Consider the following 57,671-nt stretch of genomic DNA (forward strand, 5'->3'; position numbering starts at 1 on the left):
AGCGTTATTACGCCATCCCTCTTTGGTCATGGTAGGCTCACTGATAAGCCCGCCTAGATCACCACTACCAAATTCCTGTACAAACCACGCAGGCGCTTCTATGCGTCCTGTTGCTGCTGCCAGCTCCGTTGCTTGGGCTTCAATCCTTGCGCTCTGCTCGCGTACCTGCTTCTTCAAATCGTCCATTTCTTTGCGCTCTTCCGCTGTCATCGGTGTTTCCACTCCTTCACTTAAATCTTTTCTAAATTTGTCCATACTAATTACCGGACAAGCTTTCCAGCTATAATCCGGGTATTCCGAATGACCTTTTACTACGGTCGCATTAGGCAGCTGTCCTTGCAGCCATCTTGTAAGCTCCAAGGTCGCTGCATACTGCTCAGGCGTTGGCTGTTGCGTCCTAAAGTCACCTACCATACATATGCCCAGTGCATGTTTGTTACTGTTGCCTACATGATAACCAATAGTGGTATGGTCCCAACACTGATACACTGTACCGTCACGCTGGACAACGTATGTGTAGGCAATGCCCGGCCAGCCGTTTGTAGTTACGTGGTAGTTTGCGAATGCTTCTGCGGATCCGCTAACGGTCAAAGAGTGATGGATTGCAATAGAACGAATGTCAGTCAGCTTGCGCGTGCTATATTTCTTTGTTTTGTGGACTGGCAGCTTGCCGCGAAGGTCAATTATTTTCATCAGGCTTCCTTCTTTCCGGTCACTATTCTTTCCGAAGCTCGTTGGATCTTCTTATCAATTTCGGATTTCACCATTTTCGTAAGCCATTCAAGAACCGACACAGGAAGCCACGTTGCCCACCCTGCCCTTATGATGTTTGCAGTGAATGATTGAGAGATGTGATAGAACAAGCCACCTGTAAACAATCCAAACCCAACTCCAGGCAAACCGAAAATAACATCTATGAAATGCCCGCCTACAGGGAAAAACAACATGATTAATGTCCGTTTCAATCCGTCAATGCCATATGAACTGCCGTAGCTTTCATCTTTCTTTGCTGCCGATGTACCACTAATCCAATCAAATGCAATAAATAGCAATAACAACAAGATCGCATACAACACTGTATCTCCACTTCCGTACATAAATTCAAATATAGGAAGCAGAAATGCCCCTGTAACAGCCCAAATACTTTGATTACTATTCATCGTTACACCCCTTAAGGAAAGTTTGCCTTACCAATAAAACAGGCCTCCTCATTTAGAGGAAGCCCTTAATGTATCTCTTACAGCTTCATATGCCTGCCTTGCTAAATCATTACGCTGCTCAGTGAGCTGGCGCTTGTAATCCTTCTTCGTCGCTCGATCCATATCTGATTTATCGATTTCTCGAATAGCCTTCGTGTAATCAGACATTTGCGAAGCTACCTGTGACATTATTTTTCTTGCATCGTCGTTGTATCCTTTCGGCGTTTCTCCTGTTAGCTTGGCATCGTTATACTGCATATCCAGTTTATCTTTAAGCTCGTAGAACCGCTTACTGGCATCCGTACTGAATACTGAGTCGGCTGTCATTTGCTTTTCTAATGTCTCTCCCAAAGTAGCCCCCTGCGTTGTAGCTGGCAGAGCAACTTGACCTATAACACCCGTATATCCTCGTATTAAATGATCAATTTGTTTCGGAGAAATATTCATAATGTCACCGATGTACTTAGATAACTCAGAAGTGTTTGCATCGTACTGGTGCCGCGGTGAAACTCCTTCAAGATATTTAGGAACAATAGGAGAATCAGCAAAGTTTTTATTCATGGCCAACTCAACTAACGGTCCGGCAATCGTATCTTTCACCGGCTTAAGTGCTGCTTCCGCATACTTTCCTTCTGCGAGTTCTTGAATCGGTATGCCAGGCGGGGTAAACATCGTCGCAGCGGTATTAGCGAAATCCTTGAATGCATCAGGGTCTTCTTCAAACCATGCGCGCATAGTCCGCTCCAGTAGTCCACTGAATGGTACACTCAGTTCTCTCGGCTTAGCAATCTTGATGAATTTACCATCCGTTGTAGGAATTAGATAGAAGTTATCCTTTGTGTGATTGCTAAGTTTTTGATATGCAGGATTATTGTAATTATAAGCATATAACGCGATTGTCGGTAAAGAAATCATTGCTAACGCCTTGCCTAGTACGGCTGCAGGGCGGTCTTTGAAAGAGCGAGTAAACTTATCCAGGCCCTGCACTGCAGCATTCATGTAAGGGAATATCGCGTCCAAATCCTTTACTACTTTACCGCTACGTTTAAAGTTCGTCGTTAGGTCTTGAGCTTCAAACAATCCGCGTACTCGGCTGCTATAAGTGTCGCCCTCTGCCTTGCGGATCCGCTTAAATTCCCCCATCCTTGGGCCAGACTCTAAAGCGTTATTAAGATTTTCAAGAGCATTCCAAGCTTTTGCTCCTAATTTAACGCCTTTGTTTTGCTGAGGTAATAATGCGCGCTTACTTTGCGCCAATAGATTACGGTCAGCTGCAGCAGGAGAAGAGTGGCCGCCGCCAAGTGCTTTATAATCCTTATACAATCTCGCGCGATCAGCCAGGAAGCTCTTGAAATAATCCGGTGTAAGCCGTTGAAGTGTGCGACTGTTATTGATACCGCCAAGCGCTCCGTCAGCAAAAACACTAGCGAAGCTCTCCAGTGTATCCCAGGCATATCGAAATGGATTGTCCGTAGTCTTGCTGAAAATATAACCTTCCGGAATATCCCTAAAGATGTTACGAGTTAAGCCGAATATAGGATTAATTCCAGTCGTGAGCAACTTCATTGCGTTAGTCCATTTCCTTGCTACCTCGATCACCGCATTTGAAGCTTGTGGATTTAGATTTATGATAGCATCTAAGAAGTCCGGGTCCTCAACCTTCAAGTAAACACGTTCGCCATCAATAAGCGTACTGACGATATTGTCTTTATCCAATTTGGTTTTTTCCATCTTACTGCCCATAATCGACTGAAACTCTCCGTCCAATTGGTCAATAAGATTCCCCATTCCATCCCCATTCAAAGCAGTTGTTCTAATAGGTTCTCGCTTAACTACGGTTGCAAACCCTTCAAAATCCTCCGGAGATTTCGAAATATTCTTGTATACCGCCTGCATGACTTCATTGCGCCTGGCCGTCTTAACATATCGATCGGTGTATTCAATCAAAGACTCAATAGGGTCAATGATAGGACGTTCGGAACCTGCTTTGTTGTATTTCTTGACAGGATTATTTTGATTGGCGAATCCTTTTTTAGCCCCCTTTGTTTGGACTCGCTTTTCAAGTTCTGTAAAATGTCTTTGGTTAGGTATCCAAAATGGGTTTTCGGCTCTCCATGAATCGAATACTTGCTGCGGAACAATCCCCGTATCCACTAACCACGCCTGACCTATTTTAGCGTTCCAATCGTCTAGCTGTTCGGCAATTTGCTTGAACTCTGGATAAGTCGCTTCGTACTCTGCCACCTTCTGCATTACCGACTCAGGATTCATATTTGTCTTTGAACTGTATACCTTCTCCCCTCTCGCCATCCTAGTAGGAGCATGACGCGCAATAAGGTAATCAGTGAAGTGCTTATAACTGATAGGATTTGATGGTATTTGACTGGTTATGTCTTTCAGAGATTGCCCTATGACACGGCCCTGTGAATCGACTAGGCGATCCGTTAAAATATGATTAGAAGTCATATCGGCGCCTTTGGCATTTAACGCAAGATAGTGCGATCGTTCTTCAGCTGTTAATTTCTTACCTGTTTTTGCTTCTACGTATTTATCAAACTTATTCAGACTGTGCTGGCTGTCTATGTTTTTCGTGTAAAAGTCCTCTGCCAGCTTGCTAAAGTCAAACGGCTCTTTGTCTGTTTTAGATACGATGTATGTCCTAGTGTCAGTTGGATCGGTAAACTTCTTCTGTTTACCGCTGGCGCTAATTCCTAGCACGTTATCAGCGGCGGCCATAGTAGGAGACAATGGTACGTTAACATCAGGCTTTACAGATTGTGTAGATTTAGGTAATGACGGCATTTTTTTGCCTGTGGCAGCCTGCTCAATTGCTTGAGACATTTCCAACTGACGACCTAGAATACTTTGTGCTGCATTCTTAGCTGTCTGACTTAAAGCAGTGGCTCCACCATCCAGTAAACCGCCTGTAGCTGCTCCAATTGCCCCGCCAAGTGCAACGTCCTGTAAATCTGTATCTCCACGAATGGCTGAGTCTACAGCACCTGCTACGCCGCCTGCTGTCGCCCCTGTTAATGCAGCCTGCCCAATCGGAGAAGATGCTAACTTAGGCAACACTGGCGCAGCAGCTTGTGTAGTCGCCCTTCCTATTGCAAGCGGATCAGCAACTGGTCTTATTCCGGCTCCCTGCATGCCTGCTGCAGCGCCAGCAACATTCCCAAGCAATTCAGCAGGCTTGTTTATCCATGGCGATCCAGTGACCGGAGGAGCATAGTTTGGAACGCTCAACGCATTTGCAGCCCCTTTTTGAAAAGAAGCTACCCCAGGGATACTGGCAGTAGCTTCGTATACTTTCTTCGATACAGGCTCAAGGAATTTATTGATCGTTCGAAGGACTGGATTTTTTTCAGTGTTCTTGCGATCTAAGGCTAATCTCTCTTCAACCCAATCGCTTTTAGATTGTACAGCCCCCTGCGCCTCTATTGGTTTATAACGTTCATTCATACTACTCACCATTGTAAACGGGTTAGATATTTCAGGAGTAGCCGCTCTAAACGCTTTGCTTTGTTGTCGATGAATTTCTTGTTCTTCTCTTTGTCTAACCCACGGAAGTCCGTTGCTGGAATTCTCGACGTTGCCTTTTTTCCAAGGAAGTTCTGCCATACCTCTCCCTCCTATGGTTGCCCCGACATTCTTCTAAGTCTTTCTTCTAACGTTTCTTCCGCTTGTCCTGTAGCTCGATTTGCAGATTCAGCAGCTCTAAGCATTTCTTGATAGCCATTGTAGCCAAATTGACCAATAATAGCATTAGCACTTGAACGGATATCTTTCAAAGCTGTTGCAGGGTCAGCATTAATCCAACTTATACCGTTAACAAATTCAGGATCAGTTCTAAAATCGTAGTTGGCAGGTGCTGATTGTTGCGCATCAAATTTAGCAGTTTCTAATTCAAACTGTTTATTTCTAAATGCTTGATCAGCTACAAATTCTTTCTGCCTTTGATTCAAGTTAGCCCATTGCAATCCGCGAGATGCTGCAGCTTCCTTCATTTGCTGTTCGAAGTTCTTCTCCTGGAACGCATTCTCCCATGCTTGCTGAGCCTTTTGCCAATCAAATTGACCTTCTTTGAAATTGTTTTCCCACTCCTGCTGAGCCTTTTGGAAGTCAAAACTTCGATCTGATTCTAAAACTCCTCTATCGAATTGTTGTTGTGCCATATTCTGATTAAAAGACTGATTGCGAGAATCAAGCGTCTGTAGGCCAGCCCGGTTCATATTCCCCATGGCCGTTTCTCTGTTAACATCAGCACCGAACAATGAGGCATCTACGCCTAGTCCCTGTAATGCTGCTCGGTAGGCATCTGCTTGGCTTCTGTAACCACTCATTTGATCTCTAGTAACGCCTTGCATTTCCGCTTGTTGTTTCAGCGCATTGATTGCATCGATATATTGCCTCGCTTCGCCAGATAAATACTGTCCAGTAATTTGAGCTTCAGCCATCGGATTTTGGAAATCTTGTTGGTTTTGCAGCCCGTATAAACGTGCCAAATTAGATATCTGATCCTGCTGCGCTCCATAATTAGCCTGCTGCACTTGCATATCTCTATTAGCCTGATCAGCATAGCGTTGATATGCTTGGCTAATCAATTGCGGCAGCACATCTGTACTAATACGAGCCATTTCTTTAGTACCTATTTGGTTGGCTACAGACTCGCTATACGATGATTTACCTTGCCCACCTGCACGTAACATGGCGTTCGTGTCTGCTTGCTGTTGCGCAATGTTTTGTCTTGCAGAAGCCATCGCAGCCTGGTATGCAGGATCATTATTTTGATCGTAAGCGAACGTATCAGGCCCTTTGAACTGAAACGGATTAGCAGTGGATAACTGACTCATGTTATTCAGAGTCTGATTGGTTCTGCTTATCGGCTGGGCAGTAGGGGCAGAAGGAGCTGGCGCCACATTGTTTCTTACATTATTAAGGGCCGCTGCATAATTTGACGGCTGTGAACTTCCTATTGAAGCTGGCTTTTTGATTAAATCCTCTCTGACTGCCATGTGATCACTCCTTTGTCATATCGATCTGATAGACTTAAACCTTGCTATATTCCAACAAGTCTATAGCAGAACTAACGACCTCAGGCAACGCCGCTATTTCGTCCGGGGTCATTCCCTTAGATACTTTCTCTTTCACCCAATTCAAGAGTTTTTCTGCCGTCTCGCAAGCTAATTTTCTTGCGTCTGTTCTATCCATGGTATTTGTCTCCTTTCAATAAAAAAGAGTCTGCTATTCAGCAGACTCTAATTCTTTGATTGCTTTTTCAATTTCTTCGATTTCCTTTTTTAATTCTTTGATTTTTAAATCATTTGCTTCAATGGATGATTTTTTTCCATCAATTTTGTGATTATAAAAATCATCTAACCAAGGAGCAGCGCTCGAATGTTCGTCCTCGGCCTGTTGAAGTTCTTCTTTGTGAAGGATATTTGCACTTTCGAGTTGCGCTAATTCCGCTACCAATGGTTCCATTTTTTGTTTCAATATCACTATTTGATGAGTTGCAGGGATGGTACTGCCATCTGTAGAAGGTACAGCAGAGGTCAATTCAATCACCGCTTTCTCTGTTTTACTGGCTGGTATATATTCAACATCCGCGCCAAAAGCCTCAGCAATGTCTCTCACTGGCAAATATGATTTTCCTTCAATGATAATAGCATCACTAAGTTTCGTCTTGTCCAACAGAACAGTTGCTTCTGATCCTACCTTTTTACCTATTCTAGAAATAGAATCGGCAAAAACTTGACCTGAAAACATTAAAATAACCCCACATAGAAAAGCTGCTACTATTTTTTTCATGTCATCACCACATTTCCAATGTTTGGGTATATCATAACATCAAACCAATCGAATGTGAACATTAAGTAGTCCTGATACCGTTTGAAAATGATATAGGCATATCAGCAGGACCGCCGGGAGCAGATGAAACATATACTGTTCCATAACTTCCGTAAAAGGCGCTAGCTTTACTGTTTAACTCTTGTTGTAATGTCACTTTGGAGTCGTTATTCCTTAACTTAGACCAGTTTGGAACGTAAGCATAACCACTGGTACCAGGTTCCAAGTAAACGGAAGATCCGCTGTTAGTTGAAGCTATCTCAATATCTCCTGTAGCCGACAATATTAACTTACCTATATTAATCAATGAACCGACACTACTATTACGTGCTAATCTAGTAACGCCTGCTTCGTCTGCTAAATAAATAAGAGGTGCACCATTATTTACTGCATATATCTCCAGATAACGGTTAGCATTAGTATAAGCCCCAAACAGATTTCCCGTACTAGACATTTCACATCTCGGATACGATTGGGAAGTAGCGATATATGATCCAAATATCTGAACAGCTTCAATTAAACCTGCTGTAATATGCCCCAAGTTTGCTGATATAGCAGATAACTCATTTACGTCCATTCGATCTGCAGTAATCCCTTTAGCTCGGATGTTCTTAACATCCAGGTTGCCGTTCAACATAAATTCCAAGTCATTCTTAAGCGCGGAAACAACATTAGCCAACTGCTTTAAATAAGCAGTCAATCCCTCTGTCTGTTGTTCGGCTGTCGCCCCAAATGGCGGCTCTTTATACGGCGGTATCTGCGGCGGTGAATTCCATGTACTCATGATCAGTCTCCTTTCTAGTTAAGTGGGAGTTGACGCCTTTGCATGGTTAATTCATGCACCCTTGCCCAACCTGTTCCTTCAAATTTCAATCGAAGCATGTTGGAAAGTGTAAACTTATCGACGGGTATTAAGACGCGCTGAAACCTCATTCCTGAGCCTGTAACGGACTGAACTATTTCCCAATCGTTCCCCTCTTTTGATTCGGATAGATAAATGTTCAATACACTTTCCGGGGCCAAGTCAACAACCGCATACATACGGAGCCAACGAGACTTTTGAGCAGCAGACTGGTTAGTAAATATTTTAGTTACTGCGTACCATTCAATAGGCTGACCTGCGTTAGTGGATCCACCAAGCTTCAACACACGTCCTGAATCGTCACCGACATACATTTCGCCTTTCATAACTGCAAAGCATGTGGCGTTAATCCCGGTTCGTATGGTCCATGTTTGAAAGACTGTATCGTAAATAAGAATCTTATCTTGTACAAAGAAATAAAGCTTACGTCCATCTGTACCGGCTGCTGATTCGGCCACGCCGTTAATATACTTGCGCACTATATCTGAAAATATTCGATCAGGACTCACGCCACCGCTGATGTATTCGAATATAGAATCTCTGTGAATACCCCGCATAACCGAGTCATGGATCAGAACACTGTTATTGTTTTCTACCCCTATTTCGTCGCTTACGGTACGTGTAGAGAAATCAGAGGGTATTGAGCCGTATAGTTCCTGCAATGCGTTAGGCATGCCGATAACCAGCTTAGACAATCCACCACTGAGCATGTTCACATTTTCCCCTCGAATGCTTTCAATCGTTTTACCATATGAGTCCGATTCCGTGCCAGGAAAAGAACTCCATTGTGTCGCATCGTCCAGTTTGCAAGCTCTGATCTCTGTACCGAATGCTCCCCATAATCTATTTTGGTATGTTGTGATGTAATTAATGTTAGAAGGAGCATTCCCAAATGTCTGAACCGTGCTGCCGTTGTAACGCCGCAAACCGTTGACTCCGTTGCAGCCTACAAGATTCATTTCCGGCCAGTTGCCCTCAAAGTTCGTAAAGCTCCATTTAGCGGTTGTGTCCAAGCCACTAGCCAGCGCTGCACTCCAAGCTGTTCCTGTCCACTTTCGCCAAGTACCATCGTTGAATACCGCATGCAGCTCTGTGTCCTTCCATACGCCTACCCCTAGCACTTTTGTACCTATCGGGCCGCCAAGAACTGAATATCCCGGGCATGTGGAAAAGGCGGGGAAATCATCTGTCATTATGTTTGCGGCATCTGTGAAGAAGCTATCAGCAATACTAAAGGGATCAAACCCATTAACCCCGCGCCACTCACGAATGGTTTGCGGCTGCTGAATGCCAGTAATACGTTGTTGGGTTATCGGATATTGTATTGGTCGCAATCAGATCACCCTTTCTGATAGTTCTGCGCAGCTACGTTCCAAGCTGTCTTATACTGTGCCTCGTACAAACTCGCCTTGTCGCTGTCGTCTTGTGTGAGGGCGATCCAAGCGGCCAGCGCCGGCACATATGTCCAGTGATATTCGGCTGGAGCATCAGGTGCATCATTCAGGTTGTTACTTGTAAATGACGTTGTGGCTATCCTGTGATAACGAACAATCCCCTGCAAACCGTTTTGATACGGCGCAGGGGAAAGCGTGAGAGAGTTATTTAAATCATCATAATCAAATGTGTTCTGTGTTGGTGTAACAGCGTCACTTTGAAGATCGAGGTATTGAAGCAATCCGACTTTAACTAGGTCGATGTTCTTTGCCCTAACATCCGCTGGAAGCGTGTAACCGGGTTCGCCGGAAGTTGCACTAAACCTTGCAAGCTTTGGTATTTTTATCAGTGTGAAAAAGTCCTGATTGATTGCATTAAGCTGAGTCACTTTGTCCGCATCTGATAAAAGATTCGGAACGAGGATATCTGCTTCATCAATTATATTTTTAATGGTTACCATGAACTGCCCTCCTTTTAATCAACTAACTTACGGGATTTAACTTTTGCATAATGTTATACTGCTCAATATCAGTTTCCGCGAATTAAATCAACAATGTACCAAATATCAACTTCACGGTACTCGTTTTGGGGTTTGTTTGGCGCAAAAGACGGATTTTCTGACATGAGTAATTCATACATAGTTCCTGAAATGGCGACTTGCTCAGAACGAATAACTTCATCTTGTTCGTCTTTCAAATGGATCAAAACTTCGATCGTTTTGGTCGGTTTCATCTCTGATATTGAGATTAATTCTTCAGCGATTGCAATCTTATTAGATTGAATTGTCTCAACTACCGTTACTACGCGATTTATCGTTCTAATGTTAATCTCCCCCTATTCGTCTTATTATGAAGTGCGCACTATATTTATTCCGTCATCAGTGCCAGTTGCTGTGATGTTATTTAATGCGTAGCCATTATTAACAGGAATCGACCCAGAAAGCGCCATAGCGCCAATATCTCGCACTATATTATTAATAAATAAAATAAATGAATCTTTTGCAGAAGTTGTTGTATACCAAATAATTCGATCACCAAGGCCAGTTCCAAGCGAAAATTCGTTATTCGTTATCGTCGCTTTGATAATAGAATCTTGTTCTACATTTAAAACTTTGCTACTTGAATACGCCCCAAGATTATAAAAATTATTTCCCTCAATTCTTATCTTTGCATTATTTGTCTGTTGATATATAGAATCACGCTGGAAATCATGTATGAGATTGTTGCAGATCATTACATCCGTAGTTGACAATAAATATATATTGTAAAATCCAAATCCTAAATCATTAGAATTAACAATACATTTACTACTCAACTCTATTAATATATTAGTTTTATTTTTCGCATTTCCGATTGTGCCGCTGTTTTTTATACGATTACTAACAATTTGTATTTCGCTTGATGACAATACTTCAATACTTTGTAAGGCTGTATTTGAGATATAGTTATTATTACAGTTGACCTTTGATGACGTTTTAATACTTATCCCGCCATACGTGGAACTGTTTATAATATTATTTGAAATTGTTACATTTTCGCAGGATATGACACCGATTGAATCTATCCAGGAACTACCAGAGTACATCCCAGTGTCAATATTTCCATCAATAATAACGTTTTTGCATTTGTTAACCAGAATATCACCATTATTATTATTAAATACACAACCTGCTATCATAACAGTATCCGTGATGGTGGTTAATTGAGCTGTACTAAAGACTATTGCTGGACTGTTATAAGTCGTCATCGTTGAATTGAATGTACAATTCCTAAAGTACAGGTTTTTAAGTTGCGTATTTATATCATCTGGCTCAACATCAATATGCGCTTTAGGGTTTGTATTAGATGTATCATCGCCATTTTTTATAAATAGACAATTTTCTATATAAATTTCAGATCCAGATCCGATAGTTAAGTTTTGCCTGCGTCCACCCTCCATCACAACATTGTGAATACGTACATTTGTCGCGGGCTGCGATCCGCCAATCACAACACAATCTCCAAATGCATCTTTAAGGTAAATTCCATCACCTACATAAACGTCACTACTGCCTCGTATTACTATAAGGTGCCCCCACTCGCCAGGACCAACATGACTAAATCTATCTCCGATAAACAGTGCCTTTCCAGAAATGTTTACGTTTTTAGCATTGTAAATAGTTAAAAAATAGTAACCGGAATTGTATGTTTGAGCATCACAAACAAAGGTAGCATCATCAAAAAACAAATTGATTGAATCTTCGATTAACAGTCCTGTTCTGTTCATTAGAGCTGTTTCAACTGAAAGTTCTAAGGGGTTAATTTTATAGTTTCCTTTTGGTATCTTAAGTGATCCGCCATAAGCTTTGTTGATTGCTTGTTGTATTATATCTGTGTCATCATCTGATAACGTTGTAAATGATTCATCTACGTACCATTTGCCATCGTTGTTATTAAAATAATTTGCATTTTTATAGGCATTGTTAAGTACATGAGTAATATCCTCTAACTGCTCATCAACAATTTCTTTTTTCGCATATTCTTCTAAACCAAAATCATCCTTAAGGCGCATGCCACCCACATGTCCGCGCTTATCAACAATAAGACTTACCATTCCTAATTCATCTGTGGCAACTTCAACGATAGTAAGGAAATCCTCCTCTGTCTCTCCTGGAGCATTCATTGTACCCCAGTGCCAGTCACCATCCTTGTTAAAATCCAAATAATAGGTTGTATTTGGTATCCCCGTTTCAAAACTCATACCATCCCTAGAAAGGATATTGTCATCTAAGGAAGCAACAATGTCCGTCACATCGATCATGTCATTGCGTTTAAAGTTCTTCGTTACTTCCCCGCCGCTTACGACATAATAAGTTAAGAGATACCCAACATCCTGGAAACTCTTTATCTTCTTGTACTTTTCATACGTTACCTGAGCCTGCTCTCCGGCTTGCTCGCTAGTCCACTGTTTCCAATTGATATCATTTACAATGCTCACCATTCCACCCCCGGTACAATTGTGTGGGCTTCTGGTGATGTAGAAGCCCTTAAGTAATCGGTTAGCATATCGTTATATTTAGCGGCGTATTCTGCTGCTTCTGATCCTGTCGTCATGTCCTTTAAAGCGCCGTATACTACTAGCGCGTCATAATCCACATCAAACCCAACTTCACTATTCAAATCATTAACCGTTAGTGGAACAAGCGCTTTGTTGTAAAGGATTGTCAACCCTTGCGTGACGCTTTCCTCTGGCGCCTGGCTAAGCCCTATGCTACCATCCAATAGATAATAGTATCTTGCTTTAGCCAACGAGTTAAGTTGTGCATACGGCCATTTAACCCCGTTTACCAGCACACTTACGATGCTGCCTGCTGGATAGATCCATGGATAGTTTGGAACTCCCTGTAACAAATCCATCTGCATAGGTACAACCGCTTGACCATAAGTACGTATTAGCCGGTTGCGAACTTGGCTTATTTTTCTGATGATCGATTCCATTGATAAATAGTTAGGTGCTTTTTCTTGTATTTCCTCTACTGCCTCGCTGAGCAACATACCGTCGCCCTCCTTTCGAAAATAAAAAGAAGGGCGATCGTACGCCCCTCAACGTTAGATGATGTTTGCGTTGCTCAAAACTTCATATACAGCTTCTGGAACCTCAACATCTTTACCGCGCTGAATCTGGAACGTATACCCATTAATGCTTACTGTTTCAAAAGGCCATTTAACCTTTTTGCCTGCCTTTTCAGCAGCCTCTAGTTTCTGGCGATCTTCGACAGAGAGATAAAGCTTTACTTTTACCTTCTTCTGCTTCTTCAATTGCTGCCCGATCGTTAGTGCTGCTTTATCCAATGCTGCATCTGTTACCTGTGTCGTTTGCTGTGGTTGTTTTTCATCTGACATTTTTATTCCCCTCTCAAATTAAAAGAGCAGCCCTTAAGGACTGCTCCTTGTATTATTTAATTATTCGCTGATACCATGCTCAATACGAACCATTGCGAGCTGCTCAAGGATTTTTACAACGAAAGTAGCTTTCCAACCACTTGTTGCCCGTTGATTTAGCGGGTCACTTGTACCTCCGCTACCATGAGGCTTGATGATGTTCTTTACAGCTCCGCTTGATTCAACATCAGACATACCGTAGGCATCTTTACCGAATATAAGTGTTGCAGCTACATCTGCGCCAGCATCCCCAGCCCCTGCAAAGATTTTAGCAAGTGAAGTTTCAACAAAGCGAACTCCGAAGATGCGGCCGATCTCACCGTCAAATAACTGCTCCGGTTTACCGTACTTCGCAGCTTCTTCCCATTTCGGATCGCTTTGAAGATCAAACGTAGAACCTGGCTCAACAATAGCAACGTAGTTACGGCCATCAATAGGCTTCACGTTATTACGTTTAAGTGTACGTACTGCTTTACGAATCTCCAGTACCGTTAAAACGTCAGTAGCAGCAATCGTTGCTCGGCTCAGCTTCCCATTGGCATATTGTACTGTTGTACCCGCAGCTAATACGTCACGCGCAATAACATCAAGTGTCTGCGCTGCCTGCTCGCCTAGTAGATCGGCTGTCTCGTCTAGCACCGGATCAATGGCAACCATATCGAGTATGTCCGAAATCTCAATGAAGTCACCATACTGCGCTAGTGTCGCATCGATTTCTGTGATCGTCAGGCTGTTGCCTGCAGGCGTTACGCCCTCAGTCAAAGGCGTTGTTGCATGGGAAAGCGGCGTGAACTGACGGAAGTTGATTGATTTACCGCCGTTTTTAGGAATGGGTCTTTTTTGCGCCCATTTCATATGGAATAGCATCGGCAGCAAACGCGCCAAAAGCTTTTTATCATAATACGTTTGAATTGTAGGCGATAGACTCGCCTGAGTTGTTACTTGTGTTGTCATATATCGTCACTCCTTATAATGTTATACGCTCACCGCGCTGCACACGAGCTGATATTGCTGCGATTTCCGACAGGCTCATGTTACTTGGGTCGAGCGTTGTATTGGCTCCCTGGTCCTTACCTGAGAGTACTTGCTTCTGATCTCTGCCAGTTACGTTTGCCAGCACTTGTTGTTCTGCTTCTTGTTTGGCTGCTGCTATGCGCGAATCATAGGATACGAGCTTATATGCATCCTCTAGCGGTAAACGGCGTTCTGTAGCTAGTGCCCATATAGTATCCTCATGATCTTTGAAATCAGGATACTGCGTCGACAAGCGCTCATAGTCAGCTCTTATCTGCCGCTCAAGATCCGCTTGCTGTAGTCGTTGAAGTTCCTTTTCGGCATTAGTCAATTTTTCGTGAACTGGCGCGAAAAATTTGTTGTACGTTTCCTGATCAACTTGCATACGTTCGGCCGCTTCTGCTGCCTCTCGCTCTTTCAACTGTGCGTCCACAGCATCAAGGTATTCTTCAACAGAAGGGAAACCAGCTGCTTTTGCTATCTGTTCTACCCTGCTTGCGTGTTGTTTTGCAGGCTGATACTGTTGCTCAAGCTTCTCACGTTCCTGCTTAAGTCTTGTTGCAAACGACTCCTGTTGGGTTACATCAACCGAACTACCACTCGAAGCTGCTGCTGGGGCGCTCCCATCAGCCGGGGACTCTGCACCTGTCTCAACGCTTGACTGCTCCGTTACTATATCTGCACCTTCTGATGCAGCACCAATATCCCCATCTGCATTAAACAGGGGGGTCATCCAATTCCATCTCATATTCATTTCCTCCCGGTAGGCGGCGCAACTCTACCCTCAACGCCGATATTTTTATTGCATGAAAATAGGCTGCTGGATTCTCACCAACAGCCCGTTATTCGTTTCTTGCTATTCCCGCATTTGCCCAAAACACTGCTTGTTCCAAGTTAGTCATTGCAAGCGATTGTTCGCGTGACTTAGGAACTGCGTTGTCAATTAAATAAGCAAGTTCTTTCGCTTTAGCCCTGATTGCTTCGTACTTGGCAGGCTGACCCTCTTTAGGAGCATGGTAGCTAAAATTGTTTTCTATTGCAAGATTCATATACTTTATCCTCCTTTCTATAGTTTACGCTCGATATGCGCGGTTACCACCTTACACTTATAACACCATACATGTTTTATATGTCCTGCCTTCTTCTGTCTCCCAACTCTCCGAAACATAGGGAAGATATTTCCGCACTCGCTACAAGTAAGATATGTTTGGACAGCAATCCGTTTAGCCATGTCATTGGTTAAGAAGCTGCATGAGCGTCTGCAGTATTTGATCGTCTTGTATTCCCTGCTCTCGCATTAAATCAATCTCTTGCTGCAACTGCGGCGGCGCCTGTGCGTATATGTCATCAACGGTCGGCATCTGTTGTGGAGCAGCTCCTGGCAAGGCATTCTGTTGCGGCTGTTCAGGTGGCGGCGGTTGGCTCTCCATCTCCCGTAAACGAGCGACAATCCTGTCCTTGTTCGGCAGACCTTCTTGCATATCAACATATTCGCTACCCAGAAGCAACTGCTTGTTGAATAGATCGTCCGCTAACTGCGTGATGTATGCCCGGCTCATTGGCGTAGATGGTCCAGCCGATACCTTCACGTCGAAATCAACGTCGGCATATTGCGCTGCCTGGAACTGCACAAACTCAGTACCACCTTCTTCACCGGTTATACGAATGTACCTTGTTTCGGTATAAAACTCTTTCACCAGCTCGATAATCTGCTTGTACACCTCTTTAAGCGACGAATACAGATTACGTGCAATCCCTTTGATCGGAATACTGCCTTGTTCCTGCAGCAACTGTATTGCAGAAGCTGCCGTTACGCCCTTCGGCGTTTCTCCTGTGAGAGCATCGTATATGCCACCAATCTTCTCAATGTAAGACGTCAGCATATCAGTCAGCTTATAAACATCACCTTGGAATTGCGGAGGTTGTAACCAATACACAGCCTTGCCAGGATCGTCTGCCACTTCCCATACCATGCCAGGCTTACTCACCCAATGGTTTTTATTAATACCTGATTTACGATTAATTAGTGCAATCGGGTTTGCCGTAAGCAATGCTGATGTTGTTGGCATCTCAATTAGCTTGTTAAGTAGCTTCTGGTTATTGATGATGTTTCGCGGCTCGCCTATTCCGATAATAGATTTCCTACGCTTTTTAGATACAAACGGTATAAATGGATAACGCCCATGCTTGTATACTCCCTCAACCTTCTTGAGTATCTTTTCCCCTGCTGCATAAGTGACATTAAGTTTTCCGTTTTTACGCGTCCAGTAAGCATAGAACATAACTCTATCCTTCGCTTGCTCCGTACCCGGTCGGTCATATATCTCTGTTTCAAAGCTTTGTTGGCCGTCAGGCTTAACATCCTTGCCGAACTTCTCCTTTACCCATTGTGTTGTCTTAGGCACTGCATATATGACGTACCTGGCATCTTCGATGTCTACTGCCTGCGGATCATAGTATATGTTTGCTGGATCCACTGATTCAACAACAACGTCGCCTTTCCAAATGTTCTTACGTTCCAGCGATCCACCGGAAAGACTGTTATCCCAATACACATAGAACCATGCTACATCAAGCAGTAAGCCAGTCTGTACAACCTCGTCTACCACGCTATCCAAATCAACCCTATCAGCAACAACGTCAGTCACCTGAGTAAACAGATGCGCCGCTTCCTCATCGCCTGCAGCTACTGGCAATATGATGCCTGTAGGCCTGTTGTTCGTGAGTTGTGGCTTCTTTTGATCGACTACGTACGAGATATAGTTAACTACTGGATCAGGTCGCCAGCTCGCTCGCTGCGCTGACCATTGTTCAGCCAAATAGTAAGCGTCAAACTCTCGCCAATCCGCATGATATTGAGCCATTGCCGACTGTGATGTACGGTAGTCAGAAACAATCTTGCGGTATTCTTCTTGCTCTGTCAGCTTTCTCACCCCCTATTAGTAATCATGCCAACCTGCACTACTTGAATAATCATCTCTTAGCGCTTCTGGTAGATGATCTTGATTAAGTTGTTTTTCATGGCTCATTGCGTTTTGTTCAGACGGGCCGCCCAAAACTAAATCAGGTCTGCTCATGACGTAATACTTAAGATCGTCCATCGCGTGGTCATTCTTCTTGATTGGCTTGTCTCCCTCAGGTTTCCATCGATAAGACTTGATCTCGCGAATCATATTTACACAGTTTCGGAAAATAAAAAGCTTCGGTTTCCCGCGCGGCCATACATCGACCTGTGGGTGTTCCCGAAGCTTCAAGTATTGTTTAACGCGCTGTATGCCTGTCCAGACGTCCTTTTCTACCCCTGTATCAGCTAACACATCATGTTCATAAAACAACTCTGTTACAGTACGTTCTGCAGCTAGTGTGCGTTGATTAGCTGCACTGTCTATCAAGGCTTCAAGTTTACCATTCCGTATAGGCCAATTTAAACGAGTGGCAATTGCATGCAACTGCCCAGCGTGCCATTCAACGGACTGACCAGCCTGGTAATGTTCCTCGATAGCATAAATGTTTTGATATGGGTCGACCGCATAGAAGTGCGCAGAAAGTGGCGCATCTAGTCCAGGGTCAATACTGATGTTGTCATACCAACTATGCGGAATGTCGAAAGGATCAATAACGTGTATGTCCTCATTAAATTCTTTATAAACAAGTCCAGACATAGCGACAAACTTACCGTATTGCCTAGCTTCACGCTCATCTTCCGTCATAGTAGCTTCAAGTGCCGCTATTTCTTCTGGATGTAAGTGAGGGTTATCAGCCCATTGCATGAGCCAATATTGTATGGCCGGATCTTGTATTTCGTTTATATAAATATCGTCGTATACCCAAGTCAAACCTTGTAACGGTGTCATTGTTCCCCACATATCACCGCGAGTATCGACAACACGCATTTTACACTCTTTATATATATCTTCAGGCGGTTCCTCGTCAAACCATATCCAGTGCTGCGACGTTCCTTGAAACTTAGCCCGACCTTGATCGCATGACTTGAAACCAATTATTGATCCATTTGTCAGTTCGATAAAATCAATAATCCCAGTATCAAGAGAATCCTTCTTGCCTTGGCGCATCTGAACGTCTTTAATTTGATCTTTCGGAAGCCACTTAAGAACTTCTCGTTGAGCCACATCACGCTGCACTTCGTTTGTAAGTGACACAACCCATCCTCTATTGGGTATAGGTATTTGCTTGTAAGGATGCGTGCCAGTAGCATACCAGACCGCTTCTGCGCCACCTGATACTGTCTTACCTGTCCTATTTCCGCCGAACATCCAACGATTACGTTTAGTAGAACGATGAAACTCTCGTTGTTTTGTATGTGGGTGATAGTACGCTATGCCATTATCCTTTATTCGGCGCTGCAACTCTTGCCTGTAAATCATTAATTGCCGCAACCTCTGTTGCAATACGTTCTCGGAGTTCATCGTCACTCAACCCCTCTAAAGCAACCTCATGTTGCATCTTTCCGCTATGTTCAATTTCCTGTTTATCACGCCATTCAACAGGTTTACGATTTTTAAGCCAAAATATTTGAGCCGTCACATCCGGCTGCACTTCTTTAGTCACCCGTCTAGTTTCTTCTCCATCCTCATAAGTAACTTCGTCATAGCGGTATCCTAACGCTCGTCTAAACAAAGCATTCTCAACTTCAATGTCGGCAACCTCTTTTCCTTTTTTTAAGGCGTCCGAAAGAGCCGAATACTGATCCTTATAAAGTTTGAATGTTGAATAAGCAACTCCAAGTTTCTTGGCTATATCCTCGTCTATTGTTCCATCCCTAGCCCATGCTTCAATCAGCAGGAGCTTGGGCTCGACGTGTGTATGATATTTAGTCTTGCGCTCTCCTTTCATCACATTCACCCCGTTCTCAATTCCGCGCTGAATTCATCATTTCTATTTCTTTAATCCATTCTTCTTCTTCGGTCAACGACACTGGTGCTCCAGACGCCGGGACTGGCTCTGTAAGCTCCTTGTACTCTACCAGGTCACTGCTCATCAACCTATCTAACATATCCTTACGCTCGGCCGCTTGGTTGCGCATAGTAACAAACAAGACTGCACTGTTTATCAACATCGAAAATATTAACGCCCATTCTATCAAAATTCATACCTCCTTTGGAATTGGAAAAAGGCCGCCCATATATTGGACGACCCTTAAACGATCGAGATATCCCCGATCCCTATTAGTGCACAATATCATAGTAACATGATTTGTAAGACTTAAAGTGCCATCGAAGTGCCAATTACCTCCAACCTATTTTTTCACCAATCATCATTACGATCTGCTCTCGCCATCTGAATGCTTGTCTACGGCTAATAAATATACTATCTGCTATACCATCCCATGATAACTTTTGCGGCTTTGTCCAATACTTTAGCTTAATTAACATCTGCTTATCCTCTGGCAGCCGATTATATACAGACTCTATAGCATCGGTTATGTTTTGCAACTGTTCAAGATGTTTGTGACTCGTTAACATGATTGCTGTCTTTGCTGTCGGATCGCTTGGCAGGCTGCTCCGCCCGCCGCCGGTGTTTTCGTCCTCGTTACCCTTGCCGTATAGTATTTCGTTCTTAAGCCGCACTATTTCTTTACGTGTATCGTGATAAGCGTACAGTTCGCTCTCTATGTGCTGGAATGTTCCTCGTTTAAGTTTAGTTTGATTACTCATGTCGCCCCTCCTATCTTCTCCATGGCGCTGTTAAATTCAAGTTTGGACATGCCTAATTCTTTGGCTAGTTGCGTTCTAGGCTTGTCCTTATTCGATTTAACATATCGTCTCTGCGCTGCTGTAAACACTGCATTCCGATGCATGATTGCTATTGGGTCTGCACAGTCGTTTCCCCTGTTTCTTCTGTCCTGGATCTTGTACTCAATGTCTACTGTGTAGTATCGATATTTCGAGCGTGTTCCCTTTCTCCGGATCGCGCCTTTTTGCACAAGGATTTTTATCATTTCCGAAGTGCTTTTGCGGTTATACGCTGCCGCCATCTCGGACCACATTATGCCCGGCTTATTTTTGATAATGTTGTACAGGTCCTCTTGAGCTTGTGTTAGATATATCATTGTTCTCACCCCTTATAAGAGCGTACGTTCGATTCATTGGCAATGAGAAGCGCACATACAAAGGCTACAGCCAATTGTATTTTTAATTTTCTGTCATTTTTCAATCAAGATACCTTGCCTTTCTTCTTTTTCGGCTCTGGATTCTTTATTGCCTGGATAACCTCAGACTGAGCTTTTGTAAGCTGCACTGCTATATGCCCCTGCATCGTAAATGCGATTTGAGCCAATACAAATGCATCCCTTACGTTATCGCTTGGATGTTCAAAGCCCCAGCGTTTAAATATGTGTACGGCCAGCTCGTCCTTCTTGGTGTTCCCCTTGCCGCTAGCAAACTTTTTAAGCTGCGTTGGCGCTATCTCAATATAGTTGTGGCTGCGCTGGAACATACCCATGCGCATTGCCCAACCTAGCCCGTACTGCAGGCTTATAGCGCTGCCACTTGCTCTATATGCAAATCCTTCAATAGCAATAATGTCATTAGGCTCCAACTGGAATAAAACATCTTCCGTTATTTCTACCATCCTTTGAGGGTCCTTGCGCTCTGATGTAATTTCCATGGTGTCTACAATCTCGCCGTGCTTGTCCAATATGACAAGTCCTGTTTTGGTCGATGGATCTATACCAACAAATCTCATACCTTATCACGCTCCATAATATCTATTGCTCTTGCACTTACACGCTTTATATATCCCTTATCTTCCAACGACTTAAGCAATCTATGCACATTAGATGGCGCTTTGTAACCTAGTAAACTTGCCAATTCCCTTATTGATGGTACATAACCTTTTGTTTTGATGTACTCTACTAATGCGTTATACACTCTTGCCTGTTTATTTGTCATAGATCAAGCACCGCCAATAGAGCTGCTTTGCAGATTGTGTCAGCTATTCCACTACCTATGATTTCATAGTGCACTAATGAGCCATCATCTGCCGGACTGCCTACATATGGGTCAAACACAGACACCCTTGCTCCTTCTATTCTCCACACAAGCCCCTTCTCGTTAATTTCTTTTAACAAATCCCACGCTGCAGCTATGTCGGTTGAGTAATTCGGTAAGTATCCGAATGTTCCGTCGGCATTCAAATGTGTAGTAAGAGATTGATATTTTGTTACATGTTCAGACACTATCTTGTCCAATTCCCTTCCCGGCTCCATAGCCAGTATCTGCTCTCTTGTGTATGTCATTGGGTAGCCTCCTTGGATATGTCAGCAAGTATATGGCTAATCTGTTCACGTATTAGCGCGTACGGCGTGACCCTTTGAAGTTCCAAAAGATAATTCTTCATAACTGCATTCTCTTTCTGCAGCATGATATGCCCATGCTTAAAGTCGTCACGATCGGCTTTTAAAGCGACATTTTCTTCTTCCAGCCCTTTTATGATTTCATAGCTGCGCTGTATTTCTCGTTGTTGTTCCTCAACTCTACCTTGTGACTCTAAAGCAATCCCCTTCCACTTGTTCATGCCTTCCTCTCCCTCTGCATTTCCATCAGTGCCGGAAATATTTGCCGTTTTATATCTTCCAGTACTTCAAACGCTTGATGCATTGTCAGTCCGTCATCTTCAACCATTCCGCACAATCCAGCAATGACCATTTGGTGACTTAATTTGTTTTGATCCATAAGTTGCTTGCTCATGCTTTCCCCTCCCCTGTATCAAAGCGACCTGAGTTAATTTCATCAATAAGAGACTGATTCATCTCCACGATGACTTTACTTCTTTCGTCTGTAGCACCTTCATAACAGTTAACTTCATCTTGTAGGCACTCTAATAGTTTCTCCTTATCTAGCATTCTCTTTCCCCTCCCCTGTACTAGCTGTTTGGATTAACCATTCAGCACTTAATGCAACAGCTGCTGGATCATCGTCTTGCACTCGGATAATGCGGCCGTGTTCATCCCTAGCTACCCAAACCGTTTCTTGTTTCCAAGATGATTCATTCATTAGCCTTTTCCCCCTTTTTATTGCTCCCAGCAAGCTTACGTGCAATATCTGCTATCATCATTGCAAAATTGGCAACATCAGCGGCTTCTAAGGCGACCATATTGTATGTGCTTGGATGATCGATGCTGCGCCATAATTCTTTTGTTTCTTGACATAAGCGAGAATACAACCAGTCTAACGAACATTCTTCCCAACCGCCTTTATGGTCGTTTTCCCGCAACTTCATTTCCATCTGCTCAGCAAACCATTGTACTGTCTCTCGTATCTGCGCCCCTACTGGTTCTGTATCCCCTGAGAGGGCTTCGGTTGTGATCTGCTTAACCAACTTTTCAAAAACATCTAAGTCAGTCAGTACGAGGTAATGAATTCGTTCCAATGCCGACCGCAGCCTTGCAGCTTCTCCCCTTAGCAAAACGTTCTCCGCAGCTGTTTTAGCATGTTGTTGTATTTCATCAATCAGTTGATCGCTCAAAACCTCTGTTCCTAGTGGAGCAGACTGCTTGCTGATGTAGTCACTCATAGTCATCCTCCATCTCTTCAAGAATGGCTCCGTCAATCATTTGATTGCAGTCTTCACATTCATATATGCCTTGATTCCAGTGTTTCATTGGATCGCCACATAATTGGCATCGGTAGTCACTCATATAGCACCATCCTCCTTTTATCTATCGCTGTGCTGTTTATTATTACTTTTCTTCTACAAGGTCACTTGGTCTAAAATATTTAATTAATCCGAAATCTTCAGATTTATCTACCGACCACTGACACTTTACAACCGCATAGTTATTAATGTTTTCTCGCTCTTTTGGCTTTAACTTGTCGATAGCCCTTGCATATGCATAATTTGGTGTAGACTTGTGTTGATAAAATTTACCTATAATAACATCTTGTAATCTCATATAGGTGATTCCTCCCTCATAGTTTCGTCGAATTGTGCAACAACCTACTCGATTACCATTTCACCGATCACATTATTAATTTTATCGTTCAACACATTCCAATCCTCGTAAATACTATCAACTACATTTTGAATGGCGGTAGTTAATTTATGATCTTTAGGCATCATGCTGTCTTTATTAAACCTTTGCTCTAAAAACCATTTTTCCATTGATTGCGCCCTAGCTAATACTTGTTCTCTTTTTTCAATTGCTTCTGACAGTTTCACTTTAAGCACTACTCCTTCCTTCGCAATATGTGTCTACTCTGCTTCCAGCAGCTCAGGATTGTCATGGATGGAACCGATGACTTCTGAATTAGCGCATATCGTTGAATCAAATGCATGACCAGTGTAACTACCGTTTCCAGCATTTAAGCGGTACATATCGTAAGGAACAATCTTGTAAGTACATTTGTTTCTATCGAAGCAAACAATGCCTTCACGGCGTTCATGGCACATCACGTAAGCGAAGTAATCCATTATATCCCCCTCATAAATCTCCTTGCCGTTCTTATCCTTTAGACCTGTATACTGCCCTACTGTTGAGGGATCGACCTTGCACCAAAACTCTGTACAAAAGTACTCGTTGTCCCACTCTACAATGTCACCAACAATAACATCACTACCAATCCGATAGCCGTAAATCCACTCGTCTGTTTCAATATGCTTACCTCTGTATTCACGCATGGTTATTCCTCCCCCGCTTTATTTTCATGCTTGGAAACTGGCGGCTCAGGGAGCGGCATCCAGTGGGTTGCTTCTTTATACTTGCAGACAATGCCACCTTTGATTGTTTCAGACAACACGCCATCATAGATTTTTAAGTAACCATTCGCAATTTCGCCATCATCAAAATAGAGCAAAACGGCTTCATTATGCTGCGGCATTTTTTCAGTTATTTTTATCCATTCATTCATTCCGTTCCCTCCCATGTATCACACTACTCTCACATTTCCTTTGCGTACTCTACACCACTAACCATCCATCTTGAACCACGTCGCTTTTTCACTTCTTCATCAATCCAATCAATATACACGAATGGATTATCTACTTGAGTAATAACCCCTTTAGGCCCACTTCCTTTATCCTTCACAATATCTCCCACCATAAAATCAAAGGTTATTAGCTCGTCGTTTATCATTGCTCTTTGCACTAATCGTTGCATTAGAATACCCTCCTTTTCTTACATTGATAATTGAAGCTGCCCATAGGCTTCTGAATACCGTTCAAATGTCAATGCATTGCCTGATCCAGTACATAATTCAGGCAGATTAGCCCTTACTAAAGCTTCCGCGAACTGCGGCGGCACACTATTTCCACAACGAGCAACCTGGCTGGATTTACTTATTTTATTTTTATTAATCCAATCCCAAGCGAACTGATATGATAGCGGAAAACCTTGTGCTTGAAATAATTCGTGTGGTTCCAGCATACGAAATCCTATATCGACTATTTGGTATGGCGTTCCTTTAATAAGGACTAATCCGAATCTATCCTTTGTCGGAATAGTATGAAGTGGCTCGTTAAGGCTTTGACCAATACCTTCGCCATAATACTTTATGAGCAGCGCCCTCACTTCTCCAGCGTGTATCCCGCCGGCTGAAATGGTTGGCAGTGGTTCATTTGTTGCTGTGCCATAATTATTACCGCGAAACTTAACCAAATGGCTTGTAATCAGGGCAAATCTATTAGCAGTGCTGATAGTGTGTAGCGGCTCGTCTAACCTTTGCCCGCGCGCTTCATTCGGTGAAACCTCTCCATAATATTTTGATAAGAAACCGACAACCAATTCCGATTTATCTGTAAGATTCTCTGTCGTAGCTCCATCAGGCACAATAAACGGTTCATCACATTCAATAACAAACTTTTGTAATCCCCTAGCGATTCGTCTAAGTGTCTTATCCACTAACGGTTTCTTGCGAGTAAATATAGACGGACATTCTATTGACCAATCAATACATTCCGCTGCTGTTCTCCACGGTTTGAGCAATCCGTTCTTTACAGCCAAACTGTTCGGATCGCCATGAGATGGTTTTGGCCATACAATAGGTCGTCCATCACTACGCATGACCATAAACAATCGTTCTCGGCTCGTTGGGGCCCCATAATCACATGCTCGCAGCATTCTTGTTTCAACCTCATAACCTTGGCGCTGCATGGCATTAACAAAAGTGTTGTATGTCAATCCTTTTCGCTTTGGATCAGGTTGGCCGTTTTTTAGTAACGGGCCCCACGTTATGAACTCTTTTACATTCTCAAGAATCTGAACTCTCGGCCGAACTGTTGCAGCCCATTTTACCGCTAACCACGCTTGCCCTCGAAGCTGTTTATTTTTTGGTTTACCAGCTGCCGCAATACTGTGATGGGTGCATGAAGGGCTTAGCCAATTCAGCGCTACTGGTCTGCCTGCACAAATTTCCTTTGGATCAACTTCCCAAACATCTTCTTGATAATGAACTGTTTCCGGGTGATTAACTTCATGCATAGCGATAGCATCAGGATCATGGTTAATGGCTATGTCTACGCTGCGGCCGGTTGCTAATTCTATGCCTGTACTTGCTCCACCGCCGCCAGCAAAGTTATCGACAATGATTTCATTCAATTTCTTCATCCCCTTTAAAACAATGTTAGCTGCCTACTATACTCTGCTGCTACTGGATTAATCCAAAGGACTTCCTGCCTTATTTCGCCTGCTTCCGCTTGTACTCGCTTTGTATCTCGCTTCCAATGCTGCAGCATTTCGTCATACAGTGGATGTGCGTAGCCTGATAAGATAACCGGTCCTGGATGTCGCTCTAATGTTTCAATAAGCAAAATATGATCGGTTTCATCCATTTCATTTGCATACATCTTTCCTCGCCTTGTATCTAGCAAATAAGGAGGATCGGCGTAGATTAGCACATTTTCTTTTTGATAGCGTTCAATCACTTTTAATGACGACTCGCATTCAATCTGAACACCTTGCAGCCTTTCGCAAACTTGGATTATTTTATCCGGCAACTCCGTCCATTCCTTAGCTGGCGATAAAGGACGCGAATCCCAATTAACAACATGGCGCCATCCTGTTTTTTTATTTGTCTTAACCCATCTTGCCATCCAGCAGCGAACTAGAAAGCGCCTTGCCTTCTCTAATTCATCAGTGGCCACTTCGTAGGAGGCATCGTATTCTTCCCTTGAATACGGTGTCCAGCGGATTAGATTAATAAGCTCGTCCCTACGGTCTCTGATGATTCGAAATAAATTCGTTATGTTGCCGTCAATATCGTTAACAGTTTCAAGCTTGGCACGATCTTTGTTAAAGAACACCGCGCCGGATCCAAAGAACGGTTCTAAGTATGTCGTATGCGGCGGCATGTGGCTAATTATCCAATCTGCCATGCTCCACTTACTGCCTGGATAGTGAAGGATTCTTTGTACACTCATTTTCGCACCTCCTAATTGCAGCGACCCAGCACTAAAGCCCAAGTCTATAACCATACACGTATATGGGTATTGGATGTTATGATTTCTTCTTACGCTTCCTGCGTTCATACAAAGCTTCTTCCATCCTCTGACGCACTCCAGGTTGCCGCTCTATGCCATTTTGATCTGTGTAAGGTTTAATACTACCGAAAATCCTTTCGCGTTCTTCCTCGGTCATTTGGCGCTTTGTTACATGACTATTTACTGTATTGGCCCGCTCGCGCTCGTAATCCAACCTAGGTATGATTGTTCTATTCATATCGATCACCAGTTAAAAATTTCTTGTGATTTACGAGCGCTTGGCGGGCTTCTGCGAGTTCAAAACATTTACATCCAACTTCTCGTTGTATCTTTTCCCCTTTTCTCGGCCCTGCAAAAATATTAGCTTCCATGACAATTACCTTTTCTCCACACCCCTCACAGGAGCGAGATTCTACTTCTACCACAGGATTGGTACCTAACAACTCTTTAAGTTCATCCTTGAATGACTTCACCCTTTGAACCTCCTTCTAGCATTCGAGATTGATCATTTTGGATTCTATCGATTGCCTTTCTAAGTCCAGGCATCAAAGCAGCATCTTCTCTTTCTCGTTTAACTTTAATTTCATATACTTTTAAAAAGTGGGCACGATCAGCCATTTCATTTTCAGACATACATAATGTTGTGTACCCGATGGCTCTGACAATATCACGCGTCGTTTCTGACATCGATTCTAGCGCCTTACGCTCGTTGTAAACACCATACATACGTATTGCTAACTTAACCTCTCCCCATGCGTCTACAGGCGATTTAACAGCCTTTACGGTTATGTCTGTTATCCTCGACCGTATATCAGCGACCGTAGGGGGGAAAACAGATTCATTTATAAATTTTGTAACCGCCCATGCTCCTACTTCGTAACTTACATCCCCAAACATGGATAACCATAGATTTATTACTGCTTCTTCTTTCCCATCTTCCGGCCACTTACTATATGCCGCTGAACACATCGTGATTAGCTTCACGATTTCCCCTCGGTTCATTGTTCACGACTCCCTCCTGTTCAGCTATTTTCATTATTTTTTCAAACTGGCTTAATGGCTTGCTTCTATTACCGCCATTTCTCTGCATTTGAATAATCAAAGTACCCATCTTTTCCCGCAGCTTTGGAGCTGATAGAATATTAGCTTTCCAAAACGAATCATTTTGGCACCAATCAATTACGGAACGGATTTGTAAATATTCATATTTGTCTATCCTTTGAATCTTATCCATAGCATCATGCCAGCTATTTAGATTGGATGGAATTTTAACTTTAGGATTATTCAACTGCATTAAATCGATAAGGTGATTCGTCAATTCGAGCGTTTCGCGAGAATACTCTTTTACTTCTTTCATTCTTTCATTCTTTACATTCTTTACATTCTTGTTTGTGTTCACTTGTTGTTCAGTTGTTGTTCGCTTGTTGTTCACTGGTTGTTCATTTTGCTGTTCAACATCTTGGTATTCAGTCCATGAAAGTATTGATATTATGCGGTTTTTGTTACTTGTTTGTTGTTCAATTTGCTGGTCATTTTCGAAGGTTTTTAAGATTCGTTGAACCTTACTCTCGGAAATGTTAAATTGCTCCGAAATCGACTTTCTACCAGTGATTAATTGACCAGGAAGCAAGGTTATTTTCTGTCCAGAGAACACCGCTGAATACTCTTTGTGCGTTGCATTAAGCAGTAGATAAGTCCATACAGCGAGATAATCACTGTCCTTACAAACAATAGGGTTATCGAGTATTTTTCTGTGCAATTTTATCCATCCGCTCACTGTCCTCCCCCTCTATCTGTCATCACGTAGAAAAACAATTTTATTCGTAAAATCATATTTGACTGGTGTGAATTTAGGGTAGGCCAGCGCAAAATAGCGCTGTACCTCCCTTTCGAAATCATCTAAGCAATCATCAGCCAGTTTCCATATCCGATCGCTCACTCCTGACCGCGTTAACGGCTTGTCGTTTATCATCCATGTACCTCCTTGTCAGAGATGCAGGCAATGTATAAACTTCTCCGATCAGCTTGCCTGTATCGTCATATATAAGGTCATATGGTACGTCTTGCATGTAGTAGTCCGGTATGATTAACTTCCTGCGCCGTCTCATGGCTAGACTATTTCCTTATAGAAATTTGAATATTCCTTGATTAAATCCCATCTGTCCTTATACTTGTTGTATTTACTTTCCTTGCCAATACATAACGTTCGAATGCGTAACATGTGGCTAGGAATAACTAAAACTCTTTCTACACTTCCGGATTCGTCTAGTGCTCGAGCAATATAAATATCACAAGTTGGGTTTTGTTTATTTAGAGCAAATGTGTGAACTCTTGAACCTCTCACGAAAAAGGGTTTTGCGGTTTTAACATCAACTTTAACGACATCATTTACTAGCAGGTCGTAAGGGTGTTTAGTTGGCATTCGCCTAACATTGAAACCAGATTTCTCCAAGTGTTCCGCTGCCAATTCCTCTCCAGTTTGACCAAACAATGTATCTGACATTTTTCTTTTCAGGTTCAATCGTTCTGCCCATCCGCTATATTTTTTTGATTTTTGAATAGCCATGTGAAGGTCATTTCTGCCTATTGATTTCAATTCAGTGGATGTAGGCATTCTATTAATCTGCAAAATATCAATGCATTTTAATAATTCAGATTCAATAACGTCATCGAACCATTTCTTCCTTTTCCAAGCCATTGCATTCACCACGCTTTCTAAAACGGTAACGAATCATCTGATATGTCGATTGGTTGCCCTTCGTCCTTAAATGGGTCATTCTGAGCGTTTGGCGATGGGCTTTGCTCAGACTGTTGTCTGCTAGATTCTAAAAACCGGACATTATCTGCAATGACCTCAGTAACGTACCTACGCTGCCCGTCATTACCTTCGTAATTCCTTACTTGAATTCTTCCCTCTACGGCGGTCAAACGACCTTTACGCAAATAGTTTGCACAAGTCTCTGCAAGCTTCCGCCATGTTACAACTGGTATAAAATCGGCTTCACGCTCGCCTTGTCCGGATGTAAAAGGACGATCTACTGCTAACGTGAATTGGGTTACTGCAACCCCTGCAGGTGTATATTTTAATTCCGGATCGCGAGTCAAGCGTCCTATCAATATCACTCTATTCAACAAGCTTATCCCTCCTACGTAAGTATTCTGATGTGCCTATTTCGCGCACTTTTCGATTAAACCTTATACCTGCTGGAGTCTGGTCCAGCCAATTATGACAATCAAGGCAAGCGTGAAATAAATCGTCTACCGTAGTCTTGTGCGGAATTGTACGCCTGCCCTTTGTGTGTGCTCTTTGCACCGCCTTAACACCCCTGCAGCGCTCCTTGACCTCACAGAAGCCCTTTGACCTTGCCTTGAGTTCTTTGTCCACCTTAGTGCTTATATCGCCCATTTGACGCTGTGTAGGCTTTATACGTACCTTGTGAGTCTGCTGCTCTTTGGTATATGGTGAAAAATCTCTTGATAAGTCCGTAACGATGCGTGCCATATCAATACACCGCCAATTCAGCAAAGCGTTTTGGTTTAATAATTCTTTTAGTAGACCGGCAGTAATCGCATTCCTCACAACGTACCGCCAATGCCTTACCGCTTTTCACTTCTTTTACACGGTCAATGTTATTGCGTACGATGTTAAGTGCAGCAGTAATATCCTCATAATCAAATTGGTATAATTCCTTGTCTGGCGGGTCTTGCTTTGTGATTGCTACCATATGAGGAATTAGCCATTCATCTCTGCCAGTAGCCTGCTTCTCGATCTCAGCATAAACTGCAAACTGAACGTTGTAACCATAAGCGACGATGAAATGTTCATACTGACGCAAAAGACTGTTGTAGACCAATTTATTTAAGTCTTGCGTCGTCTTTAAATCTGTAAATATCCCTGCCGCAGCTGTAAAGTTTGGTTGATAGCTGTCAATCATGATTTTCCATTCAAGGCCAAACAGTTCAGCTGTAAATATGACTTCCTTCTGTCCGGCTAACGCCTTCATAATCAGCGAATCGCTCTCTAGTTTTTCTATCATGACGTTAGCAGCCTTAAATTCACTTTTAAGCTGTCCTGCTGTACTTCCTCGGCTGCTGTATAGAGACGGGTTATCGGCTTTAAATTCAGCAAGTGTGCCCTCATTCCAGGCATGTACATACTTTCCAATCAAAAAGGCATCCGTTTCTTTCTGCACGTATTCTCCATGAAGTTTTGCCATCGCTCGAGCTTCACACCCGCCATAGACGGGCAGGAAGCTCTTGAACTGCGAAACTGACATATAGTGACGGTCTGCATCTAAACTAAAGTAGTTACTCTTGTTCAGTTTCATTGGCCACTACCTCAAACTCTGCATCAATGATTGAAGCTTGCTTTGACTTTTCCGGCTGGACTTCTTTGTTAAAGTCCATATCTGCGGAATCCTCGAATGCTTGCGCCTGCTCGATTGTGTCAAAATCCAATTCGATGTTTTTGCAAAGTCGGCGTAAAACTGTTTTTTTGTACATTTCGCCCGGACTTTTGGTCCAAGCTTGTCCATTAGCTTGCTTAGAATAATTCTTTCGAGTGGATTCAATCTCTGCCGTTGACATAACTTCATAAACCATGCCGCCGTCTTCAAACAAACAAACTGCGAATGCTCCTATAATCTCGTCATCGCTAAAAGTTAACGGCTTAAATTGAATGGTCGGCTGACCATCTTTTATTTCTTCGCTAAAATCGTCGCCTTTTCGGACTAACTTGGCGTATATATCCTTTACAGCACGAACACTGTACTTTTTAGCTAGCTTTTTCTCACCCTTGTAATCGGTTTGAAACTGTACTTGACCGCCATAAACGATGGCGTAACATTCCTTATTGAAGAAATCCAAGCCCAAGAACGCACCCTTTAGCATTGTCCTTGCCACGCTGGTAGCATCACACTGTTCAATGCCTTTTGTATCCTGCAGCACTGTCATGCAATTCTGCAAAAAGCGTGTCTTATTGAAACTCGTCGGCATTGCTTCACGCTTGCTATCTATCAATTTTTCAAGGTTATTATGAATAACAAGCAACTTATCGTTTGACATGTTTATCCCTCCACCGTTTCAATGTTAAGTGCTTCACCTTCTACTGTTTCGAGTACAAAATACTGGTACTCATCACTCTTGGCTGCTTCTATGATTTCCTGCTGCCTACTTCCAAGGTTCTGCCATCCATCCACGCAGATAACTTTTAGATCGCCTGCTTGAGCCTTAGCCAGCTTGAATGCGAATTCCAATGCTTCGCCCTCTGACAATCCGTCAATAAGAGTGTCATTGATTCTAATGCGGCCCAGCTCGTCCACTGACAAACCATCAACCGGCAAAGCAGCAGTCTTAAGTAATTCCTTTGGAAGGTTCCGCGCTGTTTGAATCTTAGCCGTAAGCTCCGCGCTGCGTTCTTCTTTAGGAGCAAGTTTCTCACGAATAATGCTATTCATCCGTTCCCATTCGCGTAAATATTCTTTCATGCTGGCCGCTTCGTCTGCTGCCGCTTTTAGAGGAACAGTATCGACCATTTGGTTAGTCTCAACGATATGCTGTGCATTTCCTGACTTCTCATTTTCAGCAGTAATAAGGTTGTTTTCATGGTCTTTGATGCGTTCCAAATCCTTTGCTTCATGCTCAGCTATATTAGCCAGCTGCGTGCGTTTTTCTGCAATTTGTTCCTTGTATTCGGAAATGAATACTTGGGATTGTTGCGAAGCCGCTTGGATTTCTTCACGCATTGACTGTTTTTTAGCCTGGTATTGTAGTTTCAATCGTTCAATAGCTTGCTCTAATTCATTATCCAAACGAGCAGATTCATCCATGATACGGCGGTCTGTATCGTCAATAACTGCCTGCTCACGCTGTATACTTTCTTCTAGCCTGCTAATAGATGCTACTAATGAATCTCGCTGCCTGTTGTAATTAAGGCGCTTTTCCTCAGCTGCATTTGCTGATCTTTGCTTAATATCATCAATACGCAATGACAGGCCATCTATCAATGATTGTGCTTCCGTTAAACGGCGGTTCGATTCTTCTGCAGCCGATAGCTTGTTGTAAAGCTCCTGCAGGTTAACTGATTGCCATTCTTCGCCGTCATAGTTCGGCGGTAAATCACGCTTGATTCCCTCAATATTCGCTTTAAGCAGGTTAATTTCGCGATTCAAACTCTCACGCTCAGCATAATATCCACTCTCGATTTGCTTGAGAATTTGAAGGATATGCAAATGATAGTCAGCTTCTGGCATCTCGCCAAACCATGATTTAATATCTTCTACTGTCCAATCAATCTGCAACATATTAAGTATGATTTCAGTTTGCTTCTTAGCATCTTGCTGGACAAATTCAATTGGTCTGAAAATTTCACCATTAACTAACTTTCGTAAAAATGATTCTGTACTAGCAACGGCCATGCTATCATGCTTTACCTTGAGATAATCAGCTTTTTCGGTACGAACTTTACGAGTAACCTGTAAACCGTCATTTAGTTCAACTAGCAATTCGGCTTCCTCAGCTCCATGACTGACAACCTCGGTACGGCGGTTTTTATTTGTAAATGCTTTTTCGAGTGCTTCTACAAGGCTACTCTTTCCTACGCCGGAATCACCTGACACTTTATTGATTTTCCCAGGCGAAAATGACAACTCTTTAATACCCAACCAGTCCTTTATCTCAATACGTTTAATATGCATAATGAATATTCTCCTTTACAGTCCGTCATTTTCACGTTATACTGACGGCAATATAATTTTGTGTTAGAGTACAAAGCAGCTCTCACCCTGCTAATACTCGTTAAGTCGCTGCTCAGGCGGCTTTTTTCATGCGCTTCAAGTTTTCAAAAACAGCAAATTCCAAGCAAATCATGCGTTCCTCTTTGGTTAGCTCCATCCATACAGCACCAGTAATGTTCATTTGTTTTTCACCCCCTCTCAAGATTTGTCAGCTTCACATCCAACTCATGTAAAGCCTTGTCCAATAAAGCAAGCTTATGTTTAATGCGGTTTAGTGCGCTCATGCCGATACTCTCTTAGGCTGCCATGCATCAATGTACTTAATCAGCGCAAGCATGTCCTTACGCAAAACATCCTTGTAACTCGGAACGCCCCAACGGTCTTTTATTTCACGGTGTAGCTCTCTGAATAACTCTGATCGGCGTTCGCTATCTTCCGCAATCTCATATACCTTTGTCGATATAGCCTTTTGTATGCGGCGCTGCTCTCCATGATCAAGCGTTATTTGCGTTTCAACCTTGTTGTCGAGTTCTTCCAGCTTACTTTCGATCTGTGGCACTTTAAGCATCATCTGAGATGTTTGCTGCAACGCAAGAGCTATAGCTGTATTGCTGTCCAGTACAGGCGGTCTATTAAGTTGTTCGCGCATCCGGCCAAACTCTGAAATGTACATTTCTTTGAAGCGAGCTGCTTCCTTGCCGGTATAACCCATAGCCAGGAAAGCGAACCCTTGCTCAGTGATGATATATTTTTGATAAGTGCGACCTCCATCGTCCTTGTATTCGACCAGTCCAAAATTGGACTGATGAAATTCTTCGCTGCAATCTAAGTATCGAATGTCCCGCATTACATGTTTGTGCTCCTTGCCGAATGTCTCCGCTACTGTCAGGCTATCAGTTACTGGTCTGCCGTTCTCAATCGTTACTAGGTTCATATATAAGCTCCTTTCAATATTTTCCTTTCCTGTTAAAATGGAATTGTCGAGATTCTATTAACAGAAAGGATGCAGTATAATGATTGATTTTTTCGAAAAATTTTCAAACTCTACTTTAACCTGGTTTGGCATAATGCTAAGTATTTACTTTGTTTATTACGGATATAGGTTTCAAGCTTCTAAAAAACCATTAGAAAAGCAATTGTACAACGCTTATCTGCCGTTATTCCGATTATTAGAACCCTATCTAAACAAAAGTATTTACTCGTTTACTTTGAGTGAAATTAAAAATATCAATGACGAAGTATACAAAATAATTGATAAGCATTATGAATTAGTAAACCCAGATATTATTTATTGGAACAAGTTGTTACGTGAAAAAATTTTGTCATCTGACTGCATAGATACAATAATCAGCTTGTACTTTAGTAAAATGTGCAACCATATTGAATCTTCATTCGAACTTACAAGAAAGAGAATGTATTTACCTCATAAAAGTTTTATCTTTCGATGGAGAGAAAGACAAAATAACAAGAGTGTCAAACAACTTTTACTAGAATTGTTCTATTACGCTTTCCATCTAATTATTATTTTGCTATTTACATTGCTACTAACTGCAAGGCTTTTTAATGGCGAATAACAATAAAGATCAAATTAGTCAGACCGACTATAAACAAAAACTCTGGGAAACTTATTCTAAAACTTGGTTTCAATTTCTCACATCCATTCGTTTAATATTGCTCGCACTGCAATGCATACAATATTTATGACTTGCGTGAATTAACTTTTTACACCTAGTACAGCGAATGTGATTTTCGTATTTAACGAGAATGTATTCTCTGTACTTGTGTGTAATTTTAGTAAGCACATTCAATCCCACACATAAGACTCTCCGCAATGTTTCTCACCACCTTCCTATAGGTTTATATGGTTATCTGGCTTTCTTTTAAATTATGCTGTTTTCCTACTGTTGGAAGGTTTGAAAACTAACTCAGATACCAGTTTTCCGTTTGTGACATAAACGTTTCTTTCATATTCACTTATTTCATTGCACTCTTCACCGATAGACCAACCATTGTGACGATTTAGCAATTCCGAAAGTCCATCAGGTACAGAAAGTTTAAAACCCGCCATTTCTAAACCAGTAATCTCAATTGTTTTTTCTCTTTTCATCCTTCCCCCTCCTACGCTGTAGTTTTACCAACTTCATGATTCATGAAGTTGGGTGGTAAAAAAATTTCGCTTATATTCATTTGGAATAATTGTGCGATATAAAACATTTCATTCGCTTTGAATTGGGAACTCCCGTTTTCTTTGTTAATATAAGTTCTCACATCAATCTTCAAATGATCAGCTATTTCTTGTTGAGTAAAGCCTTTATATTTTCTCAAAGCGATCAATCGAGCCTGTTCCATATGTATCACCTCGCTTTCTGACTTCATGATACGTGAAGTGGGTAAATAAGTCAACGAAATATTTCATATTTTATGAATTTTTATGTTTACAATTTCATGAAGTGTGATATACTGTAGTCAAGGATGGTGCTGAAAATGGATGTTAATGTATATGTAGGTCAACAAATAAGAAAATTTAGGTTACAAAAAGGAATGACTCAAAAAGAGTTAGGTTTAAAAGTTGGAGTTAAACACAACACAATATCTTCGTACGAAAAAGGAATTAATGAGCCTGAACAAAGTATTATTTTCTCTATAGCCAACGCCTTAGATGTAAACATAGATGATCTTTTTCCTTCAACTTCTGATTTAAGATTGAAATTAAATCAACCCACATTCATACCTTTGGTTGGCACTGTGTGTGCTGGTAATGGGCTACTAGCAGATCACAATATAGAGGACTATGTTTGCTACCCTTATCCTAAGAAAAGGCAGCCTGATTTTGCTTTACACGTAAAAGGAAATTCTATGAAAAACGCTGGTATTAATGATGGTGATATTGTTTACATGAGAAAATCTTCATGGGCTGAATACAATGGTCAAATTGTTGCGGCTGTAATAAATGACGGAGATGGTATGTTAAAAAGAATCAAATGGACAGAAGGTTCTAATGTCATTCAATTACTTCCTGAGAATGACGACTTTCAAATAATAAATGTATTACCTACAGAAATTATTATTTGTGGGGTGTACATGGGGCATTTCAATCAAGAATAAGGGAGGATAAAAATGAGGGCTGCGCTATATCTCAGAGTGTCAACGCAAGAACAAATTGAGAATTATAGTATAGAGTCACAACGAGAAAGGTTAGAAGCATATTGTAAATCTAAAGGTTGGAGTGTAGGAGAAATATTTATAGATGGCGGTTATTCTGGTGCTAACATGGAAAGACCTGCCCTTCAGCAAATGCTAAACACTTTGGATAGGTTTGATGCCGTTGTTGTATACAGACTAGACCGACTTTCACGCTCACAGAGAGATACATTAACACTTATAGAGGATTATTTTCTTAAGAATAATGTAGACTTCGTTTCAATAACTGAAACATTGGACACATCAACGCCATTTGGAAAAGCTATGATCGGTATACTGTCTGTATTCGCCCAACTGGAGAGAGAAACGATCGCAGAACGCATGAGAATGGGGCATATCAAAAGAGCTGAAGAAGGCTTAAGGGGAATGGGTGGAGACTACGACCCAGCTGGATATAACAGACAAGAAGGAAAATTAGTAGTTAATGATCAAGAAGCCAAACACGTTAAACTAGCATTTGATCTATACGAACAATACCACTCTATCTCAAGATTTCAAAAAGTTATTAAAAAAATGGGACTTCAAGTTTGGCGCTTTCGCAGATACAGAGATATGCTATCAAATAAACTGTATTGTGGTTATGTTAGTTTCGCTGGAGAATACTATAGAGGTCAACACGATCCAATAATAACAGAAGAGCAGTTTGATAGAGTGCAAATGCTGTTATCAAGACATAGAGGGCGAAACGCATACAAAGCCAAGGAAAGTTTGTTTTCAGGTATGGTGGTATGCGGTTGTTGTGGGGAATCGTATATGTCATATCATACCGTTAATAAGAAAACAAACACAACATATAGGTACTACATTTGCAGGGCTAAACGATTCCCGGCAGAATATTCAAAAAAGTGTCTAAATAAAACTTGGAGAGTTGAAAAAATTGAAAAACTCATAATTAATGAACTTAAATTATTGACTGTTTCGAAAAGAATAAATAACGAATCAGAGCCTAAAATTAATTATGATAAACTAATTCAGAAGTCAGACGAAAAAATTAATCGAATTCTTGGTTTGTATGCAGATGGAGCCATAGACAAAACCGCATTGGATAGACAATTAAAATCATTGAATGATGAAAAGGAACATTTAGTAAAAAATAAATTAATGGTCGAAAAGCAAAAAGAGACAATCCTCACAACTGATAAACTCGAAAAATATGTTATAGATTTAGGGAATGTTGATTTCGAAGCTAAACAAGCGATAATACAGAAACTAATACAAAAGATTGTAATTAAAGGAGAATCCATTTCAATTGAGTGGATTTTTTAATAACAATAATTTTATGTATTCATTACTGGCTGTTGTGACCGCCCATAACAAAAACCGGGGATATGATTTGCCTTCTGGCACCTCTTCCTTTCGAGAATGAGCGGAATGATTTATCAGCAGCTTGAGCTTACTGCTTAAATGAAACAGCCTATGGAAAAGAGTACGCCCAACCTTATTGGCTTTCCCTTTCTGATAAACTATTAGCTCTTTCCTATATGCGTTAGCTTTACTCGATTCGGATGTCCCCCAAGGTATGCCTGTTCTTAATCGCATATGTTTCAGAGCTTGCTTGGCACCGTTTCTTTTTGGGCCACCTTCTTCACTGCTTTCTCTGCCTTCAATAAAGCGAAGCGCTGTGCGCGCAGCCGCCGTCTGGGCTGCGCTAAGCCCCCAGCGCTCCAGGCGCTGCTGCTCGGAGCGCGCCAAAAGCTCCACGGATCGCGGCGACAGCGCCCGATCCGCCGCCGATTGCGCTGCTCCCCGAATGAGCAGCGCGCATTCACGACTGCGCCCCATTGTGAGGCAATGCCCACAATAGGCGCAGTCGCTCTCGCCGCACGCCGCGCAGGCCGTGCGGCGAAAGGCTTCTCCGCTGCCGCAGCGCTGGCAGCGGAGCTCCGTCCCCGCTCGCCGATCGCTTGCGGCGACGGAGCCACCCAGGCGCAGCTGCCCGCGCAGCGCAGCAAGCTGGATCGCCTCCGTGATCCAGCCCGCTGCCCCGGGCAGCCCGCCTAAGAGGGCGTGCGCTTCTGCGCCCAGCAGCGCACGCCCCTCAAGCAGCTGCGAAGCCTGCTGCGCCAGCTTCGCGATATGAGCGAGCTCGCTGTCATACCATGCTCGCTCGTCCCCTTTCAGTGCAACCAAAGGAAGCAACGAAGCTTTCTTTCTCCCATCCGCACCTTCACTCATTATCTGACGCCGTTTCTTCCATTCCTCGAAACCCATATTACCGCTTGGAACAGCAGCAGGCTCCTTTGGGTGTCGGCTGCCCTCGCGAGACTCCTGCTGCACTTGTGTAGCAATTTGAAGCAATCGTCCGCCAGCATCCAACTCACTAAACACTTGGCCAGCGTCATTGAAGCCTCGTCTCTTCTCATCCATATTAAACAACCACGCTGCTCGAAATGCCTGCCCAAGCGGCAACGGCTGCCCCATGACCAGCCCCTCTCTAAATAGTCTTTTTTTATCTATTAACTCCGCATCCCTTTTGTTCGGCACTCCCGCATCATCCGTTGTCCACTTATCTAAACTCCAATAATGCCAATCGACCAAAGGCGCGATCGTAGCATAGGCTTGCCACCTATTCAACTTTTTTACTATGTATAGATATGCCTTCATTTCTTTCCCCTCACTTTGCGATTTACTGCCACTCTGGAACTCTAAAGAAAACCGGCGATACTATTTCATCAAAAACAGCCGCTTTCAATTTGTAATGAAAGCAAAAGGCGCTATTTGTGAACAAAGTACCATTTTGAGACCCCCTCCTGCACGCAGTGCCATCCCCTTCCGGTTGCCTGTTGCCTTATCCATAATAATTCGCTGCTCCCTAGCTAGCCGGTCAGACGTTCCGCTATCACGCCCAAAAGATCAGTTTTGAGACTGTAATGTGACACACGTTCCGTTATTGATCCATATATAGCAAATAAAGCTCCGGGCCGAATAGCGGAACGTGTGACCGCGAAATTTAAAAAAACGCGTTTTTGAGCAAATAACGGAACGTGTGTCCATGTCGCGATTCATTGTGGGCAACTATGGATAAGCCATGAGAAAAGGGAACGAAGAGCAAGGTTGGGAATGGAGAAGCGACAGCGTCCGCCTTTGCAGGCCAATTTTATCCTTTTCAGGGGTTATTTCATCAAAAAAATTGGACTACAACAGCGATCGCAATCCCAACTTTGATCGTAGTGCCATCCCCTTCCGGTTGCCTGTTGCCCTATCCATAATAATTCGCTGCTTCCCTAGCTAGCCGGTCAGACGTTCCGCTATCACGCCCAAAAGAGCAGTTTTGAGACGGTAAAGTGACACACGTTCCGTTATTGATCCATATATAGCAAATAAAGCTCCCTTTCGAGCCGAATAGCGGAACGTGTGACCGCGAAATTTTATAAAACGCGTTTTTGAAGCAAATAACGGAACGTGTGTCCATGTCGCGATTCATTGCGGGCAACTATGGATAAGCCATGAGAAAAGGGAACGAAGAGCAAGGTTGGGAATGAAGAAGCAGCAGCGTCCGCCTTTGTAGGCCAATTTTGTCCTTTACTGGGGTTATTGCTTCAAAAAAATTGGACTAAACAGCGATCGGAATCCCAACCTTGATCGTAGTGGCCTCCCTTCAGATTGCCTGTTGCACTATCCGCTATAATCAGCACCCCAGCCAAGGGCGTATGGAGAATTTGTCGATTTCATTATGAGTAAATTTGCACGAAAAAAAGCACACCCACAGCCGCTATCAGCTGTAAATGTGCTTCATTTTCCTTATTATATCCCATAACCATGAACAAGCCAATCCTGCACCTTGCTGTCAAAAAAATAAGAAGCTCGAACAGTCCATCAAAAAGCTTTTGAGCTTTTGAGCTTTTGAGCTTTTGAGCTTTTGAGCTTTTGAGCTTCTGAGCTTTTAAGCTTTGAGCTTCTGAGCTTCTGAGCTTCTGAGCTTTTGAGCTTCTTGGCTATTAGTACGGAAGCTTGGACAAATCCGCAGGATTATGCAAATCAATTAATACCGCACTGTCGGAAACGCTAACAACACCTTCGTTTTGAAGGAGCCATAGCCATTGATCGGCATTGCGGTGGCTGGGCGCCGTTTTCTCTTTGCTTGGCGCTTTCTTCTGCTCGGCCCGATTGTATGCAGCATGAACCTTGATCTTCTCCTCTTCTCGGGAAAAACGATTTACAATGGCCAGCTCTTCCTCAGACAGTCCATTATCAACAACTGTTAATTGGACGTCTTTGCCAGACGTTCTCGAAAATGAAAACAAAGAGCGTAAATGCCACTCTATATTCGTCTGTCTTTGATCCGTAATCAAAACATAGTGACGCCCGCCCATTTTCTTGCGTTCAGAGCTCCTGTTCAAATACCAATGCATAAAATGAACCAAACCCGCTGCAGCCAGATAGCACCCGATAACAGTAATGAACACTATAACCATATCGGTCTCCTCCTCTTGATTTCACTATATGCGGGGAGACTCTGATCGGTTACGTGTGAAAGAGTTTGTCTATTCTGAATTTGCCCGCGGTGTTAACCGCCCCGCCAAGCACCTTACAAATTGAAAGCAAACAATTACAAATTGTCATTGTTTTTGATTACGATGCATCTCTATAATAGGAATAGTGTCTAAAAATGCAAGGAGGAAATAGACAAATGACATCAGCAGAATGGAACGGAAGGATCTATTCATTCGAGTCGGGAATTCCCGATGGCTTCTCGACGACCGAAGGCTCTAGCTTATCCATATGCGAGACGAGGAGCAGAGACGGCAAGCAATCGCTGCAATGGAACTACATGCCTGGAGCAAAATTGACAATTAAAGGTCCAATCGGCTTCCAGCCGTTTGTTCCAAATCCGCATAATCAAGCTATTGATACGTTTGGAATTTGGATCTATTCGCAGGAGCCTACCGGCCAAAAGCTATTATTTGAATTTGGGAAAGATGAGCGCAAGGATTGCCATTTCGAGGTTGGGTTAGATTTCACAGGATGGCGTTCAGCCAGAGTGGCTTATGAACGGGATATGACCGGCGAACCTCTCAGCGACATGCAAACGCTTACTATAGTCGCTCCTGCTTCGGGGCAAGGAGTGCTGCTGTTTGATCAGATCATAACGTCAACTCCTGTTGACCCTCGCCACCATACGAGAGATCGTCAGGTGCCTTTTGTCAATCTGCAGGCTGATCAAGCTGCCAATAGCCACTGGCTCGGCTTGTTGCGTATGGATGAGGTATTAGAGCAATGGAGAGCAAGAATAAATATAGATGAGATGAAAATTACAGCAGAGGAAATGGCTTCACTCGCACTTATCCAGGAGCGATGGGATCATTACTTGCTAGAATTAAATGAGTCTGAACAACGTTCCCTGGAAGAACAGCAGCAGTATTACTCTCAGCTGTTGTATGCAGCGGAAAACGGAATAGCCAGACCGCAAACAATAGATGTTATTCATATAAAAGATTTTTATCCTTTACATTGCAGTAAGGAGCTGTTAGAGCTCACCAATGCGGCGGATTTGCGTGAAGTGTCTGAAATGCTGTTGGCAACAGCAATCAGTTATCGTCAATCGAGCACAGTCGCAGAGAAGAATAGGCTGCAGCAATGGTTTATAGATACTGTCAAGCATTTGGATCAGCAGGGCTGGGCATGGGGCAGCAGCCAAGGAACAGTACACCACCTCGGTTATAATATAATCAGCTTGTATCCTGCTTATTTTTTGATGCGGGATGTATTGCTCCAAGAAGGTTTACTCGAGCAATCGCGTAAAACACTGGAGTGGTACAGCGGACTGGGACGAATAGCTTTTGCGGATGAAGAGATTGAAGGCAATGCGGATATATTTAATACAACGTTAGCCGGGATGCTTAGCTCCGTTCTATTGACTGACAATATGGAGCAAATGGCAGCTACTCTTGGCAGACTGCAGCGCTGGATGGAGCTTTCAATCATGCCAGCCCGTGGTTTGATGGCAATATTTAAGCCCGATGGGGCCGGCTATCATCATGTTAATCACTACCCTGCTTATTTAATAGGCTGTCTAAAGGGTCTCACCCCTGTCATTCGTATATTGAGCGGAACTTTATTCCGCATACCCGAACAAGCCCATCAAATGATTCGTCATGTGCTGCTGGCTATGAGATTTTATAGCAATAAGACGGAATGGCTTATTTCTATATCTGCCCGCCATCCAACGGGTAAGTGGGGACTTGACCCTGAGCTGTATCGTGAGATGGCTTTGGCAGGATCGCCTGACGGAAAGCAGGCCATTGATGAAATAATGGGAGCCGCTTACCTGCGATTGCTGCCGAGCGGCGCCACCAATGAAACCGTCGCCCGATTGCAGTCCTGCGGCGTAGAGCCAGAGCCGGATCCGAATGGACATTGGACCATGAATTACGCTTGTGCAGCGTACCATCGCAGAGATCATTGGCTTGTTGGCGTTCGCGGCTTCAGCCGTTATATATGGGGTAATGAAACCTATGTCAATTGCAATCTGTACGGCAGATATATTGCCTATGGCCATTTGGAAATTATGGCTTCAGGCCAGCCTGTCAATCACAAGGACAGCGGTTATGATCCAGAAGGCTGGGATTGGAATCACTGGCCAGGGACAACCACAATCCGGCTCCCTTATGATAAATTGCGGTCCGATGTAAGGAATGTTGATAAATTTAGCGGTTATGAAGAGATGACGATCTCAGATGAGACATTTGCAGGCGGATTGTCTATAGATGGCTCAGACGGCATGTTTGCCATGAAGCTTCATGAGCATGGCAAGTATAATGGCAGCCATCGTGCGCGCAAATCCTATTACTTTTTCTCCAACATGATTATCGCGCTTGGTTCAGATATTGAGAATGATGATGCTGAGCATGCTACAGAGACAACGCTGTTCCAGCAGTGTATACTAGACGGAAAAGATACAGTGGTACTGAGTACTGCCGGCAGAATAGAAGATTTCCCAAAAATAACAACGTTGGAAATAAGTGAGCCTGTCTGGATGCTGGATACGCGCAGCAACGGATACTACGTACCGGCAGGTCAGCAGCTGACGATTGCGAAGCAGCATCAGATAACACCGCATCAGAAGGATGATTCCAAAACCGAGGGCGACTTCGCATCTGCTTGGCTTTCGCATGGACATGCCCCGCAAGCCGGAGAGTACGAATATACTGTACTCGTTCAATCGGAAGAAGCCGAAATGACAGCATTCGCACAGGCACAGCAGCAAGCAGTTTCAGCAGCCTATTCGGTTATCCGCAAGGACCGCGGAGCGCATATTGTTTGGGAGAAAGCGAGCCGCACAACTGCTTACAGCTGCTTTGAAGCAGGACATACTGCAGATCATGCACAATATAGTGACCATTTAAGCCGCGATGGCTCCCTGCTATTTGTCGATACGCCGTGCATGGCCATGCTGCGCGAAGCGAAAGCAGACAAGCTGCAGGTCAGTGTCGTTGATCCTGACTTAAGGCTGTATGAAGGCATAGAACCGGATCAGCTCGATGAGCAAGGAAATCAGCGTGAAGTTAGCTTGTACTCCCGTACATGGGTGGAAGCAGAAGGTGCAGGGCATACATTAACGATGCACATAAAAGGCTGTTGGAATCTAGAGCAGCAAGATGAGCGGGTGCAAGTGTCGGCTCACGATTCTGAGAGCACTGAGCTGCGTATACACTGTCAGCATGCCGAGCCGGTTGAGTTCTCGCTTGTTAAATGCTTTGAGTAATCGAGTTAATTTCATAATACGGATACGAATTATGAAATGGAGTCCATCGGATTAATAGGAACGAATACTAAGGGAGGGGATTGTAATGGGGGTTAGACGGTGGAAGCGTATATTTCATTCTGTGCTTTTTAAATATTTGGCATCCTACGTCATCGTACTTATCGTGCCGCTGCTTGTTCTTGGTTATTTTGGTTATGATCAGCTCAAAGCAACGATTGGCGAACAGGTGCGTGATAATCAACAGAAGCTTCTAAATGAAGTAAGAGAAGACATGGATCAGAAGTGGACGCAAATGAATCAGATGGCGAGCCGGCTGGAGACACATCCTATGCTGACACCGTATGCCATTTCAAATTATTTTGCAGCATCCTATCATTCCAATCCCTTCCTCGATTATATGGTGTCTAACCCTTATTTGCAGGAAATTGTCTATTATATTCAAGGAGAGCCGTATTTGTATGCTTCCGCAAGTACGTACCCAATCTCTTTATTTATGAAGGATGTTTATCGCTTCCCGAATTGGAATATAGAGCAAATGAAGCAGCAGCTGGATGAAATTAAAGAACCCGTACTTCGGCCGGCTGAGGACGTAATATTAGCCAATGGCACCAAAGAACGTTTGATTTCTTATATTGTGCCCGTTCCTTATGGCAGTACAAAGCCATATGGCGCTGTCATGTTTATGATCAAAGAGAAAAACTTTTTGGAGTATAGCCGCTATATGGCAGGTTATGAGCGAGGAAGTTTACTCGTTATCAGCCCTGATAAGCGCATTATCGCCGCACACAAAGAAGATCAAATATCGGTCGAGAATAGGATTGAACAAATGCCGGGTCATGCCCGTCAGGGTGCATTTTCGGTTGAGCAGATCAACGGCGAGGATTACTACCAAGCGGTCATGGAGTCAGGCAGCAGCGGCTGGAACTATGTCATGCTCAATCCGGTTAAAGATGAAATTGGTCCAATGACTTCTGCAGTGGAACAGTGGATTCGCACGATGCTAATGATATTAATTTTAGGCGGCGTCCTCATATTTGCAGCTCTTTACTATAACTACTCCCCTATCCGTAAGCTTGTACAGCTTGCAGAGCATTACTGGGGAAAAGCAGAGGATAAAATTAATGATTTGGAGCTTGTACGTACTTTCATGCATCGCGCAGTTGAGAAAAACCGGCAGCTTGATGAACAAATGAACGAAAATCGCTATGTCATCAAACAGCATATGCTGCTTGAACTGTTAAAGGGAGAAATTGAAAGCCTAGAGGAATGGAACCTGGAGGCTGAAGAGATCGGCATTCCTTTTCTTCATAGCCATTGTATATGCGTATTGGTCGTCGAATATGGCGAGCACAATAACAAGCTAAAGCAAACGCTGCAGACGGAAATCGAAAAACGAATGTCTGGCGATATTCAAGGCTATTGCCGGGATACGCTTGACGGTCAGAAGCTTATTGTCATTCTCGCAGTGAATCCAGAGGGAGATTTGCTCAAGCACTGGCTTCAGCAGCTTCATCTTGATCTGCAGCATCAGTCATTCAGACAGCTAGTTATCGGAGTAGGCAATACGTATGAAGGGCTGCAGCATGCAGGCCGTTCATGGATAGAAGCATCTACGGCAGTCGATTATAAACTTATTAAGGGAAGCAATAAAGTTATTTATTTTGAGGAACTGGGGCTGGAGGAGACCGACTCCTTCCATTATCCGCAGCAGGGAATCGACCGTTTAAAACTGCAAATCAAGCAAGGACAGACGGATCAGGTATCGGAGACGATAACAAAAATCACACAGGAAATCAGTCAGTATCGTACGACGCTGGTAGTTGCCCGCTGCTACTGCTACGATTTGATTACAGCTATCAAAAATACGGTACATGAAATTACCCTTGAGCATCCAGAGCTTCATATTGAATTTCCTGATATATGGTCGCTGATGGATTTTACTACGGTAGAAGAGCTGTCGTCCTTAATGATTGATGCTTGCGTTAATTTAACGACTACCATTCAACAAGCCATTCCTCATAAAAAAGATCAGATGATGAATGAAATGACCAAATACGTACAAATGCATGCTACCCAGTATCATTTTTCTATTCAGCAAATGGCCGATGACTTTCACGTCTCTACTTCCTATTTAAGCCGTTATTATAAAGAGAAAACAGGCAGCACCTTGAGCGAGCTTGTCAATCAGATTCGTATTGACGAAGCCAAAAAAATGCTGCGTGAAAAAGATTGTCCTGTTAAGGATATAATTCAACAAGTCGGCTATGCCGATCCTTCAAGTTTTACAAGGAAGTTTAAAGCTTTAGTCGGGCTGACACCAGGGGAATATCGCAGATTAAACAGCAGCAGTGGTGATTGAATGATTTTAATGGTTCGTATCTTGCATAGTATAATGTCAAATTTAGCATAGTAAATAGCTCAAAAGCATGATGAAATCCCCTCTAATCAGATCAGGTTCAAATGTTGCACAGCCGAACCTAATCTCGCTTATGGGATTTTTTTTTATGCTCTTGTACGCTATAAGCATGATCGATGCGGAGGTGACAACTATGAAAACTGAAAACGCTGTCAAGCATACAGCAAGCATGAAGATGAAACCTAAACAGGAAGTGAGGAAGACTTTGAAACCAATACTAAAGAGGATGCTGTCATCCTATCAATTATATTTGTTGTTGCTTCCGACTATGGTGTATTTTGTTATGTTCCACTACATTCCCATCTATGGAGCACAAATAGCATTTAAAAACTTTATTGCCATTAAAGGCATTGCAGGAAGTGATTGGGTAGGCTTTGATCACTTCACACGATTTTTTCAATCCTATCAATTTTGGACTGTATTGAAAAACACACTGGGCATTAGTGTTTATGAGCTGTTAGTAGCCTTTCCAGCACCAATCCTGCTGGCTTTATTACTGAACTCCTTGACGAGTGAGCGTTTCAAACGGTTCGTGCAAACGGTTACCTATGCGCCCCACTTTATATCGGTTGTTGTTATAGTCGGGATGCTGGGCATCTTTCTTTCGCCAAACAACGGCATTATCAATGAAGTCATAAAGGCCTTTGGCGGTGATCCGGTCTTTTTTATGGGAAGTGCGGGATGGTTTAAAACGATATTTGTATTTTCCGGCATATGGCAAAACATTGGCTGGTCCACCATTATTTATTTGGCTGCGCTTACTTCTGTGAATCCAAGCCTTCATGAAGCCGCTGTCGTCGACGGGGCTACAAAGGTACAACGAATTACGTATATTGATTTTCCATCCATATTACCGACCATTATTATTTTGCTCATATTAAACGTAGGTAACTTTATGGCTATCGGCTTTGAAAAAGTATATCTCATGCAAAACTCGCTTAACGTAGATTCTTCTGAAATTATTCAAACCTATGTATATAAAGTAGGCTTGTTGAATGCCGAATACGGTTATTCTACAGCAGTTGGATTGTTTAATTCTGTTATTAACTTTGTTTTGCTTATTACAGTCAACTGGACCGCGAAACGATTGAAGCAAAATAGCTTATGGTAAGAAGCTAGAACGAAAAGAAGGTGAATGGAATGAACCATTTAAGCAACAGCCGTCAGGATAAAGTTTTTGATGCAGTAAATTATATATTACTCGGGATTCTTTCCTTAGCGGTCATTTATCCGCTCTACTATGTACTTATTTCATCCTTTAGCGAACCGAATATTGCCGGCGGAAGTTTACTCATGCTGCCCAAGGAATTCACATTGGAGGGTTATTCACGGATCTTCGCAGATTCTTCCATATGGATGGGATACCGCAACACTTTAATGTACACCGTATTAGGTACAACCATTAACGTCGTGCTGACACTGACAGCTGGATATGCCTTATCCAGACGCGATCTGTTCGGACGCAACGGCTTTATGTTCGTTATCGTATTTACCATGTTTTTTGGCGGGGGACTTATTCCTACCTATTTGCTAGTTAAAGATCTGGGAATGGTTAATACGATATGGGCGATGGTTATTCCTAATGCCGCTTCTGCTTACTACATTATTATTACGCGTACTTTTTTCCAGACAACGATACCTGGCGAGGTTCTAGAGTCTGCACAAATAGACGGAACGTCGGATATTCGGTTTTTTCTGCAAATTGCTCTTCCGTTATCGCTGCCTATCGTTGCGGTTATGACGTTGTTCTATACTGTCAATCATTGGAACTCGTACTTTAACGCGCTCATTTATTTGAAAGAGCATAGCATTCAGCCGCTGCAAATCATTTTGCGGAACATTTTGATCAGCAACGATATTTCCGAAATGTTCGTTGAGGAAGTGCATGATCTGGCGGAGCAGCGCCGCTTGCTTGAGCTGATGAAATTCGGAGTAATCGTCGTTTCCAGCTTGCCGGTACTCGTGCTCTATCCATTTTTGCAAAAATATTTTGTAAAAGGTGTTATGATTGGTTCTCTGAAAGAATAGAGCGCCTGTTCATAAATATAACAAAGAGGGGAAGTTGTAAATGAAAACTAGAGGAAAAGCAAAGGGTCTGCAATTAGTTGTTATCGCATTGTTGATTATGTCGCTGATGCTGGCGGCTTGTGGTGGAAAATCGACGAATAACAACCCTTCCAGCACTCCAACTAAAGAGGGAGAAACAGCGAAGGACAGCAATTTTAATACAGAGGGCTTTCCCATTGTGAAGGATAAAGTAAAGCTGAAGATTGCCGCCTTCCAAACGACTTCGGGCAAGCATTTCAACGATTATGGCTTTTTTAAAAAAGCTGAAGAAGTAACAAACGTACAAATCGACTGGGATTTAAACCCTGGAGGAAGCGCTTGGCAAGAGAAGAAAAACCTATTATTTGCAAGCAGTGAGCTTCCAGAGGCTTTCTATGGTCATGGTATTTTGGATGAAGCAACCGATATAGTCAAATACGGCTCACAGGGAGTATTGATCCCACTTGAAGATCTGATCGAAGAGTATGCGCCAAACTTAAAAGCTTTGCTTGAGGCAAGACCGGAGATTAAACAGGCACTTACTTCTCCTGACGGTCATATCTATTCGTTGCCGACTATGAACGACACGTATGCAGTATCGAAACCTGCCCTGTTTATTAATAAAAAATGGTTGGACGAGCTAGGTCTTCCATTGCCTAAAACAACAGAAGATTTCTACCAGGCACTAAGTGCGTTTAAGAAAAAAGATCCGAATAAAAATAACACGGCAGATGAAATTCCATTTACGTTTCTATCCAGCGATTGGAATGCCAATCTTGCTTCCTTCTTCGGCTCATTCGGTTTGCTAGACCGCCGCGACCATATTATTGTAAATGATGACAAAGTTGTCTACACAGCTGTTCAACCAGAATACAAAGCGGCAATTGAATATTTTAATAAAATGTTCAAAGAAGGCTTAGCTGATCCAGAGAGCTTCACGCAAGATAAAAATTTGTTTACAGCTAAAATTAGTCAAAACAATATGATCGGTGCCTTTATGGCTTGGAACTACGACAGTGTCGGACTGCCTGAAGATCATGATTTCGTGCCGCTTGAGCCACTTGCCGGTCCGAACGGCGATCAAATGTGGGCAGGCTTCCAGCCAGGCATTCTATTCAAAGGCTCCTTCGCTATTACAAGTGCAAACAAAAATCCTGAAGTAACGATTCGCTGGATCGACTATATGTTTGATCCGCTTGTAAGTATTCAAGCTGTCCATGGTATGATTGGCACCAATCTAATTGAGCAAGCAGACGGTACATTTAAAGTAGCACAAGCACCAGAAGGCAAAACATCAGCTGAATTCAGAGAGTCGCCGGAAACATCAAGAACGGTATATGCTCAAACAAAAGAAATGCAAGAGAAAATTATTAATGAGCGTCAGGTTAAAATGCCTAAAACCGAGTTAGACGATTTATACGGCCCTTACCTCGTTTATAATGAATTTCCTAAAGTTTATATGACAGTTGAAGAAAATAGCGAGTTGACGCGCTATAAAACAGACATTGGCACGTACGTTGAAAAAATGTATGCACAATGGATGCTTAACGGCGGAATTGAAACAGAGTGGGACGGTTATGTACAGCAGGTGAATAAAATGGGTCTGGACCGCATGATTGCCATCTATCAGCAGGCTTATGACCGTTATAAAACGAATTAATATTTCCATACAACCCCCTGCAAAGCTTAAGCCCCGCAGGGGGATTTATTTATAACTAAAAGAGGGACAGCAGAGACGTTTATCCTTGTAAGGAGTGACATCGTTATATGCAAAATAATAGCAAGCCTCATGTCGTTGTAATTATGGCCGATCAGCTGCGTTATGATGCTTTGGGCGAGCATACGCCCCATCTGAATGAGCTGCAATCTGAAAGCATCGACTGGAGCAGAGCCTATTGTGCTTCACCATTATGCGTGCCTGCCAGAGGGGCCTTCTTTACTGGAAAATATCCCAATGAAACAGGCGCTCTTCACAATGCAAAAATTGTACAGGAAAAGCAATATGGGATGGTAGGTGAAAATCACAGCAGCCTATACGAGCTTGCTGAAGAGGAGTGGGACAGCTGGCATACTGGAAAAATGGACTTTCGCACAGAAAAGCAAATTGAGAAGCTGCCGGACACGAAAACAAATTGGCTGCCATTAGAGCCCCGCTATTATCACTATTTGGAGGAGCATGGAAAAAGACGGCCTGGCGGGGAATCCTTCAAAGGGCGTGTTCCTGAGCTGGCATATGGGCGTATTACGCGCACACAAGTCGTATCGACACCAGAGATTGGCTGCTATGAGGAACAATTGGACTATTTTTACGATGGATTTATTTTAAAAGATACACTTCATGCATTGAAAAATAGAAATCCGAATAAGCCGCTTATGCTGAATGCTATGTTTTTTGCACCTCATCCTCCAATTGATATTCCAGAGCCCTGGTTTTCTTTAATAGATGATGTGAAGCTTCCGGAAAACGTAGGCATATGGGGAAAGAATCAGTCGCCGCTGCAGCTGTATAATATTACGGGAAATATGGGAGCAAGCGTATCACGAGCAAGATGGCAGGAGATTTGGAAGGCTTATCTCGGCTATGTCGCGCTGCTGGATCATTGTGTAGGCGAAGTTATCGCTGAGCTGAAGCGTCAAGGGATTTATGAAGATACCCTTCTGATCTTTACGAGTGATCATGGAGAAATGCTGGGCTCGCATCGATTGTGGCAAAAGATGTGCATGTATGAAGAATCGATTCGCACGCCATTATGGATGAAGTTTCCCGAAAAGCATAATTTCAAGCCGCGAGTAATCAATAAGCTGGTCAGCAGCATCGATATTATGCCGACGTTATGCGATTACTTGAAACTGAACAAAGCCCCCGAGGACATGTCAGGAATTTCACTCATGCCATTCATTGAGACAGAAACGGAAGAGTATGATGAAAAAGATACACGGTCCAAGCAGCGTTCCATATTCGTACAGTATGATGGCAATGGCTCCAGCAGCAACTTTTCCCGGGCGATCGTACAAGAGGATTATAAGTTAATTGTAGACTGGTTTAAGGATGAACTGTATATAGAGCTGTATGCCTTGCAAGAAGATATGCAGGAGCTGACCAATCTCGCGTTCGATGAAGAACAGAATGAGCGTTTGGACAGCATGCTGGAGCAGCTTAGGGCGCATATGAGGAAAACTGGGGATCAGCTGTCGCTTCCAGTAAATGCGAGAGAAAATTTCCAAACCGTCTATCGAGAGTTCGCACAGTAAGGATAAAGGAGTGCACTTCCAATGAATAAACCTAATTTATTGTATGTATTTGCAGATCAATGGCGCAGACAGGCAATTGGCAGGGCAAAAGCAGATCCCGTTATTACACCTGTTATGGACCGCTTTGCTGAAGAAAGTGCTGAATTCAAACAAGCGGTTAGCTGTACACCTCTTTGCTCCCCGCATCGAGCCGCTCTCTTGACGGGAAAATATGCTCTATCTACCGGTGTATATACGAACTGCAAACTGGGGCTAGACATTATGCTTTCCCCAACAGAGAAAGGAATTGGCGTAGTACTAAAAGAAGCAGGCTATAACACTGGATATATTGGGAAGTGGCATTTGGATTTGCCTGAGCAGCAAGCAGCAGACAACCCTCCTTCGGGCGCTAGGCATTGGGATGCCTATACGCCTCCCGGCCCGAAGCGGCAAGGCTTTGACCAGTGGTACTCTTATGGGGCGTTTGACCAGCATTTTGCGCCACATTATTGGCAGGACTCGGAGCAAATGATTGAGATTGAGCAGTGGTCGCCTGAGCATGAGACGGACAAGGCGCTCGCTTTTTTGGATCAGCACAGCAGCAGAGCTGCTGAGCAGCCCTTTGCCTTGTTTTTGTCATGGAATCCGCCGCATAGTCCTTTCGATCAAGTACCGGAGAAATATAAACAGCTGTATGCGGGATTAGAGCTAGAGATGCGTGCCAATGTTACAGCCAGTGATCCTCTTCTCATTCATACAGGGGAGCAGGTTGCAGGCGGCAAGGAACGGCTTGAAGAGCATACGAGAAATTACTTTGCTGCGATTAGCGGATTGGATGAGCAATTTGGCAGGCTGCTCCATCATCTGCAGGCATTAGGATTACATGATAATACGATTGTTGTGCTTACTTCCGACCATGGCGAGCTGCTTGGATCTCATGGTATGATGGCCAAGCATTCCTGGCATGAGGAATCGGTTGGCGTTCCTTTCATGCTTCGCTGGCCGCAAAAAGTTAAACCACTAGTAACCGATTTGCCGCTTAATACAGTAGATATTATGCCTACACTATTAGGATTGTGTGAATTGCCGATACCAGAAGCCGTTCAGGGTGAAAATCTTTCTGATTTACTAGTTGGTGATGCAGAGCGGCATGATGATCGAACCGTGTATTTGAGCGCATTCCCTGGAAGACTTGAAGCGATTGAAGCCTTTCGTGCAGCCGGTTTGGACAATCGGAGGTTTGGCTGGCGTGCAGTCCGGAATAAAAGATATGCCTATGTCGTTAACAGAGGTTATTTTCCTGGAGAACCCGTACAAAAACTGCTTTATGATTTGGAAAAGGACCCTTACCAGCTCAGCCCTCTCCTTCTGAAGGAGGCATGCGAGCATCCTGTAGCTTTGCAATTGGAAGCCGAGCTGGCAAAATACTTGAAGCAGTCAGAGGATACTTTTGTCTTAACAGACTAAAAATACGCCAGAATGAAGGATACACGGATTCGTCGTCCTTTGGGTAGGCGTGTTTACTGATGAAATACAGGAACAGGTATAAGGTGAAAACTGTAACGGTTACCACAGAGCCTATTCGTTAATAAATAAGGTGTTTTAAAATCTAACGGTTGCCATTGCCGCTATTCAATCCATATCTGCTAAAAATACGCCAAAACACCGAAATAGCCGCTAATTCAACCGTTAAAAAATGTAACAGCTTAAAATCAGCCCTTTAGCGGCTTTAGCAACCGTTACACGCTTTCCACCACCAACTACGATTTGCCTTTGACGAGCGTATTTAAAGATAAGATATAAGAACAAGTGTATAAAAATTTTTATCTTCAACAATAAACGACTTCCGCCGTCCTTGGGACGTTACCGATGAAATATAAGAACAGGTATAAGGCGAAACCTATAATTTCCTATATATCAATCAAACAATTCTCCCGTCCTTATACAAGGACGCACTACTTAGGGGTGACAAAGATGAACGAGCTTGGCAGCAAACGTCCTAATATCGTATTTATATTGTCAGATGATCAAGGTGCCTGGGCCATGGGCTGCGCAGGCAATAAGGAGATCATAACGCCTAATCTGGACCGGCTGGCGGCAACCGGCATGCGCTGCGACAACTTTTTCTGTGTATCGCCTGTTTGCTCTCCAGCAAGAGCGTCACTAATGACAGGACGTATTCCATCCCAGCATGGCGTGCATGACTGGATTAAGGAGCCGGAAGGTGAAAGGAATACTATTCGATATCTAGAGCAAGAAACAACTTACGCGGCTCTTCTTGCTGAGCAAGGCTATGTATGCGGTCTGAGCGGCAAATGGCATATCGACGATAACGCGATTCCTGCTGACGGCTTTACTCATTGGTTTGCGCATCAAAGCGGCGGCGGTCCTTATTACGGAGCACCTATGATCCGTGATGGCCAATTGTATCGGGAAGAACGCTATATAACTGATGTAATTACAGATGATGCCCTGGCCTTTTTAGATCGTTACGGTCCTAATGCAGACCAACAGCCCTTCTATATTAGTGTGCATTATACGGCGCCCCATAGTCCCTGGGTGAATAATCATCCAGAACGCTTTACAGCAATGTATCAGGATTGCAGCTTCGAGAGCTGTCCGCAGGAGGAGGAACACCCGTGGAAAATACCTAATCCTCCATGGGGCGATGATGTAAGCGCTAATTTGCAGGGCTATTACGCCTCTATTACTGCCATGGATGAGCAGATTGGCAGATTACTGAATAAGCTGGAGCAGCTTGGCATACGTGACAACACCCTTGTCTGCTTTATGAGCGATAACGGCTTTAGCTGCGGGCAGCATGGGTTCTGGGGAAAAGGAAATGGCACCTATCCTCAAAATATGTATGATTCGTCGGTTAAAGTTCCAGCTATATTCAGCCTGCCAGGAGTCATTAAAGCTAATGAGGTTACCGATGTTATGCTTAGCGGATATGATGTCATGCCTACTCTGCTGGAATGCGCATCAGTTGACCATTCTGTAGCAAAAAGAATGCCCGGAAAAAGCTTTTACAAGCTTCTAAAAGGGGACGAAATGCTTGAGAGAGAGCATATTGTCATTTTTGACGAGTATGGCCCTGTACGCATGGTGCGCAGTAAAGAATGGAAGTACGTTCACCGTTATCCTTATGGTCCGCATGAATTATATCATCTGACCGTTGATCCACAGGAAAGAGTTAATTTGGATAAGGATGAAAAGTATAGGGATATCAAGCTGCAAATGAGAAACAGTTTGGAGCAATGGTTTTATACGTATGTTGACCCTGGTGTAGATGGCGTGCGAGAGCCCGTAACAGGAGCCGGACAAATTGGTTTGGCTGGACTAAAAAGCAAAGGCAATCAGGCGTTTGATTAATAAAGCTTTTCATCTCTTTATTTGATGCATAACGGCGATCCTAAGAGATCGCCTTTTTTTGCTGAATACTTAAAGATTAATGATGAAGCTTACCGACAAAATGCCATCCAAGCCCTCAATACTTGTCATTTTCATACCCTTGTTGCAAAAATTGTCTTTGCTATCATTTTTTATAACTCATACAAATATACATAATATGGTGGAAATTTTGATAAAGGAGGATATTTCGGCAGGCCTTAAGCTAATTAATTAAAGGAGAGAAGTGAGATGAAGCGTTTCAGCAAACATTGGGCTTTCTTACTTGTTCTAGCTCTGTTCATGTCAATGACATTAGGCCCAGCACATTTTGCAATTGCAGGCAAGGACGGCGGAGGTTCGCCAAACCCGCCTGCGAGCTGTACACAATATTCAAAAAGTAAAAGCGATGTAAAGCAGCAAGGCTCCAAGCCTTATATAAAGGTGAATGGAGACGGGACTGCCACAGCCTATTTTACCACCACGAAAGACTGCGTTGAAGTTACCTTTTCATCGTTTGAATATTACAGCTCCAGCAGCCAAAGCCCTTTCGAGCATAAGACTATAAAAGTAGATAAAAAAGGGAACTATGAATTAACGATTCAAATGCCATCCTGCATAGACACCAAGCTGGTTTTGTATACAGGACCGTCTCAGGACAACCTGTACAGTATTATTAATAACAGCAAAATTGCAATAAATTATCAGTTTGAAAGAACATCCGGCTGCGGCAATATATTAATAGAAAAATATTTGTATGAAAAAAGAGGCGCTCCGCACGCTGATGTCACCTTTGAGCTAACGAAAAATAATAATTTCGTAGTTAGCGGCCAAACGAATAGCAATGGAAAATTGACCTTCAACAATTTGGCTCCTGGCAGCTACAATCTAAAAGAGCTCACCTCGACAGGCTTCACGACTACACTAAATAGCTCCACGCAAATCAACGTAAAAGCAAACAAAACGGAAACCATTGCAGTGATCAATACACCGATTATTACAGCCGAAGCGGTTTGTGATGAGCAAGGCAATAAGATATGGGTAATTACTAATCATAGTAATGTAGCAGTTAAGGTTCAATGGAAATTGAATGGAACCGGAAATAGTGAATGGACTACTACAACCATCCAAGGAAATTCGGTATACACCACGCCTTCACTAAATCCAAATGGTACTGAGCATATGCAGGTACATTGGGGGAAGAGCTCATCCATTAATGTGAAGAGCAAAGACAAATGCCCTGCTCCGACACCTACTCCGACGCCAACGCCTACGCCAATATGTACATGTATACCACCTACACCAACACCGACGCCGACACCTACACCAACACCTACACCTACACCAACGCCTACACCTACACCAACACCGACGCCGACACCTACACCAACACCTACACCTACACCAACGCCTACACCGACGCCGACACCTACACCGACGCCGACACCGACACCTACACCGACGCCGACACCGACGCCGACACCGACGCCAACACCGACACCTACACCGACGCCGACACCTACACCTACACCGACGCCGACACCTACACCAACGCCGACACCTACACCGACGCCGACACCTACACCGACGCCGACACCTACACCGACGCCAACACCTACGCCGACACCTACACCGACACCGACACCTACACCAACGCCTACACCTACACCTACACCTACACCTACGCCGACACCTACACCTACACCTACACCTACACCAACGCCTACACCGACACCTACGCCGACACCGACACCTACACCGACGCCGACACCTACACCGACGCCGACACCTACACCGACGCCGACACCTACACCGACGCCGACACCGACACCTACGCCGACACCTACACCTACACCAACGCCGACACCTACACCAACGCCGACACCTACACCGACGCCGACACCTACGCCAACACCGACACCGACACCTACACCGACGCCGACACCTACACCGACGCCTACGCCAACACCGACACCTACACCTACACCGACGCCGACACCTACACCTACACCTACACCTACACCGACGCCAACACCAGACCCTACACCTTCACCGACACCAGACCCGACGCCAGATCCGACACCAAGCCCGACTCCAACTAACACACCTAGTCCGACTAATACGCCAAGCCCAACCAATACACCTAGTCCAACTAGTACGCCTAGTCCGACCAGCACACCTGGTCCAACCATTACACCTAGTCCGACTGATGTGATCGAAATTATCGATGAAGA

65 protein-coding genes and 1 pseudogene (2 of these 66 cut by a window edge) are annotated in these 57,671 nt (G+C 43.3%); 13 read left to right on the forward strand and 53 right to left on the reverse strand.

Annotation, left to right across the window (positions count from 1 at the left end):
* The 51 genes from V1L65_RS03350 to V1L65_RS03600 form a co-directional block, all read right to left on the reverse strand.
* A protein-coding gene (locus V1L65_RS03350; protein ID WP_331697649.1) for a peptidoglycan recognition protein family protein crosses the window boundary here: on the reverse strand, positions 1–693 show its 5' portion. 60 nt of this gene lie to the left of the window's left edge; 693 of the gene's 753 nt are visible here — the first part of the coding sequence; it begins with the start codon at positions 691–693; its stop codon lies beyond the left edge, outside the window.
* On the reverse strand, positions 693–1,160 hold the full coding sequence (locus tag V1L65_RS03355) for a phage holin family protein (protein WP_331697650.1): 468 nt from the start codon (positions 1,158–1,160) through the stop codon (positions 693–695). The genes V1L65_RS03350 and V1L65_RS03355 overlap by 1 nt, the downstream gene beginning before the upstream one ends.
* Before the next feature lie 48 nt (positions 1,161–1,208).
* Positions 1,209–4,820: an LPD38 domain-containing protein gene (locus V1L65_RS03360; RefSeq protein ID WP_331697651.1), complete on the reverse strand. Its 3,612-nt coding sequence runs from the start codon at positions 4,818–4,820 to the stop codon at positions 1,209–1,211.
* A gap of 11 nt (positions 4,821–4,831) precedes the next feature.
* Entirely contained in the window at positions 4,832–6,052 is a 1,221-nt protein-coding gene (locus V1L65_RS03365) for a hypothetical protein (RefSeq protein WP_331697652.1), read from the reverse strand.
* Positions 6,053–6,248: 196 nt separating this feature from the next.
* Positions 6,249–6,410: a hypothetical protein gene (locus V1L65_RS03370; RefSeq protein WP_331697653.1), complete on the reverse strand. Its 162-nt coding sequence runs from the start codon at positions 6,408–6,410 to the stop codon at positions 6,249–6,251.
* Between the two features lie 33 nt (positions 6,411–6,443).
* A complete protein-coding gene (locus V1L65_RS03375; RefSeq protein WP_331697654.1) occupies positions 6,444–7,010 on the reverse strand; it encodes a stalk domain-containing protein in 567 nt (188 codons plus the stop codon).
* A 61-nt stretch (positions 7,011–7,071) separates the two neighbouring features.
* Positions 7,072–7,833, reverse strand: coding sequence for a hypothetical protein (locus V1L65_RS03380; RefSeq protein ID WP_331697655.1), 762 nt, complete (start codon positions 7,831–7,833; stop codon positions 7,072–7,074).
* A 14-nt stretch (positions 7,834–7,847) separates the two neighbouring features.
* The gene (locus V1L65_RS03385) at positions 7,848–9,245 is read right to left on the reverse strand and encodes a hypothetical protein (protein ID WP_331697656.1); all 1,398 of its coding nucleotides are present in this window, start codon (positions 9,243–9,245) and stop codon (positions 7,848–7,850) included.
* Between the two features lie 5 nt (positions 9,246–9,250).
* On the reverse strand, positions 9,251–9,805 hold the full coding sequence (locus V1L65_RS03390; RefSeq protein WP_331697657.1) for a phage adaptor protein: 555 nt from the start codon (positions 9,803–9,805) through the stop codon (positions 9,251–9,253).
* A gap of 68 nt (positions 9,806–9,873) precedes the next feature.
* Complete coding sequence (locus tag V1L65_RS03395) at positions 9,874–10,077, reverse strand: hypothetical protein (RefSeq protein WP_331697658.1); 204 nt, start codon at positions 10,075–10,077, stop codon at positions 9,874–9,876.
* A gap of 114 nt (positions 10,078–10,191) precedes the next feature.
* Entirely contained in the window at positions 10,192–12,324 is a 2,133-nt protein-coding gene (locus V1L65_RS03400; protein ID WP_331697659.1) for a right-handed parallel beta-helix repeat-containing protein, read from the reverse strand.
* Positions 12,318–12,878: a phage adaptor protein gene (locus V1L65_RS03405; protein ID WP_331697660.1), complete on the reverse strand. Its 561-nt coding sequence runs from the start codon at positions 12,876–12,878 to the stop codon at positions 12,318–12,320. The genes V1L65_RS03400 and V1L65_RS03405 overlap by 7 nt, the downstream gene beginning before the upstream one ends.
* Before the next feature lie 54 nt (positions 12,879–12,932).
* Complete coding sequence (locus V1L65_RS03410; protein ID WP_331697661.1) at positions 12,933–13,226, reverse strand: hypothetical protein; 294 nt, start codon at positions 13,224–13,226, stop codon at positions 12,933–12,935.
* Between the two features lie 60 nt (positions 13,227–13,286).
* A complete protein-coding gene (locus tag V1L65_RS03415; protein ID WP_331697662.1) occupies positions 13,287–14,219 on the reverse strand; it encodes a N4-gp56 family major capsid protein in 933 nt (310 codons plus the stop codon).
* 13 nt (positions 14,220–14,232) lie between these two features.
* Positions 14,233–15,027, reverse strand: coding sequence for a hypothetical protein (locus V1L65_RS03420; protein WP_331697663.1), 795 nt, complete (start codon positions 15,025–15,027; stop codon positions 14,233–14,235).
* 94 nt (positions 15,028–15,121) lie between these two features.
* Complete coding sequence (locus tag V1L65_RS03425) at positions 15,122–15,328, reverse strand: Acb2/Tad1 domain-containing protein (protein ID WP_331697664.1); 207 nt, start codon at positions 15,326–15,328, stop codon at positions 15,122–15,124.
* A gap of 183 nt (positions 15,329–15,511) precedes the next feature.
* Positions 15,512–17,212, reverse strand: coding sequence for a portal protein (locus tag V1L65_RS03430; protein WP_331697665.1), 1,701 nt, complete (start codon positions 17,210–17,212; stop codon positions 15,512–15,514).
* Between the two features lie 6 nt (positions 17,213–17,218).
* Positions 17,219–18,664 carry a terminase large subunit domain-containing protein gene (locus V1L65_RS03435; protein ID WP_331697666.1) on the reverse strand — a complete coding sequence of 482 codons (1,446 nt, stop codon included), beginning with the start codon at positions 18,662–18,664 and terminating at the stop codon, positions 17,219–17,221.
* Positions 18,624–19,133, reverse strand: a complete 510-nt coding sequence (locus V1L65_RS03440) for a transposase (protein ID WP_331697667.1) — start codon at positions 19,131–19,133, stop codon at positions 18,624–18,626. The genes V1L65_RS03435 and V1L65_RS03440 overlap by 41 nt, the downstream gene beginning before the upstream one ends.
* Before the next feature lie 16 nt (positions 19,134–19,149).
* Complete coding sequence (locus V1L65_RS03445) at positions 19,150–19,383, reverse strand: hypothetical protein (protein WP_331697668.1); 234 nt, start codon at positions 19,381–19,383, stop codon at positions 19,150–19,152.
* Positions 19,384–19,525: 142 nt separating this feature from the next.
* Positions 19,526–19,954, reverse strand: coding sequence for a transcriptional regulator (locus tag V1L65_RS03450; RefSeq protein WP_331697669.1), 429 nt, complete (start codon positions 19,952–19,954; stop codon positions 19,526–19,528).
* The gene (locus tag V1L65_RS03455; RefSeq protein WP_331697670.1) at positions 19,951–20,349 is read right to left on the reverse strand and encodes a hypothetical protein; all 399 of its coding nucleotides are present in this window, start codon (positions 20,347–20,349) and stop codon (positions 19,951–19,953) included. The genes V1L65_RS03450 and V1L65_RS03455 overlap by 4 nt, the downstream gene beginning before the upstream one ends.
* A 104-nt stretch (positions 20,350–20,453) precedes the next feature.
* A complete protein-coding gene (locus V1L65_RS03460; protein ID WP_331697672.1) occupies positions 20,454–20,984 on the reverse strand; it encodes a crossover junction endodeoxyribonuclease RuvC in 531 nt (176 codons plus the stop codon).
* Positions 20,981–21,190, reverse strand: coding sequence for a helix-turn-helix domain-containing protein (locus V1L65_RS03465; RefSeq protein ID WP_331697673.1), 210 nt, complete (start codon positions 21,188–21,190; stop codon positions 20,981–20,983). The genes V1L65_RS03460 and V1L65_RS03465 overlap by 4 nt, the downstream gene beginning before the upstream one ends.
* On the reverse strand, positions 21,187–21,537 hold the full coding sequence (locus V1L65_RS03470; RefSeq protein WP_331697674.1) for a BC1872 family protein: 351 nt from the start codon (positions 21,535–21,537) through the stop codon (positions 21,187–21,189). The genes V1L65_RS03465 and V1L65_RS03470 overlap by 4 nt, the downstream gene beginning before the upstream one ends.
* Positions 21,534–21,815, reverse strand: coding sequence for a hypothetical protein (locus V1L65_RS03475; RefSeq protein ID WP_331697675.1), 282 nt, complete (start codon positions 21,813–21,815; stop codon positions 21,534–21,536). Before V1L65_RS03475 ends, V1L65_RS03470 begins: the two co-directional genes overlap by 4 nt.
* Positions 21,812–21,988: a hypothetical protein gene (locus V1L65_RS03480; RefSeq protein ID WP_331697676.1), complete on the reverse strand. Its 177-nt coding sequence runs from the start codon at positions 21,986–21,988 to the stop codon at positions 21,812–21,814. The genes V1L65_RS03475 and V1L65_RS03480 overlap by 4 nt, the downstream gene beginning before the upstream one ends.
* A complete protein-coding gene (locus tag V1L65_RS03485) occupies positions 21,985–22,143 on the reverse strand; it encodes a hypothetical protein (RefSeq protein ID WP_331697677.1) in 159 nt (52 codons plus the stop codon). Before V1L65_RS03485 ends, V1L65_RS03480 begins: the two co-directional genes overlap by 4 nt.
* Complete coding sequence (locus V1L65_RS03490) at positions 22,133–22,294, reverse strand: hypothetical protein (RefSeq protein ID WP_331697678.1); 162 nt, start codon at positions 22,292–22,294, stop codon at positions 22,133–22,135. The genes V1L65_RS03485 and V1L65_RS03490 overlap by 11 nt, the downstream gene beginning before the upstream one ends.
* Positions 22,287–22,814, reverse strand: coding sequence for a hypothetical protein (locus tag V1L65_RS03495; protein ID WP_331697679.1), 528 nt, complete (start codon positions 22,812–22,814; stop codon positions 22,287–22,289). The genes V1L65_RS03490 and V1L65_RS03495 overlap by 8 nt, the downstream gene beginning before the upstream one ends.
* A complete protein-coding gene (locus tag V1L65_RS03500) occupies positions 22,807–22,938 on the reverse strand; it encodes a hypothetical protein (RefSeq protein WP_331697680.1) in 132 nt (43 codons plus the stop codon). The genes V1L65_RS03495 and V1L65_RS03500 overlap by 8 nt, the downstream gene beginning before the upstream one ends.
* 42 nt (positions 22,939–22,980) lie before the next feature.
* Positions 22,981–23,193 (reverse strand): hypothetical protein, encoded by a 213-nt coding sequence (locus V1L65_RS03505; RefSeq protein WP_331697681.1) that lies wholly within the window; start codon positions 23,191–23,193, stop codon positions 22,981–22,983.
* Positions 23,194–23,237: 44 nt separating this feature from the next.
* Positions 23,238–23,459 carry a hypothetical protein gene (locus V1L65_RS03510; protein WP_331697682.1) on the reverse strand — a complete coding sequence of 74 codons (222 nt, stop codon included), beginning with the start codon at positions 23,457–23,459 and terminating at the stop codon, positions 23,238–23,240.
* Between the two features lie 33 nt (positions 23,460–23,492).
* Positions 23,493–23,918 carry a YopX family protein gene (locus V1L65_RS03515; protein WP_331697683.1) on the reverse strand — a complete coding sequence of 142 codons (426 nt, stop codon included), beginning with the start codon at positions 23,916–23,918 and terminating at the stop codon, positions 23,493–23,495.
* A gap of 2 nt (positions 23,919–23,920) precedes the next feature.
* Positions 23,921–24,148 carry a DUF551 domain-containing protein gene (locus V1L65_RS03520; RefSeq protein ID WP_331697684.1) on the reverse strand — a complete coding sequence of 76 codons (228 nt, stop codon included), beginning with the start codon at positions 24,146–24,148 and terminating at the stop codon, positions 23,921–23,923.
* Positions 24,149–24,177: 29 nt separating this feature from the next.
* Complete coding sequence (locus V1L65_RS03525; RefSeq protein ID WP_331697685.1) at positions 24,178–24,396, reverse strand: hypothetical protein; 219 nt, start codon at positions 24,394–24,396, stop codon at positions 24,178–24,180.
* Between the two features lie 18 nt (positions 24,397–24,414).
* On the reverse strand, positions 24,415–25,842 hold the full coding sequence (locus V1L65_RS03530) for a DNA cytosine methyltransferase (RefSeq protein WP_331697686.1): 1,428 nt from the start codon (positions 25,840–25,842) through the stop codon (positions 24,415–24,417).
* Between the two features lie 5 nt (positions 25,843–25,847).
* Positions 25,848–26,654, reverse strand: a complete 807-nt coding sequence (locus V1L65_RS03535) for a DNA adenine methylase (protein WP_331697687.1) — start codon at positions 26,652–26,654, stop codon at positions 25,848–25,850.
* Positions 26,655–26,730: 76 nt separating this feature from the next.
* Entirely contained in the window at positions 26,731–26,928 is a 198-nt protein-coding gene (locus tag V1L65_RS03540; RefSeq protein ID WP_331697688.1) for a hypothetical protein, read from the reverse strand.
* Positions 26,929–26,944: 16 nt separating this feature from the next.
* A complete protein-coding gene (locus tag V1L65_RS03545; protein ID WP_331697689.1) occupies positions 26,945–27,187 on the reverse strand; it encodes a hypothetical protein in 243 nt (80 codons plus the stop codon).
* Positions 27,168–27,683 (reverse strand): replicative helicase loader/inhibitor, encoded by a 516-nt coding sequence (locus V1L65_RS03550; RefSeq protein WP_331697690.1) that lies wholly within the window; start codon positions 27,681–27,683, stop codon positions 27,168–27,170. Before V1L65_RS03550 ends, V1L65_RS03545 begins: the two co-directional genes overlap by 20 nt.
* Entirely contained in the window at positions 27,664–28,491 is an 828-nt protein-coding gene (locus V1L65_RS03555) for a hypothetical protein (protein WP_331697691.1), read from the reverse strand. Before V1L65_RS03555 ends, V1L65_RS03550 begins: the two co-directional genes overlap by 20 nt.
* A gap of 133 nt (positions 28,492–28,624) precedes the next feature.
* A complete protein-coding gene (locus V1L65_RS03560) occupies positions 28,625–28,783 on the reverse strand; it encodes a hypothetical protein (protein WP_331697692.1) in 159 nt (52 codons plus the stop codon).
* Positions 28,784–28,824: 41 nt separating this feature from the next.
* Positions 28,825–29,412, reverse strand: coding sequence for a hypothetical protein (locus V1L65_RS03565; protein ID WP_331697693.1), 588 nt, complete (start codon positions 29,410–29,412; stop codon positions 28,825–28,827).
* A 17-nt stretch (positions 29,413–29,429) separates the two neighbouring features.
* Entirely contained in the window at positions 29,430–29,849 is a 420-nt protein-coding gene (gene ssb / locus V1L65_RS03570; protein ID WP_331697694.1) for a single-stranded DNA-binding protein, read from the reverse strand.
* A 368-nt stretch (positions 29,850–30,217) separates the two neighbouring features.
* Entirely contained in the window at positions 30,218–31,042 is an 825-nt protein-coding gene (locus tag V1L65_RS03575) for a PD-(D/E)XK nuclease-like domain-containing protein (protein ID WP_331697695.1), read from the reverse strand.
* Positions 31,023–31,763 (reverse strand): RecT family recombinase, encoded by a 741-nt coding sequence (locus V1L65_RS03580; RefSeq protein ID WP_331697696.1) that lies wholly within the window; start codon positions 31,761–31,763, stop codon positions 31,023–31,025. The genes V1L65_RS03575 and V1L65_RS03580 overlap by 20 nt, the downstream gene beginning before the upstream one ends.
* 17 nt (positions 31,764–31,780) lie before the next feature.
* Positions 31,781–33,409, reverse strand: coding sequence for an AAA family ATPase (locus V1L65_RS03585; RefSeq protein WP_331697697.1), 1,629 nt, complete (start codon positions 33,407–33,409; stop codon positions 31,781–31,783).
* Positions 33,410–33,728: 319 nt separating this feature from the next.
* Positions 33,729–34,382 carry a Rha family transcriptional regulator gene (locus V1L65_RS03590; protein WP_331697698.1) on the reverse strand — a complete coding sequence of 218 codons (654 nt, stop codon included), beginning with the start codon at positions 34,380–34,382 and terminating at the stop codon, positions 33,729–33,731.
* 951 nt (positions 34,383–35,333) lie between these two features.
* A complete protein-coding gene (locus tag V1L65_RS03595) occupies positions 35,334–35,555 on the reverse strand; it encodes a hypothetical protein (RefSeq protein WP_331697699.1) in 222 nt (73 codons plus the stop codon).
* Positions 35,556–35,566: 11 nt separating this feature from the next.
* Positions 35,567–35,797 (reverse strand): helix-turn-helix transcriptional regulator, encoded by a 231-nt coding sequence (locus tag V1L65_RS03600; protein ID WP_331697700.1) that lies wholly within the window; start codon positions 35,795–35,797, stop codon positions 35,567–35,569.
* Between the two features lie 129 nt (positions 35,798–35,926).
* On the opposite strand from V1L65_RS03600, the gene V1L65_RS03605 reads away from it, so the two are divergent.
* Positions 35,927–36,553 (forward strand): LexA family protein, encoded by a 627-nt coding sequence (locus V1L65_RS03605; RefSeq protein ID WP_331697851.1) that lies wholly within the window; start codon positions 35,927–35,929, stop codon positions 36,551–36,553.
* A gap of 12 nt (positions 36,554–36,565) precedes the next feature.
* On the forward strand, positions 36,566–37,915 hold the full coding sequence (locus V1L65_RS03610) for a recombinase family protein (protein WP_331697701.1): 1,350 nt from the start codon (positions 36,566–36,568) through the stop codon (positions 37,913–37,915).
* On the opposite strand, the gene V1L65_RS03615 is transcribed toward V1L65_RS03610, so the two are convergent.
* Entirely contained in the window at positions 37,895–39,223 is a 1,329-nt protein-coding gene (locus V1L65_RS03615; protein WP_331697702.1) for a hypothetical protein, read from the reverse strand. The genes V1L65_RS03610 and V1L65_RS03615 overlap by 21 nt on opposite strands.
* Before the next feature lie 1,364 nt (positions 39,224–40,587).
* Positions 40,588–41,064: a hypothetical protein gene (locus V1L65_RS03620; protein ID WP_331697703.1), complete on the reverse strand. Its 477-nt coding sequence runs from the start codon at positions 41,062–41,064 to the stop codon at positions 40,588–40,590.
* Between the two features lie 215 nt (positions 41,065–41,279).
* Here V1L65_RS03620 and V1L65_RS03625 point away from each other — a divergent pair, with 215 nt between their 5' ends.
* The 11 genes and pseudogenes from V1L65_RS03625 to V1L65_RS03670 form a co-directional block, all read left to right on the forward strand.
* Positions 41,280–44,354, forward strand: coding sequence for a chondroitinase family polysaccharide lyase (locus tag V1L65_RS03625; protein ID WP_331697704.1), 3,075 nt, complete (start codon positions 41,280–41,282; stop codon positions 44,352–44,354).
* A gap of 85 nt (positions 44,355–44,439) precedes the next feature.
* Entirely contained in the window at positions 44,440–46,713 is a 2,274-nt protein-coding gene (locus tag V1L65_RS03630; protein WP_331697705.1) for a helix-turn-helix domain-containing protein, read from the forward strand.
* A gap of 190 nt (positions 46,714–46,903) precedes the next feature.
* Positions 46,904–47,881, forward strand: coding sequence for an ABC transporter permease (locus tag V1L65_RS03635; RefSeq protein WP_432504523.1), 978 nt, complete (start codon positions 46,904–46,906; stop codon positions 47,879–47,881).
* Positions 47,882–47,910: 29 nt separating this feature from the next.
* On the forward strand, positions 47,911–48,798 hold the full coding sequence (locus V1L65_RS03640; RefSeq protein ID WP_331697706.1) for a carbohydrate ABC transporter permease: 888 nt from the start codon (positions 47,911–47,913) through the stop codon (positions 48,796–48,798).
* Positions 48,799–48,838: 40 nt separating this feature from the next.
* Positions 48,839–50,476, forward strand: coding sequence for a sugar ABC transporter substrate-binding protein (locus V1L65_RS03645; RefSeq protein ID WP_331697707.1), 1,638 nt, complete (start codon positions 48,839–48,841; stop codon positions 50,474–50,476).
* Between the two features lie 107 nt (positions 50,477–50,583).
* Positions 50,584–52,068 (forward strand): sulfatase family protein, encoded by a 1,485-nt coding sequence (locus tag V1L65_RS03650; protein WP_331697708.1) that lies wholly within the window; start codon positions 50,584–50,586, stop codon positions 52,066–52,068.
* Between the two features lie 21 nt (positions 52,069–52,089).
* Positions 52,090–53,514, forward strand: a complete 1,425-nt coding sequence (locus tag V1L65_RS03655; RefSeq protein ID WP_331697709.1) for a sulfatase family protein — start codon at positions 52,090–52,092, stop codon at positions 53,512–53,514.
* A 507-nt stretch (positions 53,515–54,021) separates the two neighbouring features.
* Entirely contained in the window at positions 54,022–55,422 is a 1,401-nt protein-coding gene (locus V1L65_RS03660; protein ID WP_331697710.1) for a sulfatase-like hydrolase/transferase, read from the forward strand.
* Between the two features lie 621 nt (positions 55,423–56,043).
* Positions 56,044–56,412: pseudogene (locus tag V1L65_RS28705) on the forward strand (prealbumin-like fold domain-containing protein); the annotation flags it as partial.
* Between the two features lie 260 nt (positions 56,413–56,672).
* Complete coding sequence (locus V1L65_RS03665; protein WP_331697711.1) at positions 56,673–57,539, forward strand: hypothetical protein; 867 nt, start codon at positions 56,673–56,675, stop codon at positions 57,537–57,539.
* A 109-nt stretch (positions 57,540–57,648) separates the two neighbouring features.
* Positions 57,649–57,671, forward strand: partial view of an LPXTG cell wall anchor domain-containing protein gene (locus V1L65_RS03670; RefSeq protein ID WP_331697712.1) — the start only. The gene runs 241 nt beyond the window's last position; 23 of the gene's 264 nt are visible here — the first part of the coding sequence; its start codon is at positions 57,649–57,651; its stop codon lies beyond the right edge, outside the window.

Origin of the sequence: Paenibacillus sp. IITD108, from assembly GCF_036541265.1 — a bacterium.
Taxonomy (GTDB): Bacteria; Bacillota; Bacilli; order Paenibacillales; family Paenibacillaceae; genus Pristimantibacillus.

Coding starts and splice junctions, on each gene's coding strand:
- V1L65_RS03590 (WP_331697698.1), bottom strand. CDS start 34,382: ATGAACCTAGTAACGATTGAGAACGGCAGACCAGTAACTGATAGCCTG.
- V1L65_RS03475 (WP_331697675.1), bottom strand. CDS start 21,815: ATGAACAAGTGGAAGGGGATTGCTTTAGAGTCACAAGGTAGAGTTGAG.
- V1L65_RS03370 (WP_331697653.1), bottom strand. CDS start 6,410: ATGGATAGAACAGACGCAAGAAAATTAGCTTGCGAGACGGCAGAAAAA.
- V1L65_RS03660 (WP_331697710.1), top strand. CDS start 54,022: ATGAACGAGCTTGGCAGCAAACGTCCTAATATCGTATTTATATTGTCA.
- V1L65_RS03655 (WP_331697709.1), top strand. CDS start 52,090: ATGAATAAACCTAATTTATTGTATGTATTTGCAGATCAATGGCGCAGA.
- V1L65_RS03485 (WP_331697677.1), bottom strand. CDS start 22,143: ATGCTAGATAAGGAGAAACTATTAGAGTGCCTACAAGATGAAGTTAAC.
- V1L65_RS03665 (WP_331697711.1), top strand. CDS start 56,673: ATGCCCTGCTCCGACACCTACTCCGACGCCAACGCCTACGCCAATATG.
- V1L65_RS03455 (WP_331697670.1), bottom strand. CDS start 20,349: ATGATATATCTAACACAAGCTCAAGAGGACCTGTACAACATTATCAAA.
- V1L65_RS03520 (WP_331697684.1), bottom strand. CDS start 24,148: ATGAATGAATGGATAAAAATAACTGAAAAAATGCCGCAGCATAATGAA.
- V1L65_RS03355 (WP_331697650.1), bottom strand. CDS start 1,160: ATGAATAGTAATCAAAGTATTTGGGCTGTTACAGGGGCATTTCTGCTT.
- V1L65_RS03380 (WP_331697655.1), bottom strand. CDS start 7,833: ATGAGTACATGGAATTCACCGCCGCAGATACCGCCGTATAAAGAGCCG.
- V1L65_RS03440 (WP_331697667.1), bottom strand. CDS start 19,133: ATGAAAGGAGAGCGCAAGACTAAATATCATACACACGTCGAGCCCAAG.
- V1L65_RS03575 (WP_331697695.1), bottom strand. CDS start 31,042: ATGAAACTGAACAAGAGTAACTACTTTAGTTTAGATGCAGACCGTCAC.
- V1L65_RS03465 (WP_331697673.1), bottom strand. CDS start 21,190: ATGACAAATAAACAGGCAAGAGTGTATAACGCATTAGTAGAGTACATC.
- V1L65_RS03650 (WP_331697708.1), top strand. CDS start 50,584: ATGCAAAATAATAGCAAGCCTCATGTCGTTGTAATTATGGCCGATCAG.
- V1L65_RS03635 (WP_432504523.1), top strand. CDS start 46,904: ATGAAAACTGAAAACGCTGTCAAGCATACAGCAAGCATGAAGATGAAA.
- V1L65_RS03645 (WP_331697707.1), top strand. CDS start 48,839: ATGAAAACTAGAGGAAAAGCAAAGGGTCTGCAATTAGTTGTTATCGCA.
- V1L65_RS03395 (WP_331697658.1), bottom strand. CDS start 10,077: ATGAAACCGACCAAAACGATCGAAGTTTTGATCCATTTGAAAGACGAA.
- V1L65_RS03420 (WP_331697663.1), bottom strand. CDS start 15,027: ATGAGATGGAATTGGATGACCCCCCTGTTTAATGCAGATGGGGATATT.
- V1L65_RS03565 (WP_331697693.1), bottom strand. CDS start 29,412: ATGGCTTGGAAAAGGAAGAAATGGTTCGATGACGTTATTGAATCTGAA.
- V1L65_RS03560 (WP_331697692.1), bottom strand. CDS start 28,783: ATGCAAGACGTACCATATGACCTTATATATGACGATACAGGCAAGCTG.
- V1L65_RS03365 (WP_331697652.1), bottom strand. CDS start 6,052: ATGAGTCAGTTATCCACTGCTAATCCGTTTCAGTTCAAAGGGCCTGAT.
- V1L65_RS03640 (WP_331697706.1), top strand. CDS start 47,911: ATGAACCATTTAAGCAACAGCCGTCAGGATAAAGTTTTTGATGCAGTA.
- V1L65_RS03630 (WP_331697705.1), top strand. CDS start 44,440: ATGGGGGTTAGACGGTGGAAGCGTATATTTCATTCTGTGCTTTTTAAA.
- V1L65_RS03495 (WP_331697679.1), bottom strand. CDS start 22,814: ATGAGTGACTACATCAGCAAGCAGTCTGCTCCACTAGGAACAGAGGTT.
- V1L65_RS03500 (WP_331697680.1), bottom strand. CDS start 22,938: ATGAGTGACTACCGATGCCAATTATGTGGCGATCCAATGAAACACTGG.
- V1L65_RS03435 (WP_331697666.1), bottom strand. CDS start 18,664: ATGATTTACAGGCAAGAGTTGCAGCGCCGAATAAAGGATAATGGCATA.
- V1L65_RS03525 (WP_331697685.1), bottom strand. CDS start 24,396: ATGCAACGATTAGTGCAAAGAGCAATGATAAACGACGAGCTAATAACC.
- V1L65_RS03505 (WP_331697681.1), bottom strand. CDS start 23,193: ATGAGATTACAAGATGTTATTATAGGTAAATTTTATCAACACAAGTCT.
- V1L65_RS03535 (WP_331697687.1), bottom strand. CDS start 26,654: ATGAGTGTACAAAGAATCCTTCACTATCCAGGCAGTAAGTGGAGCATG.
- V1L65_RS03550 (WP_331697690.1), bottom strand. CDS start 27,683: ATGTGTTCAGCGGCATATAGTAAGTGGCCGGAAGATGGGAAAGAAGAA.
- V1L65_RS03490 (WP_331697678.1), bottom strand. CDS start 22,294: ATGAATGAATCATCTTGGAAACAAGAAACGGTTTGGGTAGCTAGGGAT.
- V1L65_RS03610 (WP_331697701.1), top strand. CDS start 36,566: ATGAGGGCTGCGCTATATCTCAGAGTGTCAACGCAAGAACAAATTGAG.
- V1L65_RS03415 (WP_331697662.1), bottom strand. CDS start 14,219: ATGACAACACAAGTAACAACTCAGGCGAGTCTATCGCCTACAATTCAA.
- V1L65_RS03360 (WP_331697651.1), bottom strand. CDS start 4,820: ATGGCAGAACTTCCTTGGAAAAAAGGCAACGTCGAGAATTCCAGCAAC.
- V1L65_RS03530 (WP_331697686.1), bottom strand. CDS start 25,842: ATGAAGAAATTGAATGAAATCATTGTCGATAACTTTGCTGGCGGCGGT.
- V1L65_RS03410 (WP_331697661.1), bottom strand. CDS start 13,226: ATGTCAGATGAAAAACAACCACAGCAAACGACACAGGTAACAGATGCA.
- V1L65_RS03375 (WP_331697654.1), bottom strand. CDS start 7,010: ATGAAAAAAATAGTAGCAGCTTTTCTATGTGGGGTTATTTTAATGTTT.
- V1L65_RS03620 (WP_331697703.1), bottom strand. CDS start 41,064: ATGGTTATAGTGTTCATTACTGTTATCGGGTGCTATCTGGCTGCAGCG.
- V1L65_RS03450 (WP_331697669.1), bottom strand. CDS start 19,954: ATGAGTAATCAAACTAAACTTAAACGAGGAACATTCCAGCACATAGAG.
- V1L65_RS03595 (WP_331697699.1), bottom strand. CDS start 35,555: ATGAAAAGAGAAAAAACAATTGAGATTACTGGTTTAGAAATGGCGGGT.
- V1L65_RS03390 (WP_331697657.1), bottom strand. CDS start 9,805: ATGGTAACCATTAAAAATATAATTGATGAAGCAGATATCCTCGTTCCG.
- V1L65_RS03625 (WP_331697704.1), top strand. CDS start 41,280: ATGACATCAGCAGAATGGAACGGAAGGATCTATTCATTCGAGTCGGGA.
- V1L65_RS03405 (WP_331697660.1), bottom strand. CDS start 12,878: ATGTTGCTCAGCGAGGCAGTAGAGGAAATACAAGAAAAAGCACCTAAC.
- V1L65_RS03400 (WP_331697659.1), bottom strand. CDS start 12,324: ATGGTGAGCATTGTAAATGATATCAATTGGAAACAGTGGACTAGCGAG.
- V1L65_RS03425 (WP_331697664.1), bottom strand. CDS start 15,328: ATGAATCTTGCAATAGAAAACAATTTTAGCTACCATGCTCCTAAAGAG.
- V1L65_RS03515 (WP_331697683.1), bottom strand. CDS start 23,918: ATGCGTGAATACAGAGGTAAGCATATTGAAACAGACGAGTGGATTTAC.
- V1L65_RS03470 (WP_331697674.1), bottom strand. CDS start 21,537: ATGACATACACAAGAGAGCAGATACTGGCTATGGAGCCGGGAAGGGAA.
- V1L65_RS03600 (WP_331697700.1), bottom strand. CDS start 35,797: ATGGAACAGGCTCGATTGATCGCTTTGAGAAAATATAAAGGCTTTACT.
- V1L65_RS03460 (WP_331697672.1), bottom strand. CDS start 20,984: ATGAGATTTGTTGGTATAGATCCATCGACCAAAACAGGACTTGTCATA.
- V1L65_RS03585 (WP_331697697.1), bottom strand. CDS start 33,409: ATGCATATTAAACGTATTGAGATAAAGGACTGGTTGGGTATTAAAGAG.
- V1L65_RS03480 (WP_331697676.1), bottom strand. CDS start 21,988: ATGAGCAAGCAACTTATGGATCAAAACAAATTAAGTCACCAAATGGTC.